Origin of the sequence: Halorubrum kocurii JCM 14978 (assembly GCF_000337355.1) — an archaeon.
In the GTDB taxonomy this organism is placed as follows: domain Archaea; phylum Halobacteriota; class Halobacteria; order Halobacteriales; family Haloferacaceae; genus Halorubrum; species Halorubrum kocurii.
The window spans coordinates 1-46,515 of sequence record NZ_AOJH01000049.1 but is presented as its reverse complement, the minus strand read 5'-3'; the positions used below and the strand labels follow the sequence as shown (position 1 = coordinate 46,515).

Genomic DNA, 46,515 nt, shown 5'->3' with positions numbered 1-46,515 from the left:
GTGAAGACCTCCGAAGCCCCAGTCGCTCGCTTATAAGCGGTCGACAGTGGATCGACGGTGAAGACCTCCGAAGCCCCAGTCGCGAGGACTCGCGCGACTCGGTGCGCTCCTCAGTCGCTCGTTTCACTCGCTCCCTGCGGTGCTTCCGTCGCCGTGCTTCGCCCTCGCGACTGCCCCTTTGAGTCCCGCCCGCACCGCGACCGCCCCTCACACCCCCCCAACCTCGTCGGTCACTCTCCGCTTCGCTCCGAGTGACCGACTCCCTCGCGCGTGCTGCTCGGCCGCGGGGCGGCCTCGCAGGCACGCGCCGCTGCCGAATTCTTATAAATGCGTGAGCTCGATTCCGTCATTTCTCTGCCGATCAGACCCGCTCGTCGAGCACCATCTCGTCGCCGTGCCGGACTTCGACTCGCTCGGCGACCGACGCCTCGTCGAACTCGACGTCGACTTCGTACGGGTGGTCCTGACCGATGTCGCTGCATCCGCTCTCCTCGTAGTCGGGGTCGTCTTCCGTCGTCAACCGGAGTCGGAGGGCGGCGTCGGCCGGTTCCGCCTCGACCAGCGCGACGCGGTAGCACTCGCGCGAGCCGTCGAGCAGACGCCCTCTGACCGTGATCCGAGCCGGATCCGCGTCGAGCGCTCGGTGCAGTTCCGCGGCGTCCTGTGGTCCCGGCTCCGCGGACCGGAACTCGCCGGTGTGCTCGCGGCGAAGCGTCACCTCGGCGCCGTCGATACTCTCCGGGTCGTCGCCCCACGGCGGCACCGAACAGCCAGCGAGGGAAGCGGTCGAGACGGCGGTCGCGGTCGCGAGGAGGGCTCGGCGGAGCATACGGGAGAACCGCCCGGCGGTCGGTGTAAGCTTTGTATCAGTAGAACCACCTGATCGATCGTTTCATACAGATGGCACGTCTCACGGTAACACGTATGAGCGACGATCGAATTCCCGTCACCGTCCTCAGCGGCTACCTCGGCGCCGGGAAGACGACGATGGTGAACCACCTGCTCGCGAACCCCGGCGACAGGCGGATCGCCGTCATCTTAAACGACATGGGCGAGGTGAACGTCGACGCCGAGCTCGTCGCGCGCGAGAACGACGAGGAGGGGATCGTCGACCTCTCGAACGGCTGCATCTGCTGTCGGCTGCAGGACGACCTGCTGAGCGAGGCGGCCGCGCTCGCCGAATCGAGGGAGTTCGACTACCTCCTCGTCGAGTCGTCGGGGATCTCCGAGCCGATCCCGATCGCGCGGGCGTTCACCGAGGGGACCGAGGACTCCGAGATCGACCCGACGGAACGCTTCCGGCTCGACACGATGGTGACCGTCCTCGACACCTACGGGTTCTGGAAGGAGTTCGACGCGGGCGAGAGCCTCCCGGGCGACGGGGAGCCGGCCGCGGACCGCCCCCTCGCCGACGTGCTCGTCGAGGGGATCGAGTTCTGCGACGTCCTCGTGTTGAACAAGACGGACATGGTCCCCGACGACGTGCTCGACGAGATCGAGTCGGTCGCGGACCGGCTCGGGCCGCGGGCTACGCGGATCCGGACCAGCTACTCAGAGGTGGACCCGGACGACGTGCTCGACACCGGTCGGTTCGACTTCGAGACCGCCAAGCGGTCGCCGGGCTGGAAGCGCGCGATCGCCGAGAGCGAGGGGGAGGAGGAATCGGCGGGCGATCACCACGACCACGCCGAGGGCGCCGCCGCGGCCCACGGCGTCGACTCGTTCGTCTACCGCTCCGCCGACGCCCTCGACCCGGAGCCGTTCGCGGCGTGGCTCGACGACTGGGACGGCGCCGTCGTGCGGGCGAAGGGCGTCGCGAACGTCGCGGGCACCGACGAGGTGATCGGCGTGAGCCAGGCCGGCCCCTCGGTACAGGCGGGGCCGATCGGCGAGTGGAGCCCAGACGGCGACCGGCGTACGCGGCTCGTGTTCATCGGTAGTGAAATGGACGAAGCGCGGATCCGCGGGGAGCTCGACGACCTCGCGGCGGCGGACCCGGACGCGGTCGAGAGCGCGGAGGCCTTCCCGCTCTGACCCGGCCCGGCCGATCGGTCCGCGTCAGATACCCAGTTCTGACTGCAGGTCGTCCCACTCCTCGTGAAACCCGTGCGTCGACTCGGTCTCCGCGCCGACCGCCGACTGGTAGACGTCGTCGTACTTCAGCAGTTCGCCCCACCCGTCGTGGAAGGCCCAGTTACAGTACTTGCACATACGGGCCGAAACGCCCGGAACCGACATACCGGTTTCGGCGGTCGGGGGTCCGGCCTCGCGAGCGCCGGCGAGAGCGCGTCTTCGTCGCCGCCGACAGAGTGAACCGGGTTCGAGACATATGGTACCTATCGACGCGGATCGGCCGCAAAGAATCTCACTATGGTTACATACAGGCGAGGCGGACACGTCCAGAGCGACGACGAAGCGGTCGAACGGCGCTGTGAGCACTGCGGCTGGCACTGCGTCGCCGACGGGTATCCGGAGCTCATCTCTCGGTACCAGTCGCACCTCCGGGCGGAACACCCGAAGGCGTGGCTCCGGGCGTGACGACCGTCGGGGGTTGAAAAATTCGGACCGGCGACGGCGAGGCGAAGCCTCGGCGGTTCAGGGCTCGAGCAGGACCTTCGTGACGCCCTCCTCGCGGGCGTCGAACGCCTCGTACATCTCCGGCGCCTCGTCGAGGTTGACGCGGTGCGAGACGACCCAGCTCGGGTCCGCGCGTCCCTCGATGATCATGTCGCGGAGGTACCGGTTGTACGACTTGACGTTACACTGACCCGTTCCGCACTTCAGCCCCTTCTCGAAGAACTTCCCGAAGTCGATCCCGAGTCGGCCCTGTGCGGCCATGTCGTCGGGCGCGCCCGGGTCCTCCGGCACGTACAGACCGGGGATGCCGAGCTCGCCGGTCGGTCGGACGACGCGGATGAGGTTGTTGATCACGACCGCCGGGTTCTCCTTGGCCGGCTGGTAGGAGTAGTCCTCGGTGTCGGTGTCGACGTCCTCGGGGTCGGTCGCCTGGTACCCGACGGCGTCGACCCCTTTGTCGACCATCCCGCCGTGTTCCTCGATGATCTGGTCGACCGGATCGCCCTCGGAGAAGTCGATGGCGGTGGCGTCGCAATGGTCCTCGGCCAGTTCGAGGCGGCTCGGCACTTGGTCGACGACGTAGATCTCGGCCGCGCCCTTGATCTTCGCGCTGTAGGCGGCCATCAGCCCGACCGGGCCGGCCCCGAAGATGGCGACCGACTCGCCGGGCTGGAGGTTCGCCAGCTCCGTGCCGTGCCAGCCGGTCGGGAAGATGTCCGCGAGCAGCGAGAACGCGTCCTCGTGCTCCCGTCCCTCGGGGAGTTTCAGGGCGTTGTGGTCGGCGTACGGGACGCGCAGTTTCTCGGCCTGTCCGCCCGGATACGGGCCCATGGCGACGTAGCCGTACGCGCCGCCCGCGAAGCCGGGGTTGACGTTGGTACAGAAGCCGGTGTACCCTTCTTCGCAGTTCTGACAGAACCCACAGGAGACGTTGAACGGCATCACGACGCGGTCCCCCTCTTCCAGCGTCGAGACGGCCTCGCCGACCTCCGAGACGATGCCCATGTTCTCGTGGCCGAACACGATCCCCTCTTCCGCCGCGGTCCGACCCTCGTACATGTGGAGGTCGGAGCCGCAGATACACGAGGTCGTGATGTCGACCACGACGTCGTTCGGATGTTCGATCTGCGGGTCATCTACCTCTTCGACGGCCACGTCGTACGGGCCCTGATATACGACTGCTCTCATGGTGTGATCCGAGTGAACGATCGATGCCGAGTATTCTAAATGTTTTTACGTTATAGTATACTGTTAATAAATTGAGTAATAGTTTAATTACCTGTCGAGTCGTGCGCCGGCTCTCGCGGGCGACGAGGGGCGCGGCCGCTTCGGTCGATCCACCGAGCGAACCGCCCGAGTTCGGTCTAGCTTCCGTAATGACTATGGCCGGCCCCGAGGAACCGGGAGGTATGGACTGGCCACACGACCCCGACGGCGAACAGGGGAGCGAGGGCATGCGGCAGTACGGGCACGCGGTGCTCGCGAAGAAGATCGACGAGGAGGAGGACTTCCCGCTGTCGGCCGCCGACTACGTCGAGCAGTACGGGGATCACCCGATCCGGATCGACTTCGAGACGGTCGTCTCCGTCGAAGAGATCTTCGAGAACGTCGACAAAGAGGAGTTCGCGGACTTCGTCGAGTTCCACCAAGAGCTCGGGCGCGCGATGCGCGAGAACGGCTACTGGTTCTACGAGGGCGCCGAGCAGTTCGTCGACGGGAGCGCCTGAGCCGCGTCCCTCTTTTCAGCGCCGGTTCGCACGCCCTCCCGAGCCGCCGGCTCTCACCGGCTCTCGCCCGCGACCGCCTCCCGGTTGCGGATCTCGATCCGGCCCTCGACCTCCGGGTCGATCCCGCGCTCGCGGGCGTAGTCGGCCAGCACCTCGTACTGGATGTCGGCCTCGTCCACCCGGTGTCGCTGCGCGAGCGTCGGGAACTCGTGGTCGGAGTGCAGCAGGTACTCCGAGACGGCGACCGTGTAGCGCGCGTCGGGGTCGATCGGCTCGCCGCCGACGGTGGCCTCCAGGATCAGCTCGGCGTCGGCGTCCCAGACGACCCGCGCGTTCGAGACGTGGCCGTGCCACCAGTGGTCCTCGCCGAAGTCGACGTCGGGCGCGGCCATCTCGCGGAGCACGTCGCGCAGCTCGGCACCGGTAACGGACGCGAGCGCAACCGGCTCCTCGAACGGGATCAGGCTGATCAGGTCCGCCTTCGTCACCCCGCCGACCCACGGGTCGCCCTGCCGGAGCCCGCCGGCGTTCGAGAGCCCCACGTCGGCGTCGAGCACCCAGCGGAAGGCGTCCGCAACGAAGTTGCCGACGCGGCACTCCCCGCCGTGAACGACCGGACCGGTCCGCTCGATCGGGTCGTCGACGCGGTCGACGACCTCGTCCAGATCCGCGGCGGCCATCCGCTCTTCGAGCGCGGCCTCGAGCCCGTCGACGGGGTCGGCGCCGTCGGGCTCGTGGAGTGTCGCGGTGGGGACCGGGGGCTCGTCGTCGTTCCCCGCCTCGGCGCTCCCCGCCCCACCGAGAGTGACCTCGACGACGGACTCGCCGTTCACTCCGGGGCGGACCAAGAGGGTGTCCGCGACGCGCTCGTTGCGCGGGCTGTGGACGTGGCCGCCGAGGACCACGTCGACGTCGAGCTCGCGAGCGAGGTCGCCGTCGCCCGCACCGAGGTGCGAGAGGACGACGGCGTAATCGAGCTCGTCGCCGCGCTCCGCGACATCGGCGTGCATCTGGGCGAGCGCGTTCCGCGCGGCGGCGACGGGCTCGTCGAAGGAGAGCTCGGCAGCCATCGGGTTCAGCGAGTCGGTGGCGGGGTCGGTGACGCCGACGAATCCGACGGTTGCGCCGTCGATCGGGCGGACCGTCCACGGGACGACGCCCTCGTCGCGGCCGAAGGGGTCGCCGTTCTCGTCGCGGACGTTCGCGGAGACGAACGTCGCGGTGGCGTCGTCGACGAGCCCGCGGAGGGGGTCCGGGCCGTAGTCGAACTCGTGATTGCCGAACGTGTCGAGAAGCGTGTCGGTCGCGGCGTAGAAGTCGAGTATCTGCCGACCGGTCGCGACCAGCGAGAGGACGCCGGGAGCGGTGGTGTCGCCGGTGGCGACGACGGCGGCGTCGGGACCGGAGAGGTCGCGGATCCGGCCGGCGAGGCGGGCGGCCCGTTCGGGGGCGTCGAAGACGTTCTCGATATCGGAGTAGTGAACGAGACGGACCATTCGATGTCGGAACGAACGGGCGACCGACGCTTAAAAAACGCGGAGTCGCAGCGACGGTCGACGATCGGCTCGACGCGGTCGGATTGGCGGTGGTCCGGTGACGAGGCGTCGAGCGACGGCGAGAGCCCCGTGATCCCCGCTCGCACACGCGCAGGACATTGAAAGCGCTTTTATGGGTGTCCGGACTACGTCGGGTCACAGCCTCTGTGGGGTTGATGATGTGCCGTTCCGATAGGGACCGACCACGGGACGGACACGCGAGCCCGCACGGAGGACAGGTGAATAACACATGCCCGTTTACGTAGACTACGACACCCCAGCCGACCTCGCCGAGCGATCGCTCGAGGCACTCGAGGTCGCCCGAGACACCGGTACCGTGAAGAAAGGAACCAACGAGACCACGAAGGCCGTCGAACGCGGCAACGCTGACCTCGTCATCGTCGCCGAAGACGTCTCCCCCGAGGAGATCGTGATGCACCTCCCCGAACTCGCCGAGGAGAAGGGCATCCCGGTCGTCTTCGTCGACACCCAGGACGAAGTCGGCCACGCCGCCGGTCTCGAAGTCGGTTCGGCCGCCGCCGCCGTCGTCGACGCCGGCGACGCCGACGACGACGTCGAGGACATCGGCGAGAAGGTCGCGGAGCTCCGATAACCACCCATGAGCGCAGAAGAGGGCACCGGCGACTCGACGACCGCGGAGGTCATCGAGGTCGTCGGCAAGACCGGGATGCACGGCGAGGCCATGCAGGTCAAATGCCGCATCCAGGAAGGATCGAACCAGGGCCGGATCATCACCCGGAACGTCCTGGGCCCCGTCCGCATGGGCGACGTGCTCCAGCTCCGGGAGACCCAGCGCGACGCCGACTCCATCGGAGGGCGATAACCAATGGTCGAGACACGCACCTGCGACTACACCGGCGAAGAGATCGAGCCCGGCACGGGCACGATGTACGTCAAGAAGGACGGACAGATCCTCCACTTCGTCGACTCGAAGGCGGAGAAGAACTACTTCCTCGGCCGCGAGGCGCGCGACCTCGAGTGGACCGAGGAAGGGCGCAATCAGGGTGGCGAGTAGATGAGTCACCACGACGAGCGCACCTTCGTGATGGTCAAGCCCGACGGCGTGCAGCGCGGCCTCATCGGTGAGATCGTCTCCCGATTCGAGGAGCGCGGTCTGAAGCTCGTCGGCGGCAAGTTCATGCGGATCGACGAGGAGCTCGCCCACGAGCACTACGGCGAGCACGAGGACAAGCCGTTCTTCGACGGCCTCGTCGAGTTCATCACCTCCGGCCCCGTCTTCGCGATGGTGTGGGAGGGCGCGGACGCGACCCGACAGGTCCGCGCGATGGTCGGTGAGACCGACCCCGCCGAGTCCGCCCCGGGCACGATCCGCGGCGACTTCGGCTTAGACCTCGGCCACAACGTGATCCACGCGTCGGACCACGAGGACGAGGGCGCCAACGAGCGCGAGATCGACCTGTTCTTCGACGAGGACGAGCTCGTCGACTACGGCCTCGACACCGCCGCGTGGGTGTACGAGGACGAGCAGCACTGAACGGCGACGCGGTTTCCGCTTTCGTATTTGTTTTCGCGTGTTCCGCGCTCGGGAGCGGTAGCTATTCCGACACACCTCGTTTCCGGTGAAATTGCCACTGAAATTCGGAGACTGGGACGGGTTCCGACCCAGTAGCGACTCATAAATCGTCCGTGAGGAGCGCTGACCCGGTCAGTCGGACAGCGCGGTGACTCGGCCGTCGTCGGCGACGACGAGCACCTCGGCGCTTCCGTCGCCGGTCGCGTCCGCGAACAGCGGCCCCGCGTACACGACGGCGCCGCCGACGTCGCCGCGGGCGATCGCCTCGCCGTTCTGGTTGAGCGCGAGCGCGCCCCCGTTCTGGTTCACCACGACCGGACCCGGGGAGCCGTCGCCGTCGACGTCGGCGACGCCGGGCGCGTTCACTCGCGTGTCGCCGCCGTACTGCTGTTTCCAGACGACTTCGCCGTCGAGGAGGTCGACCGCCCAGACGCTGCCGCTCCCGCCGACGTACACCCGACCGGGGTCCGCGTCGCCGACGGTGACGGGCAGGTCCTGCAGTCCGACATCGTAGCGGCTGCCGCCGTCGGCGACGTCGATCGTCTCCAGGTTGCCGTTCGCGCCGCCGAGTGCGAGCACCGGACCGCTCCGCGTGTCCGCCGCGGTCCAGCTCAGCGGCGTGACCGACGGGGTCGCCGTCCACTGCGCCTCGCCGTCAGCGTCGAGCAGGCTGATGGAGTGGTCGCCGTCAGCCGCGGTCGCGACGGCGAGCCCGCGGTCGATTTCGTCGCCGTCGTCGCCTGCCTCGTCACCGCTGCCGCCGGCCGCGCCGAAGTCGACCGCGAGCGGTCGCCGCTCTACCGGTGCGTCGAGGTCCGTCTCGAAGACCGTCTCGCCGGAGGCGTCGACGGCTCGGACTCGTCCGTCGGTCGTGACCGCGGCGACCTCGCCGTCGCCGTCCCCGTCGAGGTCGCCGATCGCGGGCCGGAGCCCGCCCGGACCACCCAGATCGACGGTGACCCGCTCGGTGCCGTCGGTCGGGTCGAGGACGACGAGGGCGCCCGTCTCAGTGGTGAACGCGACCGCTTCCGCGCCGTCGAGCTCGCCGGTGACCAGCCCGCTCGTCGCCGGGGGGTCGGCGCCGGTACTCTCGTCGGTGCCGTCGGTCCCGGAGCCGCCGGTCCCGCCGCCCTCCCCGACCGCCGTCCGCCACTCCACGTCGCCGCCCACCGCGGTGGCCCGTATCGTCCGGGTCTCGTCCTCGACCGTCGACTGGAGGACGAGCGGGTCGCCGTCCATGGTGGCGACGACCGCGCCGGTGCCGTCGTCGCCCGCGACGGGGTCGGACTCCCAGACGACTTCGGCGTCGATCGTCGCGTCGTCGACGCCGACGAACGCGAAGAGCGCGACGCTGACACCGGTCGCGCCGCCGGCCAACAGAATCAGACTCGCGAACAGAACGCGGCGGTCCATTACCGTTCGGTTCGGTCGGCGGCGTGATACCGCTGTCGGATGCAGCGGGGCGGGCAGGGTTGGCGGCGGAGAGGCCGAGCGGGGACGCCTGGCGGCGGAGAGGCCGAGCGGGGACGCCTGGCGGCGGAGAGCTGCCTACAGGAGCGTGTCGACGCGGTCCGCGTGCTCCGAGCCGACGCGGTCGCGGAGCGCGTCGAGGTCGCGTTCGCCGTCGACGTTCACGAGGTACGCCGCGCCGTCCGGACCTCCGTACGCGCCGTGGAAGTCGTAGACGAAGCCGTACACGTCGGCGTCGGCCGCCTCGTCGGTCTCGCGGGCGATCGCCACCTGCTCGTGGACGTTGTACTCGACGAGCCGGTTCCTGACGCTGGGGCCCTCCTCGGCGGCCGTTTCGGCCCCGGTTTCGCCGTCCCTCCCGAGCGCGTCGAGGCCCGCCTCGACGATCGGCATGAGCTCTTCCACGTCGGCCCTGACCCCGGGTTCCCTGGGGAGGTCCCCGGTCCGAACCGCGGAGAGGGCCGCGCCGACCGCGCCGCACCCGGTGTGCCCGACGACCGCGAGCGCGTCCGTGTCGGTGTAGGCGAGCGGGTACGCGACGCTGCCGTCGAGCACGCGCTCGCCGTCGACCCGGTCGCTCACGCGGTTGCCGATGTTGCCGGCGGTGAACAGAAACCCCGGGCGGTCGACCGCCCACATGCCCTCCTGAGAGACGCGGGAGTCCGAACAGCAGACAGAGACGACCGGGGGACGCTGGCCGTCGCGACGGGCGGCGAGGTCGGCGGCGGCCGCGGACGAGACGTGTTCGTCGTTGCGGTCGAGGAGATCGACGAGGAGATCTCGGTTCATACCCGTCGACCCGCCCCCGTGTTTAAAAAGGAGGCGAACAGGGCGAGAATCGGGAGCGGAACGCGACGGACCGGCCGGGCGGCTATCAAACGACCAGGCCGACGATCTGCACGAGGAATCCGACGACGAAGACGGCGAGGAGGGCGATCGTCGCCACCACCACCGCGGGCGCGAGGACTTCTTCGTCCTGGTCGAGCACGATCGACTCCATGTCTTTCATGCGAATTCGGTCGGTTCGACGGGATTTGAACGCTTCGCTCGAGGGCCCTCGGCTCGGGCCGGCGCCGGAGACGACCGGATCCGCGTCTCTGTCCGGCGCTGAAGGGAAGCTTCATTTACCTCTCGACGGACCGTGCGGACGGATGAGCTACGGAGGGCGGCTGACTACCGGGCGTCGGGGGAAGCGGCGATGACGAACGGCGACGCGGCTGACGGAGGGCCACGGGGGTCGATCGCCGACGCGACCGACGCGACCGACGCGACCGACGCGACCGACGCGACCGACGCGACCGACGCGACCGACGCGACCGACGAGTCGTCGGAGACGGCGGGCGGCGCTGACCCGGCGGCCGGGTTGAGGGTCGCTGACGAGTCGGCAGCCCGGTCCGCTGCCGGCGCGCTCGTCGTCGTCTGCGGGCTTCCCGGCGCCGGCAAGACCACGGTGGCAGAGCGGATCGCCGACCACGTCGACGGCGAGATCGTCCGGACCGACGTGATCCGTAAAGAGCTGTTCGACGATCCGACGTACAGCGACGCGGAGACCGAGGCCGTCTACGCGGAGCTGATCGACCGCGCTCGCGACCGCGTCGCCGGCGGCGACGCCGTGGTCCTCGACGCGACGTTCGCGGACGCCCGGTTCCGCGCCGACGCCCGCCAGGCGGGCGAGCGCGTCGCGGACGGCTTCACGCTCGTCGAAGTCGCGTGCGACGAGCGAGTCGTCGAGCGCCGGATCGAGCGGCGCGACGGGATCAGCGACGCGGACTTCGACGTCCACCTCCGCTTCAAAGAGCGGTTCGACCGGATCGAGACCGACCACGTCGTCGTCGACAACTCCGGCGATCAGGCGGAGACGTTCGCGCAGGTCGACGCCGCGTTCGGCGGGGCGGCGCCCGACGGCGACTGAGCGCGGGCGACGGCCGACTCGTCGCCCGATCCCGGCGCTTCACGCACACTGTGAACGTGTCGCACGAGACACGCGCACACGGGTCTCCCATCACTTATACGCGCGACCGTCATACTACCTGTATGAGCGAAGAATCAGGGCGTCGGAACCTCCGAATGCCCTCGGACGACGAAGTGTTCGCCGTGGTGACGGAACACCTCGGCGGGAACCACGTGCGACTGCGCTGCGTCGACGGCGAGACGCGAATGGGCCGGATCCCCGGCCGCATGAAGTACCGGACGTGGATCAGCGAGGGCGACGTCGTGCTCGCGGAGCCGTGGGACTGGCAGGACGAGAAGGCGAACGTCGAGTGGCGGTACGACGAGGACGACGCGGACCAGCTCCGGCGCGAAGGCCACATCCAGTAACACCGCGACGCGGTACCGCTTCCCCTCCTGTCGCACAGCGTTCGAGGCGTTTTCTGCGAACGAACGAGAGACGACTCCAGTTTATAAATAGCGAACGGCGGCGCCGATTTAGATAGGCGTCTCCGCTCCGCTATCGGCTGAACTCGATCGCCGCGCCCTGCCCGAAGCCGACGCAGAGGGTCGCGAGTCCGCGGTCGGCGTCGCGCTTCTGCATCTCGTGGAGCAGCGTCACGGGGAGCCGCGCGCCGGAGGCGCCGAGCGGGTGACCGATGGCGATAGCGCCGCCGTTGACGTTGAAGATGTCCTCGTCGATACCGAGCTCGCGCCGGGAGTACTCGCACTGGGAGGCGAACGCCTCGTTGAGCTCCACGAGGTCGTAGTCGTCGATGGTCCGGCCGGCCCGGTCGAGGAGACCGCGGGTCGCCGGCACCGGGCCGATCCCCATCACGGTCGGATCGACGCCGGCGACCGCGTTCGTGCCGACCTCTGCGAGCACCTCGAGCCCGTGGTCTTCCGCGAACGCCTTGCTCGTGACGAGCGTCAGCGACGCGCCGTCGGATATCTGCGAGGAGTTCCCCGCGGTCACGGTGCCGTCGCCGGTGAAGGCGGGCGAGAGCCCGGCGAGCTTCTCGGCCGTCGTGTCCGGGCGGATCCCCTCGTCCGCCTCGACGAGCCCGTCGTCGGTCTCCACGGGGACGATCTCGTCGTCGAACCGGCCCGACTCGGTCGCCTCCGCGGCGCGCTGGTGGCTCCGGGCGGCGTACTCGTCCTGCGCCTCGCGGCTCACGCCGTGCTCCTCGGCGACCTTCTCGGCGGTCATCCCCATCTGGAGCTGGAAGATGTTGTACCGCTCCGACAGCTCGGGGTGGAGGTGTTCGTAGGAGTCGCCGTCCATCGGAACGCGGCTCATGTTCTCGACGCCGCCGGCGATAATGCAGTCGCGGTTCCCGGCCGCGATCGCGTCCGACGCGGAGATGATCGCCTGCATGGACGAGGCGCACCAGCGGTTGATCGAGGTGGCGGGCACCGACTCCCCGAGGTCCGAGAGGAGCGCGATGACCCGCGCGACGTTGTTGTCCTGCTCGGTGCGCTGCTGAGCGACGCCCCACATCAGGTCGTCGACGTGGTCGCTCGTCAGCCCCGTCTCCGCGAGCGTGTGGTCGATGAGGCGCGTCGAGAGGTCCTCGCTGCGGACGTCCGCGTAGACGCCCCCGTCGCGTCCCTGCGGCGTTCGGTAGGCGGCAGCGATCACCGGAGTGGTCTCGTCTGTCATGAACGATCACTGGCCGGTCAGGGACTTAAAACGGCGTGGAACCAGAGGGAATCCGACCGGAGTTTATCGTTTATCTGTCGAGGAGGTTCTCGCCCGTCATCTCGTCGGGCCGGTCGATCCCGATCAGGTCGACGAGCGTCGGAGCGATGTCGCAGAGCGAGCCCCCCTCGCGGACCTCGCGTCCGCCGTCGTCGCCGTCGGGCGTCAGGTAGACGAACGGGACCGGGTTGAACGTGTGTGCGGTGTGGGGGTCGGCGAGGGTACCCATGTCGTCCGCGTTGCCGTGGTCGGCGGTCACGACCGCGTGACCGCCCGCGTCGGCGACCGCGTCGAGGAGCCGGTCGAGCTGCGCGTCCACCGCCTCGACCGCCTCGACCGCCGCGTCGAAGTCGCCGGTGTGGCCCACCATGTCTGGGTTCGCGTAGTTCAACACCAGCAGGTCGGGGTCCGCCGCCTCGATGATCCCGACCGCCTCGTCGGTCACTTCGGGGGCCGACATCTCCGGCCGGAGGTCGTAGGTCGGCACGTCCGGGCTCTTGACGATCTTCCGCCGCTCGCCCGGGAACTTCACCTCGCGGCCGCCGTTGAGGAAGTAGGTCACGTGCGGGTACTTCTCCGACTCGGCGATCCGGAGCTGGGTCAGCCCGGCGTCGGAGACGGCCTCACCGATGGTGTTCTCCGGGTTCTGCGGCGGGAACGCCACCGGGAACTCGAACGTCTCGTCGTACTCGGTCATGGTGGTCATGCGGATCTCCGGCTGGTCCAGATCGAACGCCCAGTCCGGGCGCGTGTCGGTGAGCATCCGGACCAGCTGCCGGGCGCGGTCCGCCCGGAAGTTGAAGAAGACGACGGCGTCGCCGTCATCGAGCTTGCCTCGATGGCTCGATGAGGTTTGCTCATCGGCGTCGTCGAGGGCGGGTTCGCCCTCGACCAGCGTCGGCTCGATGAACTCATCGGTCTCGCCGCGGGCGTGGGCCGCCGTCGCGGCCTCGACGGCCGACTCTGCCTCGTGCGGGGCCTCGCGCCCGACGATCGCGTCGTACGCCTTCTTCGTCCGCTCCCAGTTCTCGTCGCGGTCCATCGCGTGGTACCGACCCATCACGGTCGCGACGTGCCCGGTCCCGCGCTCGTCCGCCTTCGCCGTCACGTCCGCGAGGAACTCGTCGGCGATCTCCGGGGCTGTGTCCCGGCCGTCCGTGAACGCGTGCGTCGTCGCCGGCACGCCGGCGTCGGCGGCGGCGTCGATCAGCGCGAGCAGGTGCTGGACGTCGGAGTGGACGCCGCCGTCGGAGACGAGCCCCATGAAGTGGACCCGCCCGCCGGTCGACTCGACGTGGTCGAGCGCGTCCGCGATCGCGTCGTTGTCCGAGAGCGACCCCTCCGCGAGCGCGTCCGTGATCCGGGTGTACGCCTGCTTGACGACTCGGCCCGCGCCGATGTTCAGGTGGCCGACCTCGGAGTTCCCCATCTGGCCTTCGGGGAGCCCCACCCGCCGGCCGTGGACCACCAGTCGCCCGTCCGCGCCGCGTTCGGTCGCGGCGTCGAACGCCGGCGTGTCGGCCGCCGCGACCGCGTCGCGGCCCGCANGGTCGACCGGTTCGCCGTCCCCGCCGTCGCCCGCTCCGCCGCCGAGACCCCATCCGTCGAGGATGATGAGCGCCGTTTGCATACCCACCGTTCCCGGCGGCGGGGTAACTACCCTTCGCTCCGGGCGACCGCTGCGAGGGAGCGACGCGGCCGCGCGGCCGGCGGAGTGACCGCCCGCCGGAGGTCGATCGGACCGTCCCCCGTAAGTCAGCCTTTTCAGTGCCCGACGCTAACCATACGTTAATGGACTCCGCGGTACTGCTCGATCTCCTCGGGAACGAGAACCGGCGGCGCATCCTCCGGCTGCTCGCGACCAAGCCCTGTTACGTGACGGAGATCTCGGAGTACCTCGACGTGAGCCCGAAGGCGGTGATCGACCACCTGCGGAAGCTGGAGGAGGCGGGCCTCATCGAGTCGACCACCGACGACCAGCGCCGCAAGTACTTCCGTATCGCGCGGAGCCTCCGGCTGGAGGTGAGCGTCTCGCCGTACGGCTTCGGCGCGAAGAGCGCGTACCCCGCGAAGAACAGCTTCGACATGGCGGGACGGTGTCAGCACCTCTCGATAGAGACCCCGGACAGCCCCGCCTCGTCGAGCGATCTGTCCGACCTCGCCGGCGAGTACGGTCGGCTTCAGGACCTCGATCGGGAGCTCTCGCTGGCTCAGCGGTGGGTGCAGGGCCGCGTGGAGGACACGCTGGCGGAGATCGACGAGCGGCTCGGTACCGAGTCCGACAGCCGCTTTTTCGCGGCGGTCCTCGCCGCGCTGGTCGAGACCGACGGCACCCCGGCGGCCGTCGCCGACGAGGTCGGCGCCCGCGAAGCGACGGTCGCCGACGCCCTGCGGCGGCTCGCCGACGTCGGTGTGGTCGCCCGCGACGGGTCCGCCGACGTGGACCGCTTCCGGATCCGGTGAGACTCGCCCCCGAGGGCGGCGCGGGTCCCTGCACGGCCGGCCGCTTCCGGAACCTTTTGGCGCGCTCCCGGGAGAGGTCGGTGCGTGAGCCGAACACGGAACCTCGCGTTGTTTCTCGTCCTCGCCGCGGTGTGGGGCTCGGCGTTCATGGCGATCAACGCCGGGCTGGCGTACTTCCCGCCGGTGCTGTTCGCCGCGTTCCGGTTCGACATCGCGGGGGTCGTCATGCTCGCGTACGCGGCGTACGTCGTCGACGACCCGATCCCGCGGGGGCGCGATGAGTGGACCACCGTCGCCGTCGGCGCGACGCTGATCATCGCCGCCTACCACGCGTTCCTCTTCGTCGGCGAGAGCGACCCCGCCGTGACGAGCGCGGTCGCGGCCGTCATCGTCAGCCTCTCGCCCGTCCTGACGACCGTCTTCGCGCGCGCCTTCCTCCCCTCGGAGCGGCTGACGGTCGTCGGCGTGGTCGGGCTCGTCGTCGGGCTCTTGGGCGCGGTCGTGCTGGCCGCGCCGGACCCGAGCAACCTCGCCGGCGGCGGCACGGTACCGAAGCTGCTCGTGTTGCTGGCGGCCGCGTCGTTCGCGCTCGGGTCGGTGCTCACCCGCGCGTCCGACGACGACCTCCCGATCGAGACGATGGAGGCGTGGTCGATGCTGCTCGGCGCGCTCCTCACGCACCTGCTGTCGCTCGCACTCGGCGAGTCAATCGCCGAGGTCACGTGGACCGCGGAGGCGGTGCTCGCGCTCGGGTACCTCTCGGTCGTCGCCAGCGGGCTCGGCTTCCTCATCTACTTCGACCTGCTCGACCGGCTCGGGCCGATCGAGATCAACCTCGTCTCGTACGTCGCGCCGGTGTTCGCCGCGGTCTCCGGGTGGGTGTTCCTGAGCGAGGCGATCACCCTCAACACCGTCGCCGGCTTCCTGATCATCTGCGTCGGCTTCGCGCTGGTGAAGCGGACGGCGTTCAGGGACGCGCTACGCGAGTACGGCGTCGTCGGGTGACCGATTCAAAAGACACGTCAACGTGTCTCATGGCCGGGGTGGTTTTTATACCCGCCGATGAGACGGGAGGGTATGTTCCCCGAGACCATCGAGACGGACCGACTACGGTTGGAACCGGGATGGCCCGAGCGCGTCGACCTCGACGACTGCTACCGGATCTGCTCGTCGGACCCCGGGATCGACGAGGTGACGGAGCACGTAACGTGGGACCCCCACGAGACGAAGAAGGAGACGCTCGAGTTCCTCGAACGCGGCCGCGAGCGGTGGGAGGACGGGGAGGCGGCTGGCTACGTCATCCGCCCCCGCGAGGGGGAGGACGGCGCCGGCGAGATCGCGGGCTTCGGCGGCTTCTCGGTCGACTGGGAGAAACGGACCGCCGTTCTGGGGACGTGGCTCCGCAAGCGGTTCTGGGGCCGCGGCTACTCGGGCGAGCGCGCCGCGGCGCTCGCCGAGGTCGCCTTCGCGGACCTCGACCTCGACCTCGTCGCCGTCAGCCACCTCCCCGAGAACGAGCAGTCGCAGCGGGCGATCGAGAAGTACGTGGACCGGCTCGGCGGGCGACGAGAGGGGCTGTTGCGGAACCAGATCAGCTTCCTAGACGGGAGCGTCCACGACGAGGTCCGGTACTCGATCTCGCAGGGCGAGTGGCGCGACGCGACCAAGTAGCCGGGAGCCGGCAAGGAACCGAGGACGACGGTTGAACCGAGGGCGACGGTTGAACCGAGGGCGACGGTTGAACCGAGGGCCGAACGCGTGCGGCCCGAAGCGCACCGAGGCAACAAGCACTTACGACAGCCGAAACGACTCCGAGCACATGTCTGTCCCCGAACAATCCAACAGCACGAGCGGAATTGTCGGCGGCGCGGCGGGCGGCGCCGTTGCGTACGTCCTCGGCTATCTCGTCGTGTACGTCACGCAGGGCGACCGGATCGAGGAGGGGCTCTCCGGGATCAACTTCTTCGCCGACCTGTTCGGCGGCGACCCGATATCCACGTGGCAGGCCGCGGGGTGGATGTTCTACAACGCCCACTTCGTCGACATCAACGCTCCCTCCCTGATCGGCGGCGCGCAGTCGGCGAACCTCCTCACGCAGGGCGAGGGCGGGTCGCTTCTGTTCGTCCTCCCCCCGCTCCTGCTCCTCGTCGCCGGCGTCGTCGCCGGTCGAACGGCCGGCGCGTCCGACCCGACCGAGGGGGCGAAGGCCGGCGCGTTCGTCCTCGCCGGCTACCTCCCGCTCGCGGTGATCGGGGCGTTCCTGTTCCGGTACGCCGTCGGCGACGGGACCGTGGCGCCGGACCTCGTCACGGCCGTGTTACTCACCGGCGCCGTCTACCCGGCGGTCTTCGGCGCGGTCGGCGGCGCCGCCTCGTCGCTGCTGAGCGACTGAGTCCGAACGGAACCGGTACGCCGCGACGCCCCCCGTTTCGCACCGGTCCCGTCTCCGCGGCGCTCTCAGTACTCCGCGTCCTCTGGGTCGAGTCGGTCGCCGTACTCCCGCGCCGGGTCGACCGGCCGGCCCTCGTCGGTCTCGGGTGCGACGTAGTCGATGAACGCCTCGACGTCCGGCTCCCGGACGCGGACCTCGACGTTTATCTCACCGACCTCGTCCGGCTCGCCGACCGCGAAGTTGACGACGCCCTCGAACGCCGCCTGCTTCTTCAGCGAGAAGTCGAACCCCGCGTCGGTGCTGTTCTGTAAGAACACCCGACGGGCCGTGTCGAGGATCTCCTGTTCGTGGAGCACGTCGGAGAAGGCGTCGAGCGTGTGCGCCTCGGCGACCAGCGCCCCGTTCTCGTGGACGGGCTCCGCGTCGGGGAACACGTTCCGGACCGCGTCGGCGACTCGGTCGGTCACCTCGGTGTCGCGGACGGGGGCCTCGATGCGGACGTCGACGCTGTAGATCACGAGCCGTCACCCCCGGCGTTCGCAGTGGCCGGGTCCGCGTCGGGGTCGGAACCGTGCTCGGTGTCGGTGACGCCGAGCACCTCTCGGACCCGGCTTCGGAACGCCGCCAGCGTCCCGGTGTTGTCGATCTCGACGTCGGCCCGGTCAAGCGTCTCGCCGAGGCCGAGGTCGATCTCGCGGGCGTCGCGCTCCCGGAGGGCCTCTAAGTCGGAGTCGGAGTCGTCGCGACCGCGGTCGTCGAGCCGCTCGGCGCGGAGCTCGAAGGGCGCGCGGACTGCGACCAGCGTGAAGTCGTCGCCGAAGGCCTCTCGGAAGCGCTCCAGTTCGACGGTCGAGCGGAGCCCGTCGACGAGGACGGTGTCGCCGTCGCCCTCGGCCGCCGCCTCGCGGATCCGCGGAAGCGTCCGGGCGGCGATCGCGTCGTCGCCCTCCTCCTCGCGGAGCGCGCCGGCGATCCGGCCGTGGTGTTCGGCCGGGTCGAGCCCGCGTCGGCGGCACTCCGTCCGGATCACGTCCCCCATGACGACGACCGGGATCCCCGCCTCCTCGGCCACGTTCGCCGCCTCCCCCTTCCCGCTGCCGGGGAGGCCGACGGTTCCGATAACGTTCATTAGTGGCGGTTAGTCCCGTGTCGGACTTAGGTCTGCTGTTGGGGCGTCGACGTCGGCGCGAACCGTCGGCGTTTTTGTCGCTGGGTGAGAGAAGTCGGAGTGAGGGCACATAGCTCAGCCCGGATAGAGCGTCGGACTTCTAATCCGACGGTCGTGGGTTCGAATCCCACTGTGCCCGTACAGCGAGGCGCGCAGCGACGAGCGAACCGACACGCGGGGGATTCGAACCCTGGAAGTCGCAGCGGCCGAGCGAAGCGAGGCCGACCGTCTTCCTCCGGTATGAATCCCACTGTGCCCGTTCGCAACCGTCTATTTGGATCATCTCGTCGGAAGAACCGCGAAAACGCTTCTCGAACCGAATCGCGGCGTCTCCTAGCGGCCACTGACCGGCGACGCTCGGATTTCTCCGAGCCGTCGAAGGCCCCCAACCGGGTTTATACCTGTCTCCTCAGTCCGCCACGCTCGGTGTCCCCAAGTACTCCTCGTTGAGTTCGTACTCGCCGTCGTCGTTCTCGATCAGGTACTCGCCGTAGTAGGGCACCCGATTCGCCACCACCGCCTCGAACGTCTCGGCGATCTCGTCGCGGGTCATCTCGCCCATCGACCGGAGGTCGTCGTTACGATTGAGACAGCCTTTTAAATACCCCTCGTGGGTGACCCGGACGCGTCCGCAGTTCGCACAGAAGTCCTCGTTCTCGACGGGGTCGACGATCTCGACCATGCCGCCGGCCCCGTCGTCGCCGTCCTCGCCCACGAAGTACCGCTTCCGGTCGTGCATCTCGCGGTGCTCGACGCGGTCCGCCTTCCCGGCGAGCCAGTCGTGGACGCGCCCGATGTCGACGTTCCACTCCGGCTTCCCGGTCAGCTCCGGCATGTACTGGATGAGCTGGAGCTGGAGCCCTTCGTTGTCGGCGACGTGCTCGACCATCTCCTCGACGTAGCCCGCGGTGTGCGTGAACACGACCATGTTCAGCTTCACGGGGTCGAGCCCGGCGTCGACGGCGGCCTTGACGCCCTCCAGCACGCGCTCGTAGGCGCCGGACTTGGTCACCTCGGCGAAGTCGTCCGGGTCGAGCGCGTCCTGCGAGACGTTCACGCGGTCGAGCCCGACCGCCTTCAGGGCCTCGGCGCGACCGGGGAGGAACGTCCCGTTGGTGGTCATCGACACCTCCATCGAGTCGGGCGTGCGCTCGACGATCTCCTCGAGGTCCTGCCGGAGCATGGGCTCGCCGCCGGTGAACTTCACCGAGTCGACGCCGTACCCCTCGACGACCTCCAGGAAGCGGACCACGTCGTCGGTGCTCATCTCGTCGTCGCTCGGCTCCATCGGGCCCCGCGTGTCGCCTAACCCCTCGTTGTGACAGTAGACGCAGTCGAAGTTACACCGGTCGGTGAGCGAGATTCGCACCCCCGTCACCTCTCGTCCGAAGTCGTCCGCGAGTGGGCCGGCCATGTCCGAACGAAGCCACCGCGTTCGCTTAAATATCTGGGTCGATCGTGACCGAGCGTAACGGTGCGTAGTTACGTTCCGATCGCGGGTTACCCCCGGTCTGCGATCGCGATCCGGAGCCCGTCGCTGGCGATCTCGACGTCCCCGTCGAACCCGGCATCACGGACGCTCCGGGCCATTTCGCGCTCTCGGCCGCCGGTGTGGGGGTAGAGGTGCGAGCACAGCAGCGTGTCGATATCGGTGCCCGCGAGCGACTTCCCCAGTTGCGTGGGGTTCGGGTGGTTCGACACGTCGGTCCCGTCCGGAAACGAGCAGTCGTGGACCAGCAGGTCGCTCCCGTCCGCGAACGACGCCATGCCCGCGAACGCCTCCGTGTCCCCCGAGAGCGTGAGCGGTCCCACCGCGGGATCGGCGTCGGCGCTCGGCGGCGAGAACCGGTAGGCGAACCCGTCCATCGAGTGGCGCGTCTCGCGGGCCGTCACGTCGAACCCGGCGGCGGCGAAGGGGCGCGCCGTCGACACCTCCCGGACCGCCAGATCGATCCGCCCGTCGAGGTACTCGTGGACTTCAAGGAGGCCGTCAAGGACCGATTTTGTTCCCGCGGGACCGACGACCTCCAAGTGCTCCTCGCCGGCGAGCCACCGGGCCTTTAGCAGCGGGAGAAGCGCCGCGACGTGGTCGAGGTGGTGGTGCGTCAGCAGGACGGTCGAGACCCCCTCGTAGCCGGTCTCGGTGGCCGCCAACCGCTGGAGGACGCCGCTGCCGCAGTCGACGAGCAGGGAGCGGTCGCCGTCGTCGAGGAGGTAGCCGGCCTGCACGCGGTCCGGGACCGGCATCGCGCTGCCGGACCCGAGGACGGTGAGTTCCATGTCGGGTTTCCGTGCGTCCAGCCACCTAACCTACTTGATCAGGAACACCGGTACGGTCGCGTCGTCGGCCACGCGGTCGGAAACGCTGCCGAGCGACCGGATCCGCTCGCGGGGCGACTTCCCCTCCGGACTCATCACGATCACGTCGATCCCGTGCTCGTCGGCGTAGTCGACGATTTCGGTGTCCGGCGTTCCCTCCACGACGTGCGTCTCGACGTCGACGTCCGCCTCGGCGGCGCGGTCGGCGACCGCGTCGACCGCCGCTTCCCCCTGCGACTCGAGGTCGGCGACGACCTCGTCGTGGAGCTCGCCGGAGCTCGCGGTGGCGATGCGCCGGTCGACGACGTACAGCGCGTGGATCGTCGCGTCGTGGTCGGTCGCCAGTCGGACGGCGTGATCGAGCGCACGGTCGACCGCCTCGCTTCCGTCGGTCGGCACCAGCAGATCGTCGTACATGAGAGCCCGTTCGATCCGGTGACAAATAACGGTACGCCCGATCGGTCGCTCGCTGAGAACGCGACCGGGCGGACCGCCTCCGCTTCGGCGGCGTGACAACCCCCCTCGCGCAAGCGAACGGTTTTTGCGTCGACCGACTGGAGGGGACGTATGAACGAGGACACCCCCCGTGCGGACGGCGGGACCGAGCGCGCGGAACCGACCGAAGACGTCGCGCTCGACCCGTGGGGGTCGGCGTCGGTCGGCGACTACGCGGACCTGTTCGAGGAGTTCGGCATCGAGGCGTTCGACGAGGTGGCCGACGACGTGGCGGACCCGCACTACCTGATGCGCCGCGGCGTCATCTTCGGCCACCGCGAGTACGACGCCGTCGCCGAGGCGATGGCGAACGGCGAGCCGTTCGCCGCGCTCTCCGGGTTCATGCCCACCGGCGACCCCCACATCGGCCACAAGCTCGTGTTCGACGAGATCATCTGGCATCAGGAGCAGGGCGGCGACGCCTTCGGGCTGATCGCCGACCTGGAGGCCCACTCCGCCCGCGGGATGTCGTGGGACGAGATCGACGAGCACGCGCGCAACTACCTCCTGAGCCTCCTCGCACTCGGCTTCGACGCCGAGGAGGGAGAGCTGTACCGCCAGTCCGACAACCGGGCGGTGCAGGACCTCGGCTTCGAACTCGGCTCGAAGGCGAACTTCTCGGAGTTCGAGGCCATCTACGGCTTCGACGGCGAGACCAACATCTCGCACATGCAGAGCGTGGTCACTCAGACCGCGGACATCCTCTACCCGCAGCTCGTCGACGAGCCGAAGCCCACCGTCATCCCCGTCGGTCCGGACCAGGACCCCCACGTCCGGCTCACCCGGGACCTGGCGACCCGCGTGCGCTACTTCAAGGTGACCGAGGCGTTCGCCTCCTTCGAGCTCGACGACGACGAGCGACAGCTCGTCCGGGCCGCGTACGACGCGCTCGCCGGGGTAGGCGGGGGGGACGACGGCGAGGTCGACGACGCCGAGACCGACGTGCGCTGTGAGGACGCCGCCGCGTGGCTCGCCGACTACGAACCGCCGGAGCCGGACGCCGACGACGCCCCCGACCTCGCCGACGCCAAGTCGACCGCCCTCGACAAGCTCCGCGCGGGGGGGAAGGAGCCGCTCCGCCCCCGCGTGCGGTTCTTCGACCGCAACGCCACCGACGAGGCGTTCGAGGCCCTGATCGAGGCCGTCGACGGCGACAAGCGCGTGTTCGAGGGCCACGTCGACGCCTTCGACCTCACGCGCGACGAGGCCGAGTCGCTCGCCCGCGAGGTCGAGATCGACCACGGCGGCTTCGGCTTCCGCCAGCCCTCCTCGATCTACCACCGGTTCATGACCGGGCTCACCGGCGGGAAGATGTCCTCGTCGATCCCCGCCAGCCACATCTCGCTGCTCGACGACCCCGAGGACGGGTACGACAAGGTTCGGGCCGCGACCACCGGCGGGCGCGACACCGCCGAGGAGCAGCGCGAGCTCGGCGGCGAGGCCGACGACTGCCCCGTCTACGAGCTGTACGCCTACCTGCTCGCGGGCGACGACGACGAGCTGACGAAGACCGTCTACTCCGAGTGCGTCAACGGCGAGCGTCTCTGCGGCGGTTGCAAGGAGCAGGCCGCCGAGCTCATGCGGGAGTTCCTCGAGGACCACCAGGAGAAGCGCGAGGAGGCCGAGAAGCTCCTCGACGACCTCGACATCGACCTGGACTCCGACCGCCGCGGGACGGGCGGCGAGCACTGACGGCGGCCACCGAGTCCCGTCTGGTTACAGCTCCCTTTTGAGGTAGCTGCCGATAGCGCCGCCCAGCGCGCTCAGCGCGACGGTGTATCCGACGGCCATCGCAACGATTACGAGCACAAAGAGGAAGCCGCCGACCGCGATCCCGAGGTCCCCCGTGAACGGGAGGAAGACGATCGCGATCAGCAGGATCGCGGCGACGGGGAGCGACGCGATCGCTCCCGAGATCGCGCCGACCCGGAGCCCGTTTCCGGTGTCGCCGCCGTCCAAGTAGGCGGCGAGGGCGCCGCCGAGCACCGGCGAGATCCCGGTGAACGAGAGCCCGATCGTCGCGACGGCACCGATGACCGCGTTGAGGAGGGTGTTATCGGTGTTCACGTCGCGACCATCTCCCGGAGCCCACATACGTCTTGCGGGGGCGAGACGCCGCGCGCGGCGGGACCCGCCGCCGCGGTCAACGGCGACCGCCCGAGCCGATAGTTTATGAGGCAAGCGGTACCTGTCACGAGTATGACCGAGCAGGAGGCGATCCACGTCGCGGACGTCAGCGAGGGGATCGGGGGCGACGCGACGGCGGAACCGGGGTCGCCGGTGGAGCTTCCGGTCGTCGACGTGCTCACCGGCCGCTCCTTTATTACCGGCAAAAGCGGGTCCGGCAAGAGCAACACGGCGTCCGTCGTCATCGAGAACCTCCTCGACAACGGGTTCCCGGTGATGATCGTCGACACCGACGGCGAGTACTACGGCTTAAAAGAGGAGTACGAGATCCTCCACGCCGGCGCCGACGACGAGTGCGACATCGTCGTCTCGCCCGAACACGCCGAGAAGCTCGCGAACCTCGCCTTGGAACAGAACGTCCCGATCATCCTCGACGTCTCCGGGTACCTCGAAGAGGACACCGCCAACGAACTGCTCTTGGAGGTCGTCAAACAGCTGTTCGCGAAGGAGAAGCGCATGAAGAAGCCCTTCCTGCTCGTCGTCGAGGAGTGTCACGAGTACATCCCGGAGGGCGGCGGGATGGACGAGACGGGCAAGATGCTGATCAAGGTGGGAAAGCGCGGCCGGAAACACGGCCTCGGTATCGTCGGGATCAGCCAGCGCCCGGCCGACGTGAAAAAGGACTTCATCACCCAGTGCGACTGGCTCTGCTGGCACCGCCTCACCTGGGACAACGACACGAAGGTCGTGGGGCGCATCCTGGGCTCGAAGTACGCGAGCGCCGTCGAGGACCTCGGCGACGGCGAGGCCTTCCTGATGACCGACTGGGACGAGTCGATCCGCCGGATCCAGTTCCACCGCAAGCAGACGTTCGACGCGGGCGCCACCCCCGGCCTCGACGACTTCGAGCGGCCGGAGCTCAAGTCGGTCTCCAGCGACCTCGTCGGCGAGCTCCAGTCAATCTCCGACGAGGAGGAGCGCCGCGAGTCCGAGATAGCCGATCTCCGGCAGGAGCTCGACAAGAAGGACCGGCGGATCGCCGACCTCGAGCGCGAGCTGAAGGAGGCCCGCGACCTGAGCAACATGGCCGACCAGTTCGCGCAGGCCCTCCTCGGGAAGGCCGAGGCGCCCTACCGCGGCGGGCAGGGTCGGTCCGAACCCGCCGGCGGGAGGGGGATCGACGGTGCGGGAGCACTCGACGGCGCGGGAGCGACCGGCGACGACGCCGACCAGTCCGTGCTTAACTCGTACGACGAAGCGGTCGCCGCGACAGAGAGCGACGACACCACCGACGCGGCTCCGGGAGGCGACGGGTCCCCGGCGGAGGCCGCTGACTCGGCCGCTGACGGGGGCGCAGCGGTCGACGCGGACTCTCTCGCGGCTGAGGGCGACCGCGACGCCTCGACCGGCGCCGAAGCGGACGCCGACGACCCCGTCGACGACGTCGACCCGGTCACGCGCGCCGACGTGGCGGAGAGCGCGCTCCGGTTCGATGACGCGGTCGAACTCGGGACCCGGGAGGCGGTCATCGAAGAGCTCCGGAGCCGGATCGAGGCGCTCCCGGAGCTCTCGCAGGGCATGCTCCGGCACTACCGCCGGGAGGGTGTCAGCGACCCCGTCGCGGCCCACATCGACGCTGGCGGCGACGGCGATTCTGGCCACGCGTACAGCCGCCACCGGCCCGTCCGCCGGGCGGGGCTCATCCGCCACTCGGGGCGGGGTCACTACGCGTACGCCGTCCCCGACCTGATCCGCGAGGCGTACGCCGACCGCCTCGACGAGGAGAGCGTCCGCGAGATCGTCCGCGCCGTCGAGACCGCCTTCGTCCCGCCGGCAGAGCGGAGCTACCCCCCGGACGCCGACCCGGAAGCGGTCGGGGGCGGAGGCGGCTCGAGCGACGCCGGTCTCGGAGACGCGGACGGGGTCGCGGAGGACGCGGCCGAGAGCGACGAGGCCGCCGAGTGCGACGGGGCCTCCGAGAGCAACGAGGCCGCCCACGAGGGCGTCGGCGCCGCCGACGGCGACGGTCGGGAGGCGAGCGAAGCGTCGGGCCGCTCGGCGGGCGGCCTCAGCGACGCCGCGCGGCGGCTCGCGGACCGCGGCCCCACCGTCGACGAGTGACCGCTCAGAACGGGACCGAGAGGTACTCGCTCGGCACCGCGTTCCGCGCGGTCACCTGCGGGTCGACCACCTGACTGATCTCCAGCCCGCCGACGAGACTGGAGAACAGGTACGCCTCCGTCCGGGAGAAGTCGTGTTCGTGCGCCAGCAGCCGTATGACGTCGCGGTTCGCGAGCTCGACGGCCGCCTCCATCGTCTCGGCGCTCGCGACCGTCTTGACCGCGTCGCCTGTGTCGACGAGGGGCCGATCGAGCGGGACTTCGGGATCGTCGACCACCGAGAGCGTCACNGTCACGTCGATCTCGGTGCCGATCTCGGCGCCCGTGCCGCACATCTCTCCGTCGGCCATCGCGGCCTTCGAGTCGCCCATCGCGAGCATCGCGCCCTCCTGGAACACCGGGAAGTACGCGGTCGTCCCGGCCGTCATGTCGGTCGTGTCCAGGTTGCCGCCGTGATCGTCCGGGGTGAGCGTCGAGACAGCCTCCTCGGCGGTGGCGACCCCGATCGTCCCGATCACGGGCTCTATCGGCACGTCGAGGCCCTCGAACGCGATCCGCCCGCCGGCTTCGTCGCCCGTCCCGTCTCCGCTGTCCGCGTCGACCTCCGTGATCCGCGTCGCCGGGTGGTCGATCTCGGGGTCGTCCTGCAGGAGACCGAAGCCGGGCGCGGTGAGGACGCGACCGCGGTCCTCGGTGACGCGCACGTCCTCGATCTCGACCGCGAGCACGTCGCCGGGGGTCGCCCCCGCGACCGCGATCGGTCCGGTCGCGGCGTTCACCTCCTCCGGGACGGCGTCGAGGAGGTCGTCGTCGGTCTGGATCGCCCCGTTCAGGCTGTCGATCGTCTCGACCGTGAGCGACTCGCCGTCGGCCGCCTCGTAGACGGGCTCCATCGCCGGCGCGAACTCGTAGACGTGACCGTCTCGGTGTGAGACGTGACTTCGTGACATATCGGGTGGTGATCCGGCCCGCTGAATATAAATGCTCGCGGCGACCCGGAACGCGGACGGCCGCTCACCGGTCCACGGTGCCGGCCCGACGACCCTCGTCGTGCCCGTCACGAGGACCTACCGTGAGTATCCGTTCGAGGTGTTCGTCGAGGCGAGCGGGTCACCGCTCGAAACGGACTCGTCGAGCCGGCTACATCAGATTCGAACCGTCTCGGCTCCGGAACGAATTCACTCGGTCGTCGGTTCACTCGACGGACCCAGGATGGCTGAAGTCGACGAGGCATTACAGCTGAGTCTCGGCCTCGACTGAGCTACCGGCTCTCTCGTTGTTCCACTTTGTTTAGGTAGCTGAAATCCATACTATATTTTGTAACTTCTACGGAAAGTCCGTGGGTAATAGTGGGCAACACATATCAGCAGCGGGTCCGTACCGTCCTTTGATGAAAGTCGACGCGACAGACCTCAAAACGAACGAGACGGACGACCGAGGTCGAGTGTATCTCGGCACCGAGTACGCGAACAAGCGCGTAACCGTCGCCGTCGTCGAGGTCGAGTCCGACAGGCCAGACGACGACGAGCTGGCGACCGCCTATCGTGAGGCCTCCGAGAGCGCGGAGGCACTCGCCGAGGAGTGGAGCGAAACGTCCGACGAAGCGTGGGAACGCCTCGATGAGTGACGGCACGGACGTGCGACGGGGCGATGTGGCAATCGTTCGGCTTGACCCCGCCGAAGGACACGAGATGAAGAAGACGCGGCCGGCCGTGGTCATTCAAAACGATATCGGAAACCGAAACTCCAGCACGACCATCGTCGCGCCCGTCACGGGAACCTACCGCGAGTATCCGTTCGAGGTGTTCGTCGAGGCGGACGGATCACCGCTCGAAAAGGATTCGTCAATCCGTCTCGACCAGATTCGAACTGTCTCGGTTCCGGAACGGATTCACTCGGTCGTCGGTTCACTCGACGGTCCCACGATGGCTGAAGTCGACGAGGGGTTAAAACTGAGTCTCGACCTACATTGAGCTACCGGCTCTCTCTTTGTTCGACCTTGTTCAGTTCGCTGAAATCCACCATGGATCCTCGTGAAAACAACGTCTGGTGATAACACATACTATCGAAGACAGGGGACAGCGTCCTTCACTGGGAAGCGTATATAAACAAAACTGCCAAGGCCGACAATCGTTAGTACCCGTCAGGCGTGTCGAACGAGCCGATCACGTCGGTCGTCGAATGGGTCTCGACGATATCTTGCTCGTCGAAGTCTGTGTCATCGCTCCAGATGTCTGCGTCCTTGGCCAAGGCACACGCGACATATAGCACATCGTCGGGATCAGTCTCACCAATCGCTGCTTCGGCCTCTTCGATGTGTGGATAGAACTCGTCGGCGGGGACGACCTCAATATACTGAAAGAGAAGGTCGACGAACTGGGTGACTCGCTCTGGACTCATGCCGGATTTCTCGACGATCAACTCGGTGTAGTTCTCGATCTCGTCGTGGACGAACTCGGGCGTCAGGAGGTCGGGTTCGAGCGTGACAATTATTCACGGGTTTTCGAGTCAGCGATGAGCGCGGAGATGACGACGTTGGCATCGACGACCAGCTTCATTCGTTGAAGTTACTCCGACTCCTCTTCGACGCGCTCGCGTGCGCTCTCGTTGATTTTCTCGGCAATATCGGCAACGTCGCTCTCGGTGAGTTCACTCCCGGACGTGAGTTCGTCCATCACTTCGAGTGCCTCGATTTTTTCCTGGATGGCCTGGCGGGTAACCTCACTCCAGTTGATTTCCGGGTGTCTCTCCATCTGGTCTTTGAGATCGTCGTCAACGTTGACGGTGATACTGGGCATACAGAAAACTATGTAGGCACAGAATATTGTGTCTTTGGGTCAAAACACATCAACAAGAACTGACCGCCAGCTTCGCGGTAGTTCTCTCGCCAAGACTGGGAAGGATATGTGAGCGGAGTTCTTGGGGTAATACGGACGCGTGTCCGATCTTCCGGCTGCTCATTGAGTCCGAAATTCGTAAGCTTGCGTCAAAGATCGACGCACCAACCTACTAATCTGTATCTAGAGGCCTTCTAACAGCCGTTTTTATTGTCTACCGACTCTCTCTTTGTTCAACTTTGTTCAGATGGATGAAATCCACCATACTGCGTGGTGAACCGAACCACCGATCAATCGTGCAAGCTTGACGATAATGCACACTGCCACCGCTCTCGTGAAAACAGCAACCGCAGTTCTACGCCATAAGATCGCTCGGTTCGGCGGCTCCGTTTTTGAGTAGCTCGCCGTCGAACGTAGCGAGCGTGGCGTTGAGGTCGTCGGCCAGAGCGAGGAGGACGCAATCGAGCGTGTACAGCAGCGTGTCCTGTTGCAGACTGTACGCGGAAATCTGGTCGCTGATTTCCGGTGCGTAAATATCGACCTGGGTGTAGATGTCGGAGAGTACGTCCTCGACTCTGTCCTGTTCGACCTGCTTCTTTTTCGTCATCACCGACCGAATTTCCATGAGATTCAGGATGGACGTACAGAAGTCGTGATCCTGATTCAGAAACTCCGTCGCAACGTCTCCTCGGGCAGGTTCGTCGGTTAAACTGGCGACGAAGACGTTCGTATCAACCAGAACTTTCATGGGCGCTCGCGCACGTCTCGAACCGCTTCGACGGAGTCGACATCGACATCCGCCAGCCGTCCGGAGAGTACGTCTCCGAGTTTAGCCGTCGCGCCGTCACCCTCGTCACCGGAGTCTGCCCAGTCCGGCGGAGTCGCATAGCTTCCCATGAATCTGGATAGGACTGACTGACGTAAATCCCTTCGGACAGTACGGGAGGTGGGATTACTTGTTCGGTAGAGAGCGACCCACTGGTGCGTCACCGCGTCACGAATCGACTCACCGAATCGCTAATACGCGTCTAGAAGTCCTCAAACAGCTATTTTCACGCTTATCGACTCTCCCGCTGCTCCACCTTGTTCAACTCGATCAGCAGCCGGAAGATCGCCTTCACGAGGTTGGCGTCGACGTCGAAGCGCTCGGCGTTGGCGCCGGCGCGCTCCATCACGCGCTCTTCCTGTCCCTCGTCGGTCGTCGGGAGGTCGCGCTCCTCCTTCACGGCCGCGACCGTGTCGGCGACGTAGGTGCGGCGGGCGATCAGTTCGACGATCTCGCGGTCGATATCTTCGATCTCGTGTCGCAGTTCGTCGAGGCTCCGGTCCTCCGCGTTGGGTGTGTCACTCATTGGTAGTGGGGTCGGTGGTGCGTTCACTCGACGGTCGCGCCGTCGCTTCTGGTGGTCGTTCGTCGCAGCGTTCCGGGGCGGTCGCCCCACGCGTCGGCGACCGCATCGAGGTCGGTCTCGGGGTCGTCTGGGTCCGCGACGGCGACAACGCTCGGGCCGGTCCCCGACAGCGACACGCCGGTCGCGTGCGGCATCGCTTCGAGAGCGGGGTCGGCGTCGAAGCCGAGCGCGGCGGAGAAGGCGAGCCCGTTGACCGTCATCGCCTCGGCGTACCGGCCGCCCAGCGCGAGGTCCGCCACGAGGTCGGCCATCGGCGCGACCGCCTCGCAGCGAACCACGTCCGCGTCCGCGCTGTAGGCGCGCTCGGGCGGCGTCCACACGAGGACGTTCCAGTCGACAGTTTCTCGCGAGCGCAGCTCGTCCGCGCCGTTGTCGGTGACGGTGACGCCGCCGAGCATCGAGGCGGTCGCGTCGTCGAACGCGCCCGTGACGGTCACGCCCGCCTCCCGGGCCGCTCGCACGCCGAGTCGGCAGGCGTCGAGACGGGTGACGTCGACGGACGGGTCCGAGCCGCCCGTCTCGTCTCCCACGGTCAGCCCGAGCGCGTCGCAGGTCGCGAGTACGGCCGCGTTGGCGGCCGCGCTGGAGCTTTTGAGGCCCGCCGCAAGCGGCACGTCGCTGTCGGTCTGGACGGTTCCGCCCTCGCCGTCCCCCCAGCGCTCGGTCGCGAGCGCGACGCAGCGCTCGATCAGGGCGGTGTCCCCGTCGGGGTCCTCGGCGATCTCCCCCCGCACGCCGTCGGCGTCCGGATCGAGCGACACGCTCGCGCGCGTCTCGACGTCGATGCCGAAGGCCGCGCCGGTGCCCGTCGCGAGCGCGTTCAACACGGTGCCGGCGCCGAGCGCCGCTGCCCGTCCCTCCATGCACTCACGGCTCGCGAGCGCGGACAAAGAGGTAGCGATCACGGCGAGTCTCTCGGCGCGGTCGGCGGGGCGCGCTTCCGGCCGGTTTCAGACCGGCTCCGCGCGTCGGACCGCGGCGTCGACCTCGTACCAGTTCGGATCGGGACGAGCGTTCGTCGCTCGGCTCCGGAAGGAGATCTCGACCGCGAACCGCTCGGTCCCTTCCGCAAACCGATCATTGGAGAGGAATCGTTCGGTGCTGTACTCGTAGCCGACCGCCTCACGTTCGTCGGAACCCGGGCGGGTCGCGTACGCGTCGGCGCGGAGTTCGACCGTCCCGTACGTGAACCGCCCGGCGTTCTCGACGGTGAGCCGCGCTCTGACCGTCGTCTCGTAGCCGCCGTCGGTCACGCCGAGCACGTCGACGTCCGTGACCACGAGCCCGGAGCCGTCGGGGCCGACCTCCTCCGGGGGGTCCTCGTCGTCCGCCTGCTCGGCGGCGGACCCGTCGTCCCCGGAGACGGACTCGCGGTCGCCGTCGCCTCCGGCCTCGCTCCCCGAGTCACTCGCGTCGTCGGCGGAGGCCCCCGTCCCGTCGCCGGAGCCGTCGGTCTCCGCGCTCGACTCCACGAGGCAGCCCGCGAGCAGGCCGGGAACCGCGGCGGCCAGCAGCCGTCGCCGGCGGAGTGAGGGCGTCATACTCCCCTCCACGTCGGCGACCGCCCTAAAGGTGGGCGTCGGGGTGTCCCGCGTCCGCGACGGGTGGGCGTTCGGGCCGTCATGGTCACCCCGTCACCGACCCGAGCACGCCGGTCACCGCGCCGACGACGGCGGCGACGACCGCGGTCGTGAGTAGCGGTCCGAACGCGTCCGCGATCCCGTGGGCCTGTGTCGCCGCCTCGCCCTGCGAGGCGACGACGAGGACGACGACGACGAGGCCGTATGCCAGCGCACCGAGCCCGCCGCCGAGCCCGCAGGTCGCGGCCGCTTCCCGCGCGTCGTACGCCCGCGACCCGACGAGCACGCCGAGCACGCCCGCGAGCGGGGGCGCGAGAACCAAGGCGGCGGCGGTGACGGCGAGGTACGACTGCGCGACGAACACCGGACCGAACCGCGCGGTCTCGCCGGTCGCGGCCGTGGCGAGCGCGGCCTCCGCCCACCCGGTGGTCGCGGCCGCGACGAGGCCGACGCCGGCACCGACGACCGCGAACACCGCCGCCGTGAGCCCCACTCCGTTTCCGTCCATCAGACCACCGCCCACCCGTTCGCCAGCCGACCCTGCCAGCCGGTGCGCTCCTCCCACGCGTCGCCCGAGAACCCGGTCGCGAGCACGAACTCGCCGGCCTGCACGACGTAACCGTACTGGACGCCGGCGTGCTCGTCGAACCCGTACCGCTCGCCCTCGGCCTCGTGGTGGTAAAGGCGGTGCCAGCGGGTCGGTCCCCGGTACGACGCCGATCGGTCCTCGTCATCGTCTCCGCCTTCCCCGTCGCCGCCGCCCTCCTCCCCCGTCGTCGCGTTCCCGGAGAAGTCGGTGCCGGCCGCGGTGGCCTCGGGGTCGATCGGTGCGCGCCCCTCTGCCGAGGCGGCGGCGAGCGCCTCCTCGAGCCGGTCGCTCGCGGTCGCCGCGTCGGGGTAGCGCTGGACGTACAGGGGGACGCCGTCGAGCTCGTGCGCCCACCCCTCGAACGTCCGACTCGGTCGGTTGCCGGCCTCGGGGCGGCTCGCGAACGCGACGAACAGCTCCTCGGTCCGGTCCTCGGATCGCGGTATCGGTCCGAGGCGCGCGCGCAGTTCCTCGCGGCGGGCCGACCCGAACGCGTTTCCGTAGATCCGGGGGATCCGGTTCCGGTCGTACTCCTCGTCGTCGTACGGCTCGTGCGCGAACGCCGAGAAGCCGCGGCTCGCGAGCCCGAGCTCGACGAAGGCCCCGCCGCGGACCCGCCGGCGGTCCTCGTCGCCGCCGTCCGGGAGCGGATACAGCAGGCGGTTCAACAGCCGGTTGTGGATCGGCTCTCGCGAGAACGTCTCGTCGACGTAGGTGGCCGTGCCGACGGCAGCGAAGCTACGGCGCATCCGCGAGAGCTCCTCCAGGAAGCGGTCGACGTCGCCGCGGGGGGCGAACTCCCGGAGCACCCCGACGTGGCGCTCGGTGCGCGAGACGATCCGGGAGCGCGGGTGGAAGTGCGGCTCCAGCGCGTCGGCGGCGGCCTCGGCGGCCTCGCGGCCGGCCTCGTCGAGCCGGTCGGCCATCTCGACGGTCACCGCGTCGTCGGTGTCGGCCGCCTCTCGGACGGCGTCGATCTCGGAGACGACATCGCGGATTGCGCTCCGGTAGGTGTCGACGGCCGACGGGTACTCGGTTGCGAACCATACCGCGTCGTCGACGACGTTCCGCGTCGCCGTCGCGAGCGCCTCGTTCGTGACCGAGCCGTCGTCGTCCGCGTCGTCGTCCGTGTCCTCGTCGCCCGCGTCCTCGCCGCTTGCTCCGTCGTCCGCGTTCGGCGGATCCTCGGTGGCCGCGTCGGGATACTCGACGCCCTCGACGCCGAGGCACCCGGAGAGCCCGGTGACGGCGGCGGCGCCGGCGCCCAACAGGCCCCGTCGCGTCCGTTGCATGAGATACCCTCCCGGCGGAGGGCCCTTAAAGGTGCCATCCCCGATTCTCGCGACTGAGGCCGCCCGCCGCCGACGACGGGGACGGCGCCGACCGCCGAACGCGCCCCTTTTGAGGCGCGCGCACCGAACGTCGCGTATGTCAGCACCCTCACGCAGCGACGTTCCCCCAACGTCGATCGGGATCGACCTCCGCGAGGAGGGAGTCGTCGTCGAGTACCTGGACGGCCGGACCACCCTCTACCGCGGCGTCCCGGACGCCGTCGAGGGGTCCGTGACGGCCGGCCCCGGCAAGGAGACGCACGTGCTCGTCACCGACCCGACGGAAACGGAGGGCGTGATGACGTACGTCAACGACTACAACACCGACGACGAGATCCTGGAGGACTCCGGCGTGGGCCGCGTCATGGTCGACGATGGCGAGCGCGACGAGGTGTTCCCCGGGGTGATCGTCGGGCGCGAGGGGCAGCGCAACGAGGTGATCGCCGACCCCGAGATCGCCGGCGGTCGCGTGTTCGTCTTCGTTGAGGACGGCTGGACGGAGGGGAGCTACGAGATCGTCGAGCCGCCGGCGGACGGGCTCGACGCGCACCGCTGACCGCGCCCGATTCGCACCGCTGACCGCGCCCGGCGGGCGCGCCCGATCGCTGAAAACGACCGACAGACGAAAGTCCGGCCGGCGTCGATAACGGGTATGAGCGACGAGGCGGACGCAGACGATGTGCTGCGCGCGAGCGACATCGGCGGCGAGGGGCCGCCGATCGAGGAGAAGCCCTACAAGATCGTCTTCGAGGCCAACAAGTGCTTCGGGGCGGGCAAGTGCGCGGAGGTGGGCGACAACTGGGTCATGGACGTGCAGAGCGGGATGGCGAAGCCGCGGTCGTACTACATCGGCGAGGACGAGCTGGAGGAGAACGTCCGCGCGGCCGAGGTGTGTCCTGCGAAGAAGGAGCGCGGCGTGATCCACGTCGTCGATCGCCGTACCGACAAGGAGATCGCGCCGGACCCGCACGGTGACGGGACGCTGTCGGTGGACTGGTAGGGAGTCGGGCCGCGCGGACGCGCCGGTCACCCCCGGCCGCCGCCGCGGCATCCGAAAGGGGTTTGACCCCACCGCCGGTATCCGAATTCGCGCGGGGGTGGCTGAGCCTGGCCAAAAGCGGCGGACTTAAGATCCGCTCCTGTAGAGGTTCGAGGGTTCGAATCCCTTCCCCCGCATTCCGTGGCGCTCACACATCGTGAGCGCCGCGGCTCGGACTCAAAGGGATTCGAAGCAGGGAACGAGGCGAGCGGAGCGAGCGGAGCGACTGGGGTTCGAATCCCTTCCCCCGCACGCGATTACGATTTCTCGAAGCGATCGACGCCGAAACCACTCCGCTTCCGCTCCGGTTAGACCGGAGGGGATGTCACTTGTACCCGTCGCTCGCGAGGTGGTGGTTCATCACGGTCTCCAACCCGTTCACGAACGCGTCCGCGTCGACGCTGTCGACCTCGGCCGTTCGCTTGCGGGCCGCGCGACATCGGATCTCCCACTCGCGGGTGAACTCGGACTCGATCCCGTGTGATTTGATCCGGTCGATCAACCGCTCGGCGGTCGCCTCGTCGGGTTCGGAGACCTCCGCTTGCGTGATCACGTTCCGGCGGAGCGCACAGACGAGTATCCCGGAGCTGACGTCACCCTCGAGGAGTTCGCGCTCCCAGGTGGTCAGCCAGTTCCCGATTCTCGCCATCTGCTGAAGCTCACAGAGCAGGCTCCGTAGCGCGCCCAGTTCCCGCCGTTCGAAGGAGTGTGAGTACATCAGATCCATACACGCGTACGGGAACATCGCCATGTTGTACGCGTCGAACCGTTCCGCCTCGGCCCGGTTGGCCCCCCTCGGGTTGTCGTTCAACACGCGGGAGTAATCCATCGCGTTGATCGTCTGGCGAACGTCGTACTCGAAGAGGTCAGCGAACTCGGCGTACCTGGGCGCCTCCTCGAGTCCGCCCGCGATCTCCGACCAGAGTTCCGCGAGGAACTCGACGGCCTCCTGATCGACGTCATCCGGTGCGTCTCCCTCCCGTGGGTTCGGCTCGAACGGGATCCGGCGCGCCCGGTTGAAGGTCGCGCTGTCCCCTTTCATCTCCGCCAGGTCGTCCATCGTCGTGACGAAGATCGTCAGAAGCGTCTTCTGCTCTCGGACCGTGTCCGCCGCGTCGAGCGCGACCGACGACAGGGTGAACTCGTCGAACAGGTTGTGAATCCACTTCCAGAGGAACCGGTCCCGGTCACCGATCACCTGGTCGTACCTGTCCGCCGCCTCCTGGACCGCTGCCGGCAGTTCGACGAGGTCGATAGCCCGCGCGTACTCGACGCCGGAACCCAGCGCGTCTCCCCCTCGGGTGGACGTCGTTGCGGTCGCCAACTTGTGTGCCATGCCGGTTAACAACCTCTTAATTATATAAATCCCCCGGTTAGAATGTTATTTATCCCATAAATGGTACGAATTTGTGAATGTATTCAAATTTCTGGTGTTGATAAGGCAACACCCCGTGTACAGCTATTTGAGCGGCTTTACGCGGTCGTTAATCCACTCTTACCGGTCTCGAAAGACAGTGAGTCGAGCGATTGCGCGATCCCCACAGGCACCGGACCCGTACCCTCACGTCGTCCATTGCGGCCGGTCACCTGTCAGCCAGACATATAATGTTCCATGACAGTCACCAATTTATTTAATTAAGGAGACACTTATCACGCTGCGTCCGATACCTGTCGAAGTGAGCGAGAAGGAACGCGAGACCAGTCCGTCGGACGCGAAGCGCGATTCGACCTGGTCGACACTTCCGGAGAGAGACGGCCGGTTCGAGAGCGGCCACGACCGCGGAACCGTCGGATTTCTGATCGCGGACGAGTCGCTTACGGTAGTCGGCTCTTCGGGCATCGACGGCCGACTGGGCGAGCTACTCCCTGATCCCGTCGGCGAGACGGTAGACGCCTGTCTCGACGACGCGGGCGCCGAAGCGGTCAGAAGAGCCCTCGACACCGGCGACACCGTCAAATGCGACATTGATATCGGTGACGAGGGACGCGTTGCCGTTCGCGCGGTTCCGGTCGCAGAGCTGGTCTGCGTCCAGCTGCGGGACGCCACCGACCAGGCCCAGCTCTCGCGTGAGGTGAAGCGGTCGAGGCGCATCCTGGACACGCTCGACGACGGCGTGTACACGCTCGACGAGGCGTTCGTCATCACCTCGATCAACGAGGCGATCACGGAGATAACCGGGTACGGTCCCGAGGAACTCGTCGGCTCCCACTCCTCGATGCTCGCGGGCGACGAGACGCTGTCCATGGCCGCTGAGATCCTCGAACAGCTCCGTGACGAGAGCTCCGACGTGGGACTGATCGAGTCGTCGATTCGGACGGCCGACGGCGAGTCGATCCCGATCGAAACCCGGTTTTCGACCGTCGAGTTCGCGAACGGGGACCGCCGTCGGGTCGGAGTCCTCAGGGACGTGACGGATCGTCGTCACCACGAGCGCACGCTCCGCGAGCTGAATCGGTCGACCCGCGAGTTGCTTCGTGCCGACGACAAGCAGACGGTCTGCGAGACCATCGTCGACGTGGCGACCACCGTGTGGTCGGACGCCGCGGTCGTGGCGTACCGTTTCGACAAGGCCGAGTCTCGCCTCGTTCCGGTCGACACCTCGAAAGCGGGCGCGGAGCCCAAACCGCCGGGAACCCCCGAGTGGGAAGCGTTCGCGACCGGTCGCTCATCGGTCAGTCCGGGCGGGTCCACCTCGTCGACCGGTGAGTCAGAGGGGACGGACGACGGGACGAGTCGACGGCCCACGGGCCGAGTCATCGAAGGCGAGGCCGATGCGAGAGCGAGCGACAACGGTCTGTTCGCGTCGCTGGAGGAACACGGGCTGTTGACCATCGAGTTCGGGTCCGGCGTCACTCCGGACAACGCTATCGAGGCCGTCGAACTCCTGGCGGCCAACGCCGTGGTCGCGCTCGGCCGCGTCGAGCGCGACGAGGAGCTGTCCCGCCGTCGGGAGAAGCTGGCCGCACGGAACGACCGGCTCGAACGACTGCACGAGTTCAACGACCTGCTTCGACGGATAAACGGCGCGCTCGTCGACGCGGATACCCTCGGAGACGTCGCGACGGCTGTCTGTACCCACCTTGTCGGGGCCGACCAGATCGCGTTCGCCTGGTTCGGGGAAGCCTACCGCAGCGGGGAGGGAGTACAGCCGGTGGCCTGTGCCGGCGGCGGTGACGCCTACCTCGACGACCTAGACGTTCTCGGAACCGATCAGACGCGCCTGTCGGCGGAGGGAGACGCCGAGCCGTCCGGCCGGGCGCTCGCCTCCCGGACGCCGGTCGTGATCCCCGACATCTCGGCGGACATGCGCGAGTCGCCGTGGCGGAAACGCGCTCTCGTTCGGGGGTTTCAGTCGATCGCGAGCGTCCCCGTCGAGTACAACGATCTCGCGTACGGCGTGCTTTCGGTGTACGCCACCCGGCCGGGGGCGTTCGACGGCGACCTCGGAGATCTGCTCGAGAGCCTCGGCGAGACCATCGGCAACGCGATCAACGGGCTGGAGACGAAGCGGTCGCTCCACGGCGAGTCGTCGATCGAACTGGAGCTGCGGATCGAGGACTCGGGCCTCCTTTCGTCTCGGCTAGCGGGGGCCCTCGACGAGCCCGTTCGCATCGAGGGCGTGGTTCCGGGTGACGACGACCGGGCGGTGCTGTCCCTGCGGTCCCAGATCGACCCGACACCGCTTTCGTCGTCGGTTCTCGCCGTCGAGGACGTCCGGTCGGTCGGAGGGGACGACGATCCGCGGTTCGCCGTCACGGTGACCGCCCCGACGCTCTCCGGTCGGCTGGCCGACTACGGGGCGGAGGTCGAAGACCTTCGTGCGGACGTCGACGGCGTCGAGGTGACGCTCACGCTTCCGCGGTCGGCAGACGTTCGCCTGCTGATCGAGGCGCTCGAGGAGCGGTATCGGGAGGTCGAACTCCGAGCGCGCCGCGAACGGAACTCCCCCGAGAGAGGGTCCGAGGCGTTCTCGGCGTCGGTCACCGACCGGCTCACGGACCGCCAGCGCGAGGTCGTGCGGACGGCCTACCGGTCCGGCTACTTCGAGTGGCCGCGCGCCAGTACCGGCGAAGAGGTCGCCGAAACGCTGGACATCACGCAGCCGACGTTCAACCGGCACCTTCGCACGACCGAACGCACGCTCTTCTCGCTCCTCTTTGAGGGAATCGGAGAGCGCTGACCCGTCACCGAGGGTTCGGTTTCGGCTGACCGATCTCGAGCCCCGGTGGTCCGATTCCGCCCGGATACCGGGGGGACGCTACACACGTAGTACGCGTTTGTTTGACATACTACTGGCGTTCCCACAACGTCGATGCCGGCGTCGCGTCTCTCTACAGGTGAAAACTATGAGTGCCGATTCGGTCGACGACCTCTGCTGGAACATCGTCACGGCGGTTGCCGAGGAACGCGGCATAGAACCGCGCCACGTCGACGATCGATTGTACGACGTTATCGACCCCCACGCGCTGGGGCGCCTCGCTCGACAGTCCGAAGGGTCGAGCGACATTTCGCTTTCCGTGTCGTTCCGGATGGCTGACTGTTACGTGACGGTGACGGACGGAGGGAAGGTCCGTGCGAACCACCCCGAGTAGCGCCGCCGGGAAACCTCGATAGATCGTCAGCTCTCGACGAGCTGATTCGACGAGGCGATCTCGCCGCTCCGGAGCGACTGCTACGCCGTCTTCTCTCGCGCGAGGACCCCGACAGTCCCGAAGAGGCCCCGTAACCCCCTCGAACGAGTACCGGTCCGGCGGTGACGGCCTCGAACGAGTACCGGTCCGGCGCCGACCCGACCGCCGTCAGCAGGCGCAGTAGTAGTCGCGGTCGACGAACTCCGTCTCGAACAGCTTCGCGGCCGGCGCGGGGTCGGAGGGGCGGTAGACGCCGGTCGTCAGGGACCCCTCGCGCTCGAAGTCGCCGGCGACGAGCCGCCGCCAGTCGGCGGCCGACAGCCGGTCCCAGAACGCGTCGTCGCCGGCGAGCAGCGCGAGGTAGTCGCGGAGGTACACCCACCGCGTCGGGTCGATCCCGGTGGACTCGTACTCGGCGTCGGTGACCGCGGCGTACGCCGCCATCGGGAGGTTCGCGCCCGCGGCGACCGGCATCCCGATCCACTTCCACGGGCGGGTGTTGACGTCGAGCAAGAGGAACTCCCCCCGTTCGTCGTCGTACACGAACTCCGCCTCGCTGATCCCGTGGTACCCGGCGTCGTCAAGTACCGCTAACGCGCGCGCCTCGATCGCCGGCTCGTCGGCCGTCTCCACCAGACAGGAGGTGCCGAACTGCTGGGGGTATCGCACCGCGGCGTTGCCGACGACCGCGAGCGCGTCCTCGACGCCGACGGGCGGGACGTACGACGCGAGCGAGTGGTCCCTCCCGGTCGCGATATCGACGCGCTTCTGGGCCATCACGGCGATCCCCTCCTCGCGGGCGGCCGCGACCGCCTCCGCGAACTCCACGGGGTCGGCGACCTCCAGCACGTTGGTGCCGAACGCCTCCTCGAACTCCCGTTTGAGTTCGGGCTTCACCACGAGCGGGAAGCCGAGCGCCTCGGCCGCCTCGTCGAGAGTGGCGTCGGGGGCGGGGTCGCCCGTCGCCGCGTCCGCCGTCTCCGCGAGCCGGTACGTCTCCGGGTAGGGCACGCCGAGCGCCTCGCAGGTCGCGTACAGCTCGGACTTGTTCAGCACGTCGTCGAGCGTGTCGACCCCGGCGAAGGGGAGCCTGACGCCCTCCGGTTCGGCCCGCGCGTAGGCCAGCGCCCACTCGTCCATGCAGCCGAACGCGACCGCCTCGCGGCCGATCGCGTCGACGACCGCCTCCACGTCCTCCCGGAACCCGTCGAGGTCGTCGAGCGGGTACGTCACCGCGCCGGCGAAGGCGACCGCGTCCGAGGGGGGCGCGAGCCCGTCGTGACGGCGGGTGCCGTCGGCCCCGGGGGGACCGCCCTCGCCTGGGCCCCCGTCGCTAGGGCGGTCGAGCGCGATCACGGGCACGTCGTGGGCGTCGAGCGCGCGGGCGACGGCGAGTCCGGTCACGTGCGCGTTGCTGACGAGGGCCGGCGGTCGGTCGAAGGAGACGTCCGCGAGCGCGTCGATCAGCGCCTCAGTCGAGCGGAACTGCTCTGCCATACCCCCCGTCGGCCGTCCGGATACAAAGGCGCACCAGTACCGGCCCCGCGTGCCACTACCGGTGACGCGGGCGCTCGTCGCCGGCGGTTCCGGGCGAGAGCGCCCGGGGACACGCTCGGTCGATATCCCCGACGCAACGGGCTTTTACTCCCGTGTCGCCTCCGATCCGGTATGAGTGAGCGCGACGGTGACGGCGACGGCGGAGTCGACAGCGCGGGCGAGCGAAACGGCGGCGACAGCGAGACCGGCGACAGCGAGCGCGGCGACGAGCTCCCCGGCCGCGTCCGCCGCGCGTTCGCGGACCACGGCTCCTTCGAGGCCGCTGGCGACGGGGTCTGGATCGCGGAGACGACGCCATTCGACGCCGAGGTTCGCGCCGAGCCCGCCGCGGACGGCCGGGTCCGATTCGCGGTGACCGTCCGGGTGCCCACGCTCTCGGCGACCGCGGCCGACGAGGTCGCCGACGTGGTGGAGGAGGGGTGGATCGAGACGTTCGAGCTTCGCGTCGTCGACGTGGGCGGGGTCACCCGCGGCGACCACGCGTTCGACCCGGTCGTGTCGATCGGGGTGGACGAGATCGAGGTCGACTTCGAGCTGACCGACATCAACGAGCGGCGCGGCGTCGACGACGCCGGCGCGCTGATCGACTTCGTCGAGGGGACGTACGTGCAGGGCGTCATCCCCGGCTACGAGTACACGGAGCCGCTCGACGGCCTGCTGTCCGCGGCGCGCCAACAGGGAAACAGCGGCGGCGGGTTCTAGGCCGTCCGGCGCGCGTCCCCCGCCCTCGGCCGATAGGCGGAAATGCCGGGAGCCCGTAGGTCGAGTATGCTCGCGCTGTTCGGGTTCGTCAGCCTCGTCGCCCTCGTGGCCTTCCACACGCTGATCGCCGGGGTGGCGAACCGGTTCTTTAGGCTCCGGCTGAACACCTCGTGGGGGTCGGTCGTGTACACGCTCGTGTTGACCCCGATGCTGCTCCTGCTCTCGATGCTGGTGTTCACCGGCGTCCTCAACGTCGGCGTCGGGATCAACCTCGGCAGTCCGACGCTGGTCGTCGCGCTGCTCGTCGGGCTCCCCGTCGTGCTCGGAGCGGCGATCGACTACCTCTACGTCCCGCCTCCGGACGACGTCGAACTGCCAGACACCAACTGACGGCGCCGACGCGAACGCCCCCGCCGCGCCCTACTCGCCGACCAGCTCCGCCAGGGCCTCCTCGACCCGGGCGATGACCGCCTCCGGCGACCGCGAGGCGTCGACGCGGACGAACCGGTCCGGCTCGGCGTCGATCAGCCGCTCGTAGTTCTTCCGGACCGCGGCGAGGTAGCCGTCCTGCTCGAACTTGTTCGTCCGGCCGGCGCGCTCGGCGGCCTCGCGGGCGTCGAGGTCGAGGTAGATCGTCGCGTCCGGCGGCCGCGAGAAGGCGGCGTGGATCCCCTTTATATACTCCAGCGGGCGGTCGATGTCGACGTCGCTGGCGGCGAGCGTCGCCGCCTGATACGCGAACCGGGAGTCGGAGTAGCGGTCCGACACCACGAGGTCGCCGTCGGCGAGGGCGGGCTCGATCGTCCCCGAGAGGTGGTCCGCGTGGTCGGCCGTCAACAGGAACAGCTCCGCGAGCGGGTCGGCGTCGTCGGCCGCGATCGAGCGGTCGACGGCCTCGCCGTACCAGCTGTCGGTGGGCTCGCGGGTGAACGTCGCGTCCGGGTAGACGTCGTGGAGCGCCTCCCAGACCGTGGTCTTCCCGCTGCCGTCGAGCCCCTCCAGCGTGATCAGCATGGTCGCGCTCCGGCGCGGTGAGGAATAAACGGCGCGGGTTCCGACGGAGCCCCTTTTTAGTGCCTCCGGGCGAAACCGCCGGCATGGTCACCGGTATCCGCCGCGTCAAGCACACCCGCCACGTTCGCGCGCCGCGGAGGCGCCGATGGTAGACGTCGCGATCTCCGTCACCCGGGTGGTCGCGGCGCTCGTGTTGGTCGTGTTGAACGGCTTCTTCGTGGCCTCCGAGTTCGCGTTCGTCCGCGTCCGCTCCACCTCGGTCGAACAGCTGGTCGAGGAGGGCCGCCCCGGATCCGGAGCGCTCCAGGACGTGATGGAGGGACTCGACGACTACCTCGCGGCGACGCAGCTCGGGATCACGATCGCGTCGCTCGGGCTCGGGTGGATCGGCGAGCCCGCGGTCGCCGCGCTGATCGAGCCGGTTCTCGGGCCGGTCCTGCCCGCGAACCTCGTCCACCTCGTCGCGTTCGCGATCGGGTTCAGCGTCATCACGTTCCTCCACGTCGTGTTCGGGGAGCTGGCGCCGAAGACGATCGCCATCGCGCAGGCGGAGCGCGTCGCGATGTTCCTGGCGCCGCCGATGAAGCTCGCCTACTACCTGTTCTCGCCCGGTATCGTCGTGTTCAACGGGGCGGCCAACGCCTTCACGCGCATGCTCGGCGTGCCGCCGGCCTCGGAGACGGACGAGACGATGGAAGAACGCGAGATCCGGCGCGTGCTCGCTCGCTCCGGCGAGGCCGGCCACGTCGCCGACACCGAGGTGGAGATGGTCAACGCCGTCTTCGAGCTCGACGACACCGTGGTCCGAGAGGCGATGGTGCCCCGCCCAGACGTGGCGAGCGTCCCGGCGGACGCCGACCTCGCCGCGATCCGCGCGACCGTGCTGGACGCGGGCCACACCCGGTACCCGGTGGTGGCGGCCGACGACGCGGACCGCGTGGTGGGCTTCGTCGACGTGAAAGACGTGTTGCGCGCCGGCGAGGCGGGCGACGAGTCGGTCACGGCCGCGGACCTGGCCCGCGACCTCGTGGTCGTCCCCGAGACCACGTCGCTGAGCGACCTCCTCATGCAGTTCCGCGACGAGCACCGGCAGATGGCCGCAGTCGTCGACGAGTGGGGCGCCTTCGAGGGGATCGCCACCGTCGAGGACGCGGTCGAGACGCTTGTCGGCGAGCTCCGGGACGGGTTCGACGCCGCGAGCAGCGAACACGCGGTCCGGAAAGCCGGAGCCGGTGCGTACGAGGCCGACGGCTCGGTCTCGCTGTCCGTCGTCAACGACGCGCTCGGCACCGACTTCGACGGCGACGGGTTCGAGACGCTCGGCGGGCTCGTGCTCGACCGCCTCGGCCGCACGCCCGAGGCCGGCGACGCGGTCACGGCCGGCGAGTACGCCTTCGAAGTCACGGCCGTCGACGGCGCCCGCATCTCGACGGTGCGGATCGAGGAGGCCGAGGGGACGGGCGACGAGGCCGGCGACGGGTCCGTCGAGCCGACCGGCGACTGACGTCGACCGCTTCTCTCCGGGCGCGAACCGCCGCGGACCTTTTTGTCCGCACGCCGCGATCGTGCGCGTATGTTCGACCGGATCCTGTTTCCGACCGACGGCAGCGACGGGGCGAGCGCCGCGTTCGAGCACGTCCTCGACCTCGCGAGCGACCACGACGCGACCGTCCACGTCCTCAACGTCGCCGACACGACCCACGACAGCGTCACGCGGATCGGCCGCGAGGTCGTCGACGTGCTCGAACGGGAGGGGGAGGAGATCGTCGAGGCGGCCGCGGACCGCGCCGCCGAGCGCGGCGTCGAGACGGTGACCGACGTGCTGCAGGGCGGCGTCGCCGAGACGATCGCCACGTACGCCGACGGGCACGCGATCGACCTCGTCGTCATGCCGACCCGCGGTCGGACGGGGCTCGACCGCCTGCTCCTCGGGAGCACCACCGAACGCGTCGTCCGCGAGTCGACGGTGCCGGTGCTCAGTGTCCGCCCCGACGGCGAGCCGGCGCGGTACCCCTACCGGAACGTCCTCGTCCCGACGGACGGGAGCGAGCGCGCCCGCGACGCCCTCGACCGGGCGGTGGCGCTCGCCGAGCGCGCGGGCGCCACCGTTCACGTCCTCTCCGTCGTCGGCGTGGGAGCCGTCGGAACCGAAGCGTACGGGGGCGTGGACGCGATGGTCGAGAACACAGAGGAGATCGTCTCTGAGGCGGCCGCGGCCGTCGAGGAGGCGGGCGTCGAGGCGGCCGAGGCGGTCGAGGTCGGGTCCTCCGCGGCCCGCGGGATCCGGGCGTACGCCGACGAGAACGAGATCGACCTCGTGGTCATGGGGACGCAGGGGCGGACCGGCGTCGAGCGGTACCTGCTCGGGAGCGTCGCCGAGCGCACCGTCCGCACCTCGTCGGTACCGGTGCTGACGGTCCCCGACCCGGGCGACGAGGCCGGGGCGGACGAGGCCGAGGCGGACGACGAGACCGGGGCGGACGAGGCCGAGGCGGACGACGAGACCGAAGAGAGCGACGAGGGCTGACCCGGTCGGCGAGACCGAGGCGGATGATGAGGCCGAGGCGGGCGACGAGGACTGACCCGGACGACGAGACCGAGGGAAGCGACGAGGACCGGTCCGAAAGGGGGGTCCACACGGGTTCCGGGGGTCGATCCGCCGCCTCCCCATTCTCAGCCGTTCGCCGCGCCCGCGTCTGACATCACGGTAAGTTTACGGGCGTTCCGTCCGACGTACTGCGCATGAAAGTGTTGGTAGCCGGCGGAACCGGGTTCATCGGATCGTACCTCTGCCGCGCGCTCGCCGACGGGGGGCACGAGGTGACGGCCCTCTCGCGATCGCCGGGGGACGTCCCCGAGGGCGTCGCGTCCGCAACGGGCGACGTCACCGACTACGACTCGATCGCCGGGGCGGTCGAGGGGCAGGACGCGGTGGTGAACCTGGTCGCGCTCTCGCCGCTGTTCGAGCCGAAGGGCGGGAACATCATGCACGACCGGATCCACCGCGGCGGCACGAGGAACCTCGTCCGCGCGGCCGAGGACGGCGGCGTCGAGCGGTTCGTCCAGCTGAGCGCGCTCGGCGCAGACGCCGACGGCGATACCGCCTACATCCGCGCGAAGGGCGAGGCCGAAGCGATCGTCCGCGACAGCGGCCTCGACTGGACGATCTTCCGTCCGTCGGTCGTCTTCGGCGAGGGCGGCGAGTTCGTCTCCTTCACCAAGCGGCTGAAGGGGATGTTCGCGCCCGGCGTGCCCCTGTATCCGCTTCCCGGCGGCGGAAAGACCCGCTTCCAGCCGATCCACGTCGAGGACCTCGTTCCGATGCTGGTCGCGGCGCTGGAGGACGACGAGCACGTCGGCGAGACGTACGAGGTCGGCGGCCCGGAGACGCTGACCCTGCGACAGGTGACCGACCTTGTCTACGAGGCCGAGAACAAGGGCGTGACGATCGTCCCCCTACCGATGCCGCTCGCCCGGATCGGGCTCGGCGTGCTCGGCGCCGTCCCGGGGTTCCCGATGGGGTCCGACCAGTACCGGTCGCTGAAGTTTGACAACACGACCGCCGATAACGACGTGGCGGCGTTCGACGTCGACCCCGCCGAGCTGACCACCCTCGGCGAGCACCTCGGGGTGGAGTGATGGCGGCGGCGGTCGCGGCGTCACGGGGGCGATCCGGGGGACCGCGTCGCCCCGAGACCGGCGACTCGACCGCCGTCCGGGCGCTCGTGTCAACGAAGGGAATATCAGGGGTAATAACGGCAACCGAAGGCTTAAATACGCGATCGCGTTCTGTTCATTTCAAACGCGGAGGGAGCACACGATGAAACTTGCAATGATCNGGACAGGCGGGGGGGAAAGTCGTCGACAAATTCCTGGAGTACGACAAGCGGACGGGCTCGGAGATCGTCCGCGCGGCCGCGGCCGTCAACACGGCCAAGGCCGATCTCATGGGCCTCGAGCACATCGCCGAGGACCAGCGGGTACTCATCGGCCAGTCGCGCGTGAAGGGCCACGGCGTGGGCGCCGACAACGAGCTCGGCGCGGAGATCGCCGAGGAGGACATCGACGAGGTACAGGGCGCCATCGACTCGATTCCGGTCCACGAGGTCGACGCGTTCCTCGTCGTCTCCGGGCTCGGGGGCGGCACCGGCTCCGGGGGGGCACCGGTGCTCGCGAAGCACCTCAAGCGGATCTACACCGAGCCCGTCTACGGGCTCGGCATCCTGCCGGGAAGCGACGAGGG

At 68.8% G+C, this 46,515-nt stretch carries 53 protein-coding genes, 2 tRNA genes and 3 pseudogenes; 30 read left to right on the top strand and 28 right to left on the bottom strand.

Going from position 1 to position 46,515, the window contains the following annotated elements; all coding sequences use genetic code 11:
* Positions 1–361 precede the first annotated feature (361 nt).
* On the bottom strand, positions 362–829 hold the full coding sequence (locus C468_RS07530; RefSeq protein WP_008848294.1) for a hypothetical protein: 468 nt from the start codon (positions 827–829) through the stop codon (positions 362–364).
* Positions 830–924: 95 nt separating this feature from the next.
* On the opposite strand from C468_RS07530, the gene C468_RS07525 reads away from it, so the two are divergent.
* A complete protein-coding gene (locus C468_RS07525) occupies positions 925–2,034 on the top strand; it encodes a CobW family GTP-binding protein (protein ID WP_008848293.1) in 1,110 nt (369 codons plus the stop codon).
* A gap of 24 nt (positions 2,035–2,058) precedes the next feature.
* On the opposite strand, the gene C468_RS18570 is transcribed toward C468_RS07525, so the two are convergent.
* Positions 2,059–2,211 (bottom strand): hypothetical protein, encoded by a 153-nt coding sequence (locus C468_RS18570; protein ID WP_008848292.1) that lies wholly within the window; start codon positions 2,209–2,211, stop codon positions 2,059–2,061.
* Between the two features lie 159 nt (positions 2,212–2,370).
* Here C468_RS18570 and C468_RS18565 point away from each other — a divergent pair, with 159 nt between their 5' ends.
* Positions 2,371–2,538: a hypothetical protein gene (locus C468_RS18565; protein ID WP_008848291.1), complete on the top strand. Its 168-nt coding sequence runs from the start codon at positions 2,371–2,373 to the stop codon at positions 2,536–2,538.
* A gap of 57 nt (positions 2,539–2,595) precedes the next feature.
* On the opposite strand, the gene C468_RS07520 is transcribed toward C468_RS18565, so the two are convergent.
* On the bottom strand, positions 2,596–3,765 hold the full coding sequence (locus C468_RS07520) for a glutathione-independent formaldehyde dehydrogenase (protein WP_008848290.1): 1,170 nt from the start codon (positions 3,763–3,765) through the stop codon (positions 2,596–2,598).
* A gap of 221 nt (positions 3,766–3,986) precedes the next feature.
* On the opposite strand from C468_RS07520, the gene C468_RS07515 reads away from it, so the two are divergent.
* Complete coding sequence (locus C468_RS07515) at positions 3,987–4,304, top strand: DUF5785 family protein (RefSeq protein ID WP_008848289.1); 318 nt, start codon at positions 3,987–3,989, stop codon at positions 4,302–4,304.
* Positions 4,305–4,357: 53 nt separating this feature from the next.
* Here the strand turns inward: C468_RS07515 and C468_RS07510 are convergent, their stop codons facing one another.
* Positions 4,358–5,800 (bottom strand): bifunctional metallophosphatase/5'-nucleotidase, encoded by a 1,443-nt coding sequence (locus C468_RS07510; protein ID WP_008848288.1) that lies wholly within the window; start codon positions 5,798–5,800, stop codon positions 4,358–4,360.
* A gap of 289 nt (positions 5,801–6,089) precedes the next feature.
* Here C468_RS07510 and rpl7ae point away from each other — a divergent pair, with 289 nt between their 5' ends.
* The 4 genes from rpl7ae to ndk are packed head-to-tail and all read left to right on the top strand — an operon-like array spanning position 6,090 to position 7,355.
* The gene (gene rpl7ae / locus C468_RS07505) at positions 6,090–6,452 is read left to right on the top strand and encodes a 50S ribosomal protein L7Ae (RefSeq protein ID WP_008848287.1); all 363 of its coding nucleotides are present in this window, start codon (positions 6,090–6,092) and stop codon (positions 6,450–6,452) included.
* 6 nt (positions 6,453–6,458) lie between these two features.
* The gene (locus C468_RS07500; RefSeq protein WP_004046478.1) at positions 6,459–6,683 is read left to right on the top strand and encodes a 30S ribosomal protein S28e; all 225 of its coding nucleotides are present in this window, start codon (positions 6,459–6,461) and stop codon (positions 6,681–6,683) included.
* Between the two features lie 3 nt (positions 6,684–6,686).
* Positions 6,687–6,875: a 50S ribosomal protein L24e gene (locus C468_RS07495; RefSeq protein ID WP_004046480.1), complete on the top strand. Its 189-nt coding sequence runs from the start codon at positions 6,687–6,689 to the stop codon at positions 6,873–6,875.
* Positions 6,876–7,355 (top strand): nucleoside-diphosphate kinase, encoded by a 480-nt coding sequence (ndk, locus tag C468_RS07490; protein WP_008848286.1) that lies wholly within the window; start codon positions 6,876–6,878, stop codon positions 7,353–7,355. It abuts the gene before it with no gap.
* A 171-nt stretch (positions 7,356–7,526) separates the two neighbouring features.
* On the opposite strand, the gene C468_RS07485 is transcribed toward ndk, so the two are convergent.
* From C468_RS07485 to C468_RS19100, 3 genes are all read right to left on the bottom strand, one after another.
* Positions 7,527–8,807, bottom strand: coding sequence for a PQQ-binding-like beta-propeller repeat protein (locus tag C468_RS07485; protein ID WP_008848285.1), 1,281 nt, complete (start codon positions 8,805–8,807; stop codon positions 7,527–7,529).
* A gap of 135 nt (positions 8,808–8,942) precedes the next feature.
* Complete coding sequence (locus tag C468_RS07480; RefSeq protein WP_008848284.1) at positions 8,943–9,653, bottom strand: carbonic anhydrase; 711 nt, start codon at positions 9,651–9,653, stop codon at positions 8,943–8,945.
* 85 nt (positions 9,654–9,738) lie between these two features.
* Positions 9,739–9,873 carry a hypothetical protein gene (locus C468_RS19100; RefSeq protein ID WP_008848283.1) on the bottom strand — a complete coding sequence of 45 codons (135 nt, stop codon included), beginning with the start codon at positions 9,871–9,873 and terminating at the stop codon, positions 9,739–9,741.
* Positions 9,874–10,062: 189 nt separating this feature from the next.
* Here C468_RS19100 and C468_RS07475 point away from each other — a divergent pair, with 189 nt between their 5' ends.
* Both C468_RS07475 and eif1A read left to right on the top strand, forming a co-directional pair.
* On the top strand, positions 10,063–10,776 hold the full coding sequence (locus C468_RS07475) for an AAA family ATPase (RefSeq protein ID WP_008848282.1): 714 nt from the start codon (positions 10,063–10,065) through the stop codon (positions 10,774–10,776).
* Between the two features lie 122 nt (positions 10,777–10,898).
* Positions 10,899–11,183, top strand: coding sequence for a translation initiation factor eIF-1A (gene eif1A, locus C468_RS07470; protein ID WP_049912125.1), 285 nt, complete (start codon positions 10,899–10,901; stop codon positions 11,181–11,183).
* Between the two features lie 130 nt (positions 11,184–11,313).
* On the opposite strand, the gene C468_RS07465 is transcribed toward eif1A, so the two are convergent.
* Positions 11,314–12,456, bottom strand: a complete 1,143-nt coding sequence (locus C468_RS07465) for a thiolase family protein (RefSeq protein ID WP_008848280.1) — start codon at positions 12,454–12,456, stop codon at positions 11,314–11,316.
* A 70-nt stretch (positions 12,457–12,526) separates the two neighbouring features.
* A complete protein-coding gene (gene gpmI / locus C468_RS07460; RefSeq protein WP_008848279.1) occupies positions 12,527–14,125 on the bottom strand; it encodes a 2,3-bisphosphoglycerate-independent phosphoglycerate mutase in 1,599 nt (532 codons plus the stop codon).
* A 161-nt stretch (positions 14,126–14,286) separates the two neighbouring features.
* Between gpmI and C468_RS07455 the strand changes: the two genes are divergently transcribed.
* The 4 genes from C468_RS07455 (at position 14,287) to C468_RS07440 (ending at position 17,350) form a co-directional block, all read left to right on the top strand.
* The gene (locus C468_RS07455; RefSeq protein ID WP_008848278.1) at positions 14,287–14,958 is read left to right on the top strand and encodes an ArsR/SmtB family transcription factor; all 672 of its coding nucleotides are present in this window, start codon (positions 14,287–14,289) and stop codon (positions 14,956–14,958) included.
* 84 nt (positions 14,959–15,042) lie between these two features.
* Positions 15,043–15,963 (top strand): DMT family transporter, encoded by a 921-nt coding sequence (locus tag C468_RS07450; RefSeq protein WP_008848277.1) that lies wholly within the window; start codon positions 15,043–15,045, stop codon positions 15,961–15,963.
* A gap of 72 nt (positions 15,964–16,035) precedes the next feature.
* A complete protein-coding gene (locus C468_RS07445; RefSeq protein ID WP_008848276.1) occupies positions 16,036–16,629 on the top strand; it encodes a GNAT family N-acetyltransferase in 594 nt (197 codons plus the stop codon).
* Positions 16,630–16,777: 148 nt separating this feature from the next.
* Positions 16,778–17,350 (top strand): hypothetical protein, encoded by a 573-nt coding sequence (locus C468_RS07440; protein ID WP_008848275.1) that lies wholly within the window; start codon positions 16,778–16,780, stop codon positions 17,348–17,350.
* A gap of 65 nt (positions 17,351–17,415) precedes the next feature.
* Here C468_RS07440 and C468_RS07435 read toward each other — a convergent pair whose 3' ends face one another.
* Both C468_RS07435 and C468_RS07430 read right to left on the bottom strand, forming a co-directional pair.
* Positions 17,416–17,868: an RNA-binding domain-containing protein gene (locus C468_RS07435; protein WP_008848274.1), complete on the bottom strand. Its 453-nt coding sequence runs from the start codon at positions 17,866–17,868 to the stop codon at positions 17,416–17,418.
* Positions 17,865–18,479, bottom strand: coding sequence for an AAA family ATPase (locus tag C468_RS07430; RefSeq protein WP_008848273.1), 615 nt, complete (start codon positions 18,477–18,479; stop codon positions 17,865–17,867). Before C468_RS07430 ends, C468_RS07435 begins: the two co-directional genes overlap by 4 nt.
* A 103-nt stretch (positions 18,480–18,582) precedes the next feature.
* On the opposite strand from C468_RS07430, the gene C468_RS07425 reads away from it, so the two are divergent.
* Positions 18,583–18,657 (top strand) — tRNA-Arg (locus tag C468_RS07425).
* A gap of 270 nt (positions 18,658–18,927) precedes the next feature.
* Here C468_RS07425 and moaA read toward each other — a convergent pair.
* The 3 genes from moaA to C468_RS07410 form a co-directional block, all read right to left on the bottom strand.
* Entirely contained in the window at positions 18,928–19,932 is a 1,005-nt protein-coding gene (gene moaA / locus C468_RS07420) for a GTP 3',8-cyclase MoaA (protein WP_008848272.1), read from the bottom strand.
* An 86-nt stretch (positions 19,933–20,018) separates the two neighbouring features.
* Positions 20,019–20,798, bottom strand: a complete 780-nt coding sequence (locus C468_RS07415) for an MBL fold metallo-hydrolase (RefSeq protein WP_008848271.1) — start codon at positions 20,796–20,798, stop codon at positions 20,019–20,021.
* A gap of 30 nt (positions 20,799–20,828) precedes the next feature.
* Positions 20,829–21,254 carry a universal stress protein gene (locus C468_RS07410; protein ID WP_008848270.1) on the bottom strand — a complete coding sequence of 142 codons (426 nt, stop codon included), beginning with the start codon at positions 21,252–21,254 and terminating at the stop codon, positions 20,829–20,831.
* Between the two features lie 150 nt (positions 21,255–21,404).
* Here C468_RS07410 and C468_RS07405 point away from each other — a divergent pair, with 150 nt between their 5' ends.
* Entirely contained in the window at positions 21,405–23,024 is a 1,620-nt protein-coding gene (locus C468_RS07405) for a tryptophan--tRNA ligase (RefSeq protein WP_008848269.1), read from the top strand.
* Positions 23,025–23,048: 24 nt separating this feature from the next.
* Here C468_RS07405 and C468_RS07400 read toward each other — a convergent pair whose 3' ends face one another.
* Positions 23,049–23,399, bottom strand: a complete 351-nt coding sequence (locus tag C468_RS07400; RefSeq protein ID WP_008848268.1) for a DUF5518 domain-containing protein — start codon at positions 23,397–23,399, stop codon at positions 23,049–23,051.
* Positions 23,400–23,531: 132 nt separating this feature from the next.
* Between C468_RS07400 and C468_RS07395 the strand changes: the two genes are divergently transcribed.
* Positions 23,532–25,580 carry an ATP-binding protein gene (locus tag C468_RS07395; RefSeq protein WP_008848267.1) on the top strand — a complete coding sequence of 683 codons (2,049 nt, stop codon included), beginning with the start codon at positions 23,532–23,534 and terminating at the stop codon, positions 25,578–25,580.
* A gap of 4 nt (positions 25,581–25,584) precedes the next feature.
* Here the strand turns inward: C468_RS07395 and C468_RS07390 are convergent, their stop codons facing one another.
* Positions 25,585–26,529 carry an acetamidase/formamidase family protein gene (locus C468_RS07390; RefSeq protein ID WP_008848266.1) on the bottom strand — a complete coding sequence of 315 codons (945 nt, stop codon included), beginning with the start codon at positions 26,527–26,529 and terminating at the stop codon, positions 25,585–25,587.
* An 88-nt stretch (positions 26,530–26,617) separates the two neighbouring features.
* On the opposite strand from C468_RS07390, the pseudogene C468_RS07385 reads away from it, so the two are divergent.
* From C468_RS07385 to C468_RS07375, 3 genes and pseudogenes are all read left to right on the top strand, one after another.
* Positions 26,618–26,839, top strand: a pseudogene (locus C468_RS07385) (type II toxin-antitoxin system PemK/MazF family toxin); the annotation flags it as partial.
* Positions 26,840–26,969: 130 nt separating this feature from the next.
* On the top strand, positions 26,970–27,206 hold the full coding sequence (locus tag C468_RS07380) for a hypothetical protein (RefSeq protein ID WP_008848264.1): 237 nt from the start codon (positions 26,970–26,972) through the stop codon (positions 27,204–27,206).
* On the top strand, positions 27,199–27,552 hold the full coding sequence (locus tag C468_RS07375; protein WP_008848263.1) for a type II toxin-antitoxin system PemK/MazF family toxin: 354 nt from the start codon (positions 27,199–27,201) through the stop codon (positions 27,550–27,552). Before C468_RS07380 ends, C468_RS07375 begins: the two co-directional genes overlap by 8 nt.
* A gap of 160 nt (positions 27,553–27,712) precedes the next feature.
* On the opposite strand, the pseudogene C468_RS07370 reads toward C468_RS07375, so the two are convergent.
* The 9 genes and pseudogenes from C468_RS07370 to C468_RS07335 form a co-directional block, all read right to left on the bottom strand.
* Positions 27,713–28,137: pseudogene (locus C468_RS07370) on the bottom strand (PIN domain-containing protein).
* Positions 28,138–28,146: 9 nt separating this feature from the next.
* On the bottom strand, positions 28,147–28,377 hold the full coding sequence (locus tag C468_RS07365) for a hypothetical protein (RefSeq protein WP_008848261.1): 231 nt from the start codon (positions 28,375–28,377) through the stop codon (positions 28,147–28,149).
* Between the two features lie 394 nt (positions 28,378–28,771).
* Positions 28,772–29,164, bottom strand: coding sequence for a type II toxin-antitoxin system VapC family toxin (locus C468_RS07360; protein ID WP_008848260.1), 393 nt, complete (start codon positions 29,162–29,164; stop codon positions 28,772–28,774).
* A complete protein-coding gene (locus C468_RS18560) occupies positions 29,161–29,313 on the bottom strand; it encodes a hypothetical protein (protein ID WP_169330899.1) in 153 nt (50 codons plus the stop codon). Before C468_RS18560 ends, C468_RS07360 begins: the two co-directional genes overlap by 4 nt.
* A 161-nt stretch (positions 29,314–29,474) precedes the next feature.
* Positions 29,475–29,768, bottom strand: coding sequence for a chorismate mutase (locus C468_RS07355; protein WP_008848259.1), 294 nt, complete (start codon positions 29,766–29,768; stop codon positions 29,475–29,477).
* Between the two features lie 23 nt (positions 29,769–29,791).
* Positions 29,792–30,691 carry a shikimate kinase gene (locus C468_RS07350; RefSeq protein WP_008848258.1) on the bottom strand — a complete coding sequence of 300 codons (900 nt, stop codon included), beginning with the start codon at positions 30,689–30,691 and terminating at the stop codon, positions 29,792–29,794.
* Positions 30,692–30,778: 87 nt separating this feature from the next.
* Positions 30,779–31,369 (bottom strand): hypothetical protein, encoded by a 591-nt coding sequence (locus C468_RS07345; RefSeq protein ID WP_008848257.1) that lies wholly within the window; start codon positions 31,367–31,369, stop codon positions 30,779–30,781.
* 85 nt (positions 31,370–31,454) lie between these two features.
* Complete coding sequence (locus C468_RS07340; RefSeq protein WP_008848256.1) at positions 31,455–31,916, bottom strand: hypothetical protein; 462 nt, start codon at positions 31,914–31,916, stop codon at positions 31,455–31,457.
* On the bottom strand, positions 31,916–33,289 hold the full coding sequence (locus C468_RS07335; protein WP_008848255.1) for a hypothetical protein: 1,374 nt from the start codon (positions 33,287–33,289) through the stop codon (positions 31,916–31,918). Before C468_RS07335 ends, C468_RS07340 begins: the two co-directional genes overlap by 1 nt.
* Positions 33,290–33,425: 136 nt before the next feature.
* Between C468_RS07335 and C468_RS07330 the strand changes: the two genes are divergently transcribed.
* From C468_RS07330 to C468_RS07320, 3 genes are all read left to right on the top strand, one after another.
* Complete coding sequence (locus C468_RS07330) at positions 33,426–33,884, top strand: DUF5796 family protein (protein WP_008848254.1); 459 nt, start codon at positions 33,426–33,428, stop codon at positions 33,882–33,884.
* A gap of 96 nt (positions 33,885–33,980) precedes the next feature.
* The gene (locus C468_RS07325) at positions 33,981–34,328 is read left to right on the top strand and encodes a ferredoxin (RefSeq protein ID WP_008848253.1); all 348 of its coding nucleotides are present in this window, start codon (positions 33,981–33,983) and stop codon (positions 34,326–34,328) included.
* A 91-nt stretch (positions 34,329–34,419) separates the two neighbouring features.
* A tRNA-Leu gene (locus tag C468_RS07320) sits at positions 34,420–34,504 on the top strand.
* A gap of 188 nt (positions 34,505–34,692) precedes the next feature.
* On the opposite strand, the gene C468_RS07315 is transcribed toward C468_RS07320, so the two are convergent.
* Positions 34,693–35,703 carry a hypothetical protein gene (locus C468_RS07315; protein WP_008848252.1) on the bottom strand — a complete coding sequence of 337 codons (1,011 nt, stop codon included), beginning with the start codon at positions 35,701–35,703 and terminating at the stop codon, positions 34,693–34,695.
* 340 nt (positions 35,704–36,043) lie between these two features.
* On the opposite strand from C468_RS07315, the gene C468_RS07310 reads away from it, so the two are divergent.
* Positions 36,044–38,548: a bacterio-opsin activator domain-containing protein gene (locus tag C468_RS07310; RefSeq protein WP_008848251.1), complete on the top strand. Its 2,505-nt coding sequence runs from the start codon at positions 36,044–36,046 to the stop codon at positions 38,546–38,548.
* Between the two features lie 166 nt (positions 38,549–38,714).
* The gene (locus C468_RS07305; RefSeq protein ID WP_008848250.1) at positions 38,715–38,960 is read left to right on the top strand and encodes a HalOD1 output domain-containing protein; all 246 of its coding nucleotides are present in this window, start codon (positions 38,715–38,717) and stop codon (positions 38,958–38,960) included.
* A gap of 207 nt (positions 38,961–39,167) precedes the next feature.
* On the opposite strand, the gene C468_RS07300 is transcribed toward C468_RS07305, so the two are convergent.
* Positions 39,168–40,496 (bottom strand): carboxylate--amine ligase, encoded by a 1,329-nt coding sequence (locus C468_RS07300; protein ID WP_008848249.1) that lies wholly within the window; start codon positions 40,494–40,496, stop codon positions 39,168–39,170.
* 171 nt (positions 40,497–40,667) lie between these two features.
* Here C468_RS07300 and C468_RS07295 point away from each other — a divergent pair, with 171 nt between their 5' ends.
* Both C468_RS07295 and C468_RS07290 read left to right on the top strand, forming a co-directional pair.
* Positions 40,668–41,258, top strand: a complete 591-nt coding sequence (locus C468_RS07295) for a DUF5813 family protein (RefSeq protein ID WP_008848248.1) — start codon at positions 40,668–40,670, stop codon at positions 41,256–41,258.
* Between the two features lie 66 nt (positions 41,259–41,324).
* A complete protein-coding gene (locus C468_RS07290) occupies positions 41,325–41,648 on the top strand; it encodes a hypothetical protein (RefSeq protein WP_008848247.1) in 324 nt (107 codons plus the stop codon).
* A gap of 30 nt (positions 41,649–41,678) precedes the next feature.
* Here the strand turns inward: C468_RS07290 and tmk are convergent, their stop codons facing one another.
* Positions 41,679–42,272, bottom strand: a complete 594-nt coding sequence (gene tmk, locus C468_RS07285; RefSeq protein ID WP_008848246.1) for a dTMP kinase — start codon at positions 42,270–42,272, stop codon at positions 41,679–41,681.
* Between the two features lie 145 nt (positions 42,273–42,417).
* Here tmk and C468_RS07280 point away from each other — a divergent pair, with 145 nt between their 5' ends.
* The 4 genes and pseudogenes from C468_RS07280 to C468_RS07265 all read left to right on the top strand — a co-directional run.
* Entirely contained in the window at positions 42,418–43,776 is a 1,359-nt protein-coding gene (locus tag C468_RS07280; protein ID WP_008848245.1) for a hemolysin family protein, read from the top strand.
* A gap of 69 nt (positions 43,777–43,845) precedes the next feature.
* Positions 43,846–44,799 carry a universal stress protein gene (locus C468_RS07275; protein ID WP_008848244.1) on the top strand — a complete coding sequence of 318 codons (954 nt, stop codon included), beginning with the start codon at positions 43,846–43,848 and terminating at the stop codon, positions 44,797–44,799.
* A gap of 215 nt (positions 44,800–45,014) precedes the next feature.
* Positions 45,015–45,911: a complex I NDUFA9 subunit family protein gene (locus C468_RS07270; protein WP_008848243.1), complete on the top strand. Its 897-nt coding sequence runs from the start codon at positions 45,015–45,017 to the stop codon at positions 45,909–45,911.
* A gap of 233 nt (positions 45,912–46,144) precedes the next feature.
* Positions 46,145–46,515 (top strand): annotated as a pseudogene (locus tag C468_RS07265) (hypothetical protein); the annotation flags it as partial.

Excerpts from the sequence above, each read along its gene's own strand:
- C468_RS07280 (WP_008848245.1), top strand. The coding sequence starts at position 42,418 with ATGGTAGACGTCGCGATCTCCGTCACCCGGGTGGTCGCGGCGCTCGTG.
- C468_RS07485 (WP_008848285.1), bottom strand. The coding sequence starts at position 8,807 with ATGGACCGCCGCGTTCTGTTCGCGAGTCTGATTCTGTTGGCCGGCGGC.
- C468_RS07465 (WP_008848280.1), bottom strand. The coding sequence starts at position 12,456 with ATGACAGACGAGACCACTCCGGTGATCGCTGCCGCCTACCGAACGCCG.
- C468_RS07525 (WP_008848293.1), top strand. The coding sequence starts at position 925 with ATGAGCGACGATCGAATTCCCGTCACCGTCCTCAGCGGCTACCTCGGC.
- C468_RS07295 (WP_008848248.1), top strand. The coding sequence starts at position 40,668 with ATGAGTGAGCGCGACGGTGACGGCGACGGCGGAGTCGACAGCGCGGGC.
- tmk (WP_008848246.1), bottom strand. The coding sequence starts at position 42,272 with ATGCTGATCACGCTGGAGGGGCTCGACGGCAGCGGGAAGACCACGGTC.
- C468_RS18565 (WP_008848291.1), top strand. The coding sequence starts at position 2,371 with ATGGTTACATACAGGCGAGGCGGACACGTCCAGAGCGACGACGAAGCG.
- eif1A (WP_049912125.1), top strand. The coding sequence starts at position 10,899 with ATGAGCGAAGAATCAGGGCGTCGGAACCTCCGAATGCCCTCGGACGAC.
- C468_RS07275 (WP_008848244.1), top strand. The coding sequence starts at position 43,846 with ATGTTCGACCGGATCCTGTTTCCGACCGACGGCAGCGACGGGGCGAGC.
- C468_RS07405 (WP_008848269.1), top strand. The coding sequence starts at position 21,405 with ATGAACGAGGACACCCCCCGTGCGGACGGCGGGACCGAGCGCGCGGAA.
- C468_RS07415 (WP_008848271.1), bottom strand. The coding sequence starts at position 20,798 with ATGGAACTCACCGTCCTCGGGTCCGGCAGCGCGATGCCGGTCCCGGAC.
- rpl7ae (WP_008848287.1), top strand. The coding sequence starts at position 6,090 with ATGCCCGTTTACGTAGACTACGACACCCCAGCCGACCTCGCCGAGCGA.
- C468_RS07475 (WP_008848282.1), top strand. The coding sequence starts at position 10,063 with ATGACGAACGGCGACGCGGCTGACGGAGGGCCACGGGGGTCGATCGCC.
- C468_RS19100 (WP_008848283.1), bottom strand. The coding sequence starts at position 9,873 with ATGAAAGACATGGAGTCGATCGTGCTCGACCAGGACGAAGAAGTCCTC.
- C468_RS07495 (WP_004046480.1), top strand. The coding sequence starts at position 6,687 with ATGGTCGAGACACGCACCTGCGACTACACCGGCGAAGAGATCGAGCCC.
- C468_RS07455 (WP_008848278.1), top strand. The coding sequence starts at position 14,287 with ATGGACTCCGCGGTACTGCTCGATCTCCTCGGGAACGAGAACCGGCGG.
- C468_RS07270 (WP_008848243.1), top strand. The coding sequence starts at position 45,015 with ATGAAAGTGTTGGTAGCCGGCGGAACCGGGTTCATCGGATCGTACCTC.
- C468_RS07500 (WP_004046478.1), top strand. The coding sequence starts at position 6,459 with ATGAGCGCAGAAGAGGGCACCGGCGACTCGACGACCGCGGAGGTCATC.
- C468_RS07315 (WP_008848252.1), bottom strand. The coding sequence starts at position 35,703 with ATGGCACACAAGTTGGCGACCGCAACGACGTCCACCCGAGGGGGAGAC.
- C468_RS07430 (WP_008848273.1), bottom strand. The coding sequence starts at position 18,479 with ATGAACGTTATCGGAACCGTCGGCCTCCCCGGCAGCGGGAAGGGGGAG.
- C468_RS07300 (WP_008848249.1), bottom strand. The coding sequence starts at position 40,496 with ATGGCAGAGCAGTTCCGCTCGACTGAGGCGCTGATCGACGCGCTCGCG.
- C468_RS18570 (WP_008848292.1), bottom strand. The coding sequence starts at position 2,211 with ATGTGCAAGTACTGTAACTGGGCCTTCCACGACGGGTGGGGCGAACTG.
- C468_RS07410 (WP_008848270.1), bottom strand. The coding sequence starts at position 21,254 with ATGTACGACGATCTGCTGGTGCCGACCGACGGAAGCGAGGCGGTCGAC.
- C468_RS07325 (WP_008848253.1), top strand. The coding sequence starts at position 33,981 with ATGAGCGACGAGGCGGACGCAGACGATGTGCTGCGCGCGAGCGACATC.
- C468_RS07350 (WP_008848258.1), bottom strand. The coding sequence starts at position 30,691 with ATGGAGGGACGGGCAGCGGCGCTCGGCGCCGGCACCGTGTTGAACGCG.
- C468_RS07340 (WP_008848256.1), bottom strand. The coding sequence starts at position 31,916 with ATGGACGGAAACGGAGTGGGGCTCACGGCGGCGGTGTTCGCGGTCGTC.
- C468_RS07515 (WP_008848289.1), top strand. The coding sequence starts at position 3,987 with ATGGACTGGCCACACGACCCCGACGGCGAACAGGGGAGCGAGGGCATG.
- C468_RS07480 (WP_008848284.1), bottom strand. The coding sequence starts at position 9,653 with ATGAACCGAGATCTCCTCGTCGATCTCCTCGACCGCAACGACGAACAC.
- C468_RS07355 (WP_008848259.1), bottom strand. The coding sequence starts at position 29,768 with ATGAGTGACACACCCAACGCGGAGGACCGGAGCCTCGACGAACTGCGA.
- C468_RS07395 (WP_008848267.1), top strand. The coding sequence starts at position 23,532 with ATGACCGAGCAGGAGGCGATCCACGTCGCGGACGTCAGCGAGGGGATC.
- C468_RS07330 (WP_008848254.1), top strand. The coding sequence starts at position 33,426 with ATGTCAGCACCCTCACGCAGCGACGTTCCCCCAACGTCGATCGGGATC.
- C468_RS07360 (WP_008848260.1), bottom strand. The coding sequence starts at position 29,164 with ATGAAAGTTCTGGTTGATACGAACGTCTTCGTCGCCAGTTTAACCGAC.
- C468_RS07445 (WP_008848276.1), top strand. The coding sequence starts at position 16,036 with ATGTTCCCCGAGACCATCGAGACGGACCGACTACGGTTGGAACCGGGA.
- ndk (WP_008848286.1), top strand. The coding sequence starts at position 6,876 with ATGAGTCACCACGACGAGCGCACCTTCGTGATGGTCAAGCCCGACGGC.
- C468_RS07440 (WP_008848275.1), top strand. The coding sequence starts at position 16,778 with ATGTCTGTCCCCGAACAATCCAACAGCACGAGCGGAATTGTCGGCGGC.
- C468_RS07520 (WP_008848290.1), bottom strand. The coding sequence starts at position 3,765 with ATGAGAGCAGTCGTATATCAGGGCCCGTACGACGTGGCCGTCGAAGAG.
- C468_RS07510 (WP_008848288.1), bottom strand. The coding sequence starts at position 5,800 with ATGGTCCGTCTCGTTCACTACTCCGATATCGAGAACGTCTTCGACGCC.
- C468_RS07345 (WP_008848257.1), bottom strand. The coding sequence starts at position 31,369 with ATGACGCCCTCACTCCGCCGGCGACGGCTGCTGGCCGCCGCGGTTCCC.
- C468_RS07380 (WP_008848264.1), top strand. The coding sequence starts at position 26,970 with ATGAAAGTCGACGCGACAGACCTCAAAACGAACGAGACGGACGACCGA.
- C468_RS07290 (WP_008848247.1), top strand. The coding sequence starts at position 41,325 with ATGCTCGCGCTGTTCGGGTTCGTCAGCCTCGTCGCCCTCGTGGCCTTC.
- C468_RS07335 (WP_008848255.1), bottom strand. The coding sequence starts at position 33,289 with ATGCAACGGACGCGACGGGGCCTGTTGGGCGCCGGCGCCGCCGCCGTC.
- C468_RS07365 (WP_008848261.1), bottom strand. The coding sequence starts at position 28,377 with ATGCCCAGTATCACCGTCAACGTTGACGACGATCTCAAAGACCAGATG.
- C468_RS07375 (WP_008848263.1), top strand. The coding sequence starts at position 27,199 with ATGAGTGACGGCACGGACGTGCGACGGGGCGATGTGGCAATCGTTCGG.
- C468_RS07305 (WP_008848250.1), top strand. The coding sequence starts at position 38,715 with ATGAGTGCCGATTCGGTCGACGACCTCTGCTGGAACATCGTCACGGCG.
- C468_RS07530 (WP_008848294.1), bottom strand. The coding sequence starts at position 829 with ATGCTCCGCCGAGCCCTCCTCGCGACCGCGACCGCCGTCTCGACCGCT.
- C468_RS18560 (WP_169330899.1), bottom strand. The coding sequence starts at position 29,313 with ATGGGAAGCTATGCGACTCCGCCGGACTGGGCAGACTCCGGTGACGAG.
- moaA (WP_008848272.1), bottom strand. The coding sequence starts at position 19,932 with ATGGCCGGCCCACTCGCGGACGACTTCGGACGAGAGGTGACGGGGGTG.